Annotated in this window: 46 protein-coding genes and 6 pseudogenes (2 of these 52 only partly in view); 41 read left to right on the top strand and 11 right to left on the bottom strand. The window is 70.2% G+C overall.

Going from position 1 to position 57,671, the window contains the following annotated elements:
- From JK363_RS14435 to JK363_RS14425, 3 genes are all read right to left on the bottom strand, one after another.
- Positions 1 to 1,499, bottom strand: partial view of an amidohydrolase gene (locus tag JK363_RS14435; protein ID WP_201875264.1) — the 5' portion only. It extends 103 nt beyond the left edge of the window; 1,499 of the gene's 1,602 nt are visible here — the first part of the coding sequence; the start codon lies at positions 1,497 to 1,499; its stop codon lies off the left edge, out of view.
- A 99-nt stretch (positions 1,500 to 1,598) separates the two neighbouring features.
- Positions 1,599 to 3,083 carry an APC family permease gene (locus JK363_RS14430; protein WP_201875263.1) on the bottom strand — a complete coding sequence of 495 codons (1,485 nt, stop codon included), beginning with the start codon at positions 3,081 to 3,083 and terminating at the stop codon, positions 1,599 to 1,601.
- Between the two features lie 402 nt (positions 3,084 to 3,485).
- A complete protein-coding gene (locus JK363_RS14425; protein WP_201875262.1) occupies positions 3,486 to 4,073 on the bottom strand; it encodes an ATP-binding protein in 588 nt (195 codons plus the stop codon).
- Positions 4,074 to 4,217: 144 nt separating this feature from the next.
- Between JK363_RS14425 and JK363_RS14420 the strand changes: the two genes are divergently transcribed.
- The 3 genes and pseudogenes from JK363_RS14420 to JK363_RS14410 all read left to right on the top strand — a co-directional run bounded on the left by JK363_RS14420 (position 4,218) and on the right by JK363_RS14410 (position 7,543).
- Positions 4,218 to 4,850 carry a TetR/AcrR family transcriptional regulator gene (locus JK363_RS14420; protein WP_201875261.1) on the top strand — a complete coding sequence of 211 codons (633 nt, stop codon included), beginning with the start codon at positions 4,218 to 4,220 and terminating at the stop codon, positions 4,848 to 4,850.
- Positions 4,851 to 5,077: 227 nt separating this feature from the next.
- A pseudogene (locus tag JK363_RS14415) lies at positions 5,078 to 5,257 on the top strand (short-chain dehydrogenase); the annotation flags it as partial.
- Positions 5,258 to 5,572: 315 nt separating this feature from the next.
- Positions 5,573 to 7,543, top strand: a complete 1,971-nt coding sequence (locus JK363_RS14410; protein WP_201875260.1) for an APC family permease — start codon at positions 5,573 to 5,575, stop codon at positions 7,541 to 7,543.
- A gap of 211 nt (positions 7,544 to 7,754) precedes the next feature.
- Here the strand turns inward: JK363_RS14410 and JK363_RS14405 are convergent, their stop codons facing one another.
- A complete protein-coding gene (locus JK363_RS14405; RefSeq protein WP_201875259.1) occupies positions 7,755 to 8,498 on the bottom strand; it encodes an alpha/beta fold hydrolase in 744 nt (247 codons plus the stop codon).
- A gap of 95 nt (positions 8,499 to 8,593) precedes the next feature.
- Here JK363_RS14405 and JK363_RS14400 point away from each other — a divergent pair, with 95 nt between their 5' ends.
- The 6 genes and pseudogenes from JK363_RS14400 to JK363_RS43780 all read left to right on the top strand — a co-directional run bounded on the left by JK363_RS14400 (position 8,594) and on the right by JK363_RS43780 (position 12,175).
- Positions 8,594 to 9,610: a helix-turn-helix transcriptional regulator gene (locus JK363_RS14400; protein ID WP_236075765.1), complete on the top strand. Its 1,017-nt coding sequence runs from the start codon at positions 8,594 to 8,596 to the stop codon at positions 9,608 to 9,610.
- A gap of 80 nt (positions 9,611 to 9,690) precedes the next feature.
- Positions 9,691 to 10,050: pseudogene (locus JK363_RS44190) on the top strand (urea transporter); the annotation flags it as partial.
- A 6-nt stretch (positions 10,051 to 10,056) separates the two neighbouring features.
- A pseudogene (locus tag JK363_RS42390) lies at positions 10,057 to 10,191 on the top strand (urease accessory protein); the annotation flags it as partial.
- Between the two features lie 82 nt (positions 10,192 to 10,273).
- Positions 10,274 to 10,981: an urease accessory protein UreG gene (ureG, locus tag JK363_RS14390; protein WP_236075764.1), complete on the top strand. Its 708-nt coding sequence runs from the start codon at positions 10,274 to 10,276 to the stop codon at positions 10,979 to 10,981.
- Positions 10,978 to 11,919 (top strand): urease accessory protein UreD, encoded by a 942-nt coding sequence (locus JK363_RS14385; protein ID WP_201875256.1) that lies wholly within the window; start codon positions 10,978 to 10,980, stop codon positions 11,917 to 11,919. The genes ureG and JK363_RS14385 overlap by 4 nt, the downstream gene beginning before the upstream one ends.
- A 133-nt stretch (positions 11,920 to 12,052) precedes the next feature.
- Positions 12,053 to 12,175 (top strand): hypothetical protein, encoded by a 123-nt coding sequence (locus JK363_RS43780; protein ID WP_268981032.1) that lies wholly within the window; start codon positions 12,053 to 12,055, stop codon positions 12,173 to 12,175.
- Positions 12,176 to 12,218: 43 nt separating this feature from the next.
- On the opposite strand, the gene JK363_RS14380 is transcribed toward JK363_RS43780, so the two are convergent.
- The 3 genes from JK363_RS14380 to JK363_RS14370 all read right to left on the bottom strand — a co-directional run bounded on the left by JK363_RS14380 (position 12,219) and on the right by JK363_RS14370 (position 15,696).
- On the bottom strand, positions 12,219 to 13,862 hold the full coding sequence (locus JK363_RS14380) for an amidohydrolase (RefSeq protein WP_201875255.1): 1,644 nt from the start codon (positions 13,860 to 13,862) through the stop codon (positions 12,219 to 12,221).
- Positions 13,863 to 14,014: 152 nt separating this feature from the next.
- On the bottom strand, positions 14,015 to 15,478 hold the full coding sequence (locus JK363_RS14375) for a sodium:solute symporter family protein (protein ID WP_201875254.1): 1,464 nt from the start codon (positions 15,476 to 15,478) through the stop codon (positions 14,015 to 14,017).
- On the bottom strand, positions 15,475 to 15,696 hold the full coding sequence (locus JK363_RS14370) for a hypothetical protein (RefSeq protein ID WP_201875253.1): 222 nt from the start codon (positions 15,694 to 15,696) through the stop codon (positions 15,475 to 15,477). The genes JK363_RS14375 and JK363_RS14370 overlap by 4 nt, the downstream gene beginning before the upstream one ends.
- Before the next feature lie 133 nt (positions 15,697 to 15,829).
- Between JK363_RS14370 and JK363_RS14365 the strand changes: the two genes are divergently transcribed.
- Entirely contained in the window at positions 15,830 to 16,867 is a 1,038-nt protein-coding gene (locus tag JK363_RS14365) for an Lrp/AsnC family transcriptional regulator (protein ID WP_201875252.1), read from the top strand.
- Positions 16,868 to 17,314: 447 nt separating this feature from the next.
- Positions 17,315 to 18,040, top strand: a complete 726-nt coding sequence (locus JK363_RS14360; RefSeq protein ID WP_236075763.1) for a hypothetical protein — start codon at positions 17,315 to 17,317, stop codon at positions 18,038 to 18,040.
- Positions 18,041 to 18,124: 84 nt separating this feature from the next.
- On the opposite strand, the gene JK363_RS14355 is transcribed toward JK363_RS14360, so the two are convergent.
- Both JK363_RS14355 and JK363_RS14350 read right to left on the bottom strand, forming a co-directional pair.
- Complete coding sequence (locus tag JK363_RS14355) at positions 18,125 to 18,733, bottom strand: GntR family transcriptional regulator (RefSeq protein ID WP_307821722.1); 609 nt, start codon at positions 18,731 to 18,733, stop codon at positions 18,125 to 18,127.
- A 91-nt stretch (positions 18,734 to 18,824) separates the two neighbouring features.
- Complete coding sequence (locus tag JK363_RS14350) at positions 18,825 to 18,980, bottom strand: SDR family oxidoreductase (protein ID WP_236075762.1); 156 nt, start codon at positions 18,978 to 18,980, stop codon at positions 18,825 to 18,827.
- A 118-nt stretch (positions 18,981 to 19,098) separates the two neighbouring features.
- On the opposite strand from JK363_RS14350, the gene JK363_RS14345 reads away from it, so the two are divergent.
- The 7 genes and pseudogenes from JK363_RS14345 (at position 19,099) to JK363_RS14325 (ending at position 25,106) form a co-directional block, all read left to right on the top strand.
- Positions 19,099 to 20,439: an ABC transporter substrate-binding protein gene (locus tag JK363_RS14345; RefSeq protein ID WP_201875249.1), complete on the top strand. Its 1,341-nt coding sequence runs from the start codon at positions 19,099 to 19,101 to the stop codon at positions 20,437 to 20,439.
- The gene (locus tag JK363_RS14340) at positions 20,436 to 21,368 is read left to right on the top strand and encodes a carbohydrate ABC transporter permease (protein ID WP_307821721.1); all 933 of its coding nucleotides are present in this window, start codon (positions 20,436 to 20,438) and stop codon (positions 21,366 to 21,368) included. The genes JK363_RS14345 and JK363_RS14340 overlap by 4 nt, the downstream gene beginning before the upstream one ends.
- Entirely contained in the window at positions 21,365 to 22,204 is an 840-nt protein-coding gene (locus JK363_RS14335; RefSeq protein ID WP_201875248.1) for a carbohydrate ABC transporter permease, read from the top strand. Before JK363_RS14340 ends, JK363_RS14335 begins: the two co-directional genes overlap by 4 nt.
- Positions 22,201 to 22,497 (top strand): annotated as a pseudogene (locus tag JK363_RS42385) (beta-galactosidase); the annotation flags it as partial. The gene JK363_RS14335 and the pseudogene JK363_RS42385, both read left to right, overlap by 4 nt.
- Positions 22,487 to 22,594 (top strand): annotated as a pseudogene (locus tag JK363_RS44660) (beta-galactosidase); the annotation flags it as partial. The pseudogenes JK363_RS42385 and JK363_RS44660, both read left to right, overlap by 11 nt.
- 53 nt (positions 22,595 to 22,647) lie before the next feature.
- Positions 22,648 to 22,905, top strand: coding sequence for a Beta-galactosidase C-terminal domain (locus tag JK363_RS42380; protein ID WP_307821730.1), 258 nt, complete (start codon positions 22,648 to 22,650; stop codon positions 22,903 to 22,905).
- The gene (locus JK363_RS14325) at positions 22,902 to 25,106 is read left to right on the top strand and encodes an MGH1-like glycoside hydrolase domain-containing protein (protein ID WP_307821720.1); all 2,205 of its coding nucleotides are present in this window, start codon (positions 22,902 to 22,904) and stop codon (positions 25,104 to 25,106) included. The genes JK363_RS42380 and JK363_RS14325 overlap by 4 nt, the downstream gene beginning before the upstream one ends.
- 204 nt (positions 25,107 to 25,310) lie before the next feature.
- Here JK363_RS14325 and JK363_RS14320 read toward each other — a convergent pair whose 3' ends face one another.
- Positions 25,311 to 26,495, bottom strand: a complete 1,185-nt coding sequence (locus JK363_RS14320; protein ID WP_201875246.1) for a GTP-binding protein — start codon at positions 26,493 to 26,495, stop codon at positions 25,311 to 25,313.
- A gap of 208 nt (positions 26,496 to 26,703) precedes the next feature.
- Here JK363_RS14320 and rpmF point away from each other — a divergent pair, with 208 nt between their 5' ends.
- The 3 genes and pseudogenes from rpmF to JK363_RS14305 all read left to right on the top strand — a co-directional run bounded on the left by rpmF (position 26,704) and on the right by JK363_RS14305 (position 30,011).
- On the top strand, positions 26,704 to 26,874 hold the full coding sequence (gene rpmF / locus JK363_RS14315) for a 50S ribosomal protein L32 (RefSeq protein WP_201875245.1): 171 nt from the start codon (positions 26,704 to 26,706) through the stop codon (positions 26,872 to 26,874).
- Between the two features lie 7 nt (positions 26,875 to 26,881).
- Positions 26,882 to 26,995 (top strand): annotated as a pseudogene (locus JK363_RS14310) (GTP-binding protein); the annotation flags it as partial.
- Positions 26,996 to 27,263: 268 nt separating this feature from the next.
- Complete coding sequence (locus JK363_RS14305) at positions 27,264 to 30,011, top strand: SpoIIE family protein phosphatase (protein WP_201875244.1); 2,748 nt, start codon at positions 27,264 to 27,266, stop codon at positions 30,009 to 30,011.
- A gap of 538 nt (positions 30,012 to 30,549) precedes the next feature.
- Here JK363_RS14305 and JK363_RS14300 read toward each other — a convergent pair.
- Complete coding sequence (locus JK363_RS14300) at positions 30,550 to 31,401, bottom strand: universal stress protein (protein WP_201875243.1); 852 nt, start codon at positions 31,399 to 31,401, stop codon at positions 30,550 to 30,552.
- Between the two features lie 163 nt (positions 31,402 to 31,564).
- Here JK363_RS14300 and JK363_RS14295 point away from each other — a divergent pair, with 163 nt between their 5' ends.
- The 20 genes from JK363_RS14295 to JK363_RS14200 form a co-directional block, all read left to right on the top strand.
- Positions 31,565 to 32,107: an RNA 2'-phosphotransferase gene (locus JK363_RS14295; RefSeq protein WP_201875242.1), complete on the top strand. Its 543-nt coding sequence runs from the start codon at positions 31,565 to 31,567 to the stop codon at positions 32,105 to 32,107.
- Positions 32,108 to 33,025: 918 nt separating this feature from the next.
- Positions 33,026 to 34,504 carry a sugar transferase gene (locus JK363_RS14290; protein ID WP_201875241.1) on the top strand — a complete coding sequence of 493 codons (1,479 nt, stop codon included), beginning with the start codon at positions 33,026 to 33,028 and terminating at the stop codon, positions 34,502 to 34,504.
- Between the two features lie 82 nt (positions 34,505 to 34,586).
- On the top strand, positions 34,587 to 35,912 hold the full coding sequence (locus JK363_RS14285) for a nucleotide sugar dehydrogenase (protein WP_201875240.1): 1,326 nt from the start codon (positions 34,587 to 34,589) through the stop codon (positions 35,910 to 35,912).
- Positions 35,902 to 37,167, top strand: a complete 1,266-nt coding sequence (locus tag JK363_RS14280) for a glycosyltransferase family 4 protein (RefSeq protein ID WP_201875239.1) — start codon at positions 35,902 to 35,904, stop codon at positions 37,165 to 37,167. The genes JK363_RS14285 and JK363_RS14280 overlap by 11 nt, the downstream gene beginning before the upstream one ends.
- A complete protein-coding gene (locus tag JK363_RS14275) occupies positions 37,164 to 38,561 on the top strand; it encodes a Wzz/FepE/Etk N-terminal domain-containing protein (protein WP_201875238.1) in 1,398 nt (465 codons plus the stop codon). Before JK363_RS14280 ends, JK363_RS14275 begins: the two co-directional genes overlap by 4 nt.
- Entirely contained in the window at positions 38,558 to 40,087 is a 1,530-nt protein-coding gene (locus JK363_RS14270; protein WP_201875237.1) for a Wzz/FepE/Etk N-terminal domain-containing protein, read from the top strand. Before JK363_RS14275 ends, JK363_RS14270 begins: the two co-directional genes overlap by 4 nt.
- Before the next feature lie 3 nt (positions 40,088 to 40,090).
- Positions 40,091 to 42,025 carry an asparagine synthase (glutamine-hydrolyzing) gene (asnB, locus tag JK363_RS14265; RefSeq protein ID WP_201875236.1) on the top strand — a complete coding sequence of 645 codons (1,935 nt, stop codon included), beginning with the start codon at positions 40,091 to 40,093 and terminating at the stop codon, positions 42,023 to 42,025.
- 17 nt (positions 42,026 to 42,042) lie between these two features.
- Positions 42,043 to 44,232 (top strand): bi-domain-containing oxidoreductase, encoded by a 2,190-nt coding sequence (locus JK363_RS14260; protein ID WP_201875235.1) that lies wholly within the window; start codon positions 42,043 to 42,045, stop codon positions 44,230 to 44,232.
- Positions 44,229 to 46,205 carry a heparinase II/III family protein gene (locus tag JK363_RS14255; RefSeq protein ID WP_201875234.1) on the top strand — a complete coding sequence of 659 codons (1,977 nt, stop codon included), beginning with the start codon at positions 44,229 to 44,231 and terminating at the stop codon, positions 46,203 to 46,205. The genes JK363_RS14260 and JK363_RS14255 overlap by 4 nt, the downstream gene beginning before the upstream one ends.
- 9 nt (positions 46,206 to 46,214) lie before the next feature.
- Complete coding sequence (locus tag JK363_RS14250; protein ID WP_201875233.1) at positions 46,215 to 47,744, top strand: right-handed parallel beta-helix repeat-containing protein; 1,530 nt, start codon at positions 46,215 to 46,217, stop codon at positions 47,742 to 47,744.
- Between the two features lies 1 nt (position 47,745).
- On the top strand, positions 47,746 to 48,993 hold the full coding sequence (locus JK363_RS14245; RefSeq protein WP_201875232.1) for an O-antigen ligase domain-containing protein: 1,248 nt from the start codon (positions 47,746 to 47,748) through the stop codon (positions 48,991 to 48,993).
- Between the two features lie 2 nt (positions 48,994 to 48,995).
- Entirely contained in the window at positions 48,996 to 50,210 is a 1,215-nt protein-coding gene (locus JK363_RS14240) for a glycosyltransferase (protein WP_201875231.1), read from the top strand.
- Between the two features lie 62 nt (positions 50,211 to 50,272).
- Entirely contained in the window at positions 50,273 to 51,547 is a 1,275-nt protein-coding gene (locus JK363_RS14235) for a class I SAM-dependent methyltransferase (RefSeq protein WP_201875230.1), read from the top strand.
- Positions 51,544 to 52,338, top strand: coding sequence for a sugar phosphate nucleotidyltransferase (locus JK363_RS14230; protein ID WP_201875229.1), 795 nt, complete (start codon positions 51,544 to 51,546; stop codon positions 52,336 to 52,338). The genes JK363_RS14235 and JK363_RS14230 overlap by 4 nt, the downstream gene beginning before the upstream one ends.
- On the top strand, positions 52,335 to 52,982 hold the full coding sequence (locus tag JK363_RS14225; protein ID WP_201875228.1) for a PIG-L deacetylase family protein: 648 nt from the start codon (positions 52,335 to 52,337) through the stop codon (positions 52,980 to 52,982). Before JK363_RS14230 ends, JK363_RS14225 begins: the two co-directional genes overlap by 4 nt.
- A 3-nt stretch (positions 52,983 to 52,985) precedes the next feature.
- A complete protein-coding gene (locus tag JK363_RS14220; RefSeq protein WP_201875227.1) occupies positions 52,986 to 54,011 on the top strand; it encodes an NAD-dependent epimerase/dehydratase family protein in 1,026 nt (341 codons plus the stop codon).
- Positions 54,008 to 55,282 carry a DUF4910 domain-containing protein gene (locus JK363_RS14215; protein WP_215910907.1) on the top strand — a complete coding sequence of 425 codons (1,275 nt, stop codon included), beginning with the start codon at positions 54,008 to 54,010 and terminating at the stop codon, positions 55,280 to 55,282. Before JK363_RS14220 ends, JK363_RS14215 begins: the two co-directional genes overlap by 4 nt.
- Positions 55,279 to 56,586 carry an MATE family efflux transporter gene (locus JK363_RS14210; protein WP_372444752.1) on the top strand — a complete coding sequence of 436 codons (1,308 nt, stop codon included), beginning with the start codon at positions 55,279 to 55,281 and terminating at the stop codon, positions 56,584 to 56,586. The genes JK363_RS14215 and JK363_RS14210 overlap by 4 nt, the downstream gene beginning before the upstream one ends.
- Positions 56,583 to 57,530 carry a glycosyltransferase family 2 protein gene (locus JK363_RS14205; protein ID WP_201875224.1) on the top strand — a complete coding sequence of 316 codons (948 nt, stop codon included), beginning with the start codon at positions 56,583 to 56,585 and terminating at the stop codon, positions 57,528 to 57,530. The genes JK363_RS14210 and JK363_RS14205 overlap by 4 nt, the downstream gene beginning before the upstream one ends.
- Positions 57,527 to 57,671, top strand: partial view of a polysaccharide pyruvyl transferase family protein gene (locus JK363_RS14200; protein ID WP_201875223.1) — the start only. Its footprint extends 1,103 nt past the window's final position; 145 of the gene's 1,248 nt are visible here — the first part of the coding sequence; it begins with the start codon at positions 57,527 to 57,529; its stop codon lies beyond the right edge, outside the window. The genes JK363_RS14205 and JK363_RS14200 overlap by 4 nt, the downstream gene beginning before the upstream one ends.

The following is a 57,671-nucleotide window of genomic DNA, read 5'->3' as shown; positions in this document are numbered from 1 at the left end:
AGGTCGGCTCGGTAGCCGGGGGCGATACGCCCGGTCGACGCTTGCTCTCCGGCGACTTTCGCGGGGTTCGTGGTCATGCCATGGAGCGCGGCGAGCGCGGCGAGTGCCTGCCCGGGTGCGACCGGGGCGGCGTCAGGACGGCTGGGCAGGCGGCGCAGGCGTGCGGTCGCGAGGACCTCCCGCGGGTCGTAGTGGGCGATGGGCCAGTCGGAGCCGAGGACGAGGGTGGCACCGGTGGCGTGGATGTCGCCGGTGCACCAGGCTCGATTCGCGCGCTGGTTCCCGAGTCGGCGGGACCACTCGTCGGTGTGATCGGCCCGGGTGTAGGCGGCGTGGGTTGGCTGCATCGAGGCGGCGACGCCCAGCTTGGCGAAGCGCCCGGTGTGTTCCAGGGGCAGGGATTCGATGTGCTCGATGCGATGCATGACGGAGCGGGTGTCGACGCCTTCAAGGGTGTCGAGGACGTGGCGGACGCCGGCGTCGCCGGTCGCGTGGGTGGCGGTCTGGACGCCCGCGGCCGCGAGACGGTGCACGGCGCGCGTGTATGCGGAGGGGTCGCGCCAGAAGGATTCGGTGCCCTGCCCGTGGCAGTCGGCGTGTTCGAGCCACGCGGTGCCGCCTTCGACGGTTCCGTCGATGTAGAACTTCACGGCACCGAGCTGCCAGTTCCGGCCGTGCCGGCCGTGGTCGTGGATCAGGCTGTCGAGCTCGTCGTCGGTGGCCCCGGGGCTGCACCACGGCGCCAGGCGCAGCCGCAGTGGCAGCCCGTCTTCCTCCTCGAGTGAGGCGAGCAGGTCGAGGGTGTCGCCTTCGCAGTCCATGACGTGCCCGCCCGTCAGGCCTACGGATGCCATGTCATGGAGGAGGGCGCGCAGTTGGGCGCGGCGCTGGGCCTTGTCGGGGCGGGGGACGATGCGGTGGACGAGTTCCATGGCGGCCGCTTCCAGGAGGTGTCCGGTGGGTCGGCCGTCCGGGTCGCAGACGATGGTGGAGCGCTGGGGGAAGTCGCGGGGGCCGGTGACGCCGGCCAGGTGCAGGGCTGTGGTGGACGCGAGCGCGGAGTGCCCGTCGTACAGCCCCAGTAGCGCGGGGACGTCGCCGAGCGCGTTGTCGATGGCTGTTGCGGTGATGGGGGTGCCGTCGAAGGCGCTGTGTTCGAGGCCGAAGCCGGTGACCCAGCCGCCGCGGGGAGTGGACTGGGCGGCCTTCGCGAGGAGGTCGCGCAGTTGGTCGAGAGTGGCGACGGTGGACAGATCGATACCGGTGGCGAGGTCGAGGCCCATGACGGGGTGGGTGTGGCCGTCGATCAGGCCAGGGGTGAGGTAGCAGTTCTCGAGGTCGATGATCTCGGTGTGCGTGCCGCGCCAGTCGCGGATGTCGTGGTGGTCGCCGACGGCGGTGATCAGGCCGTCGGCGACGGCGACGGCGGTTGCGCCGGGCTTGTCGGGGTCGAGGGTGTGAACGCGGTGGGCGAGGACGATCGTGTCGGCCTGCGGCATGGTGCGGCTCCTCACATCAACGAGGTCGGGGTGGCGGGGCTGGGGCAGCGTGGGGTGGGGGCCGGGTGGCCCGGACCGAAGTGGTGCGGGCTCCGCGGGTCAGCTCGCTGTGCTCGCTGTGTTTGCGGGGGGCTCGGGGGTGAGAGCCCCGCGCGGCTGGGCGAGGTTGTCGTAGGCCTCGCGGCGCTTCGAACGGACCACGGCGGCGACGGCATACCCGGCGACGAGGACGACGGGGACGCAGCCCACCAGGACGCTGTTCACGGTGGCCGACGCGCCGGTGAGGAGGACGATCTTGCTGATCATCAGGTAGAGCGCGCCTGCCATGAGGACCGCGGACACGGCCGGCACCACCGTGGTGCGCACCAGGCTTTCCTTGTAGGCGGTGCGCTTGAAGTACAGCGGGACAGCGAGTGCCGTGAGGGCCTGTAGCAGCACGATTCCGATGACCCCGGGGGTGTTCACCCAGATCAGCAGTTGGAGGTAGGGGTCGGCGTGGGCGATTGCGAACGCGGCGACGACCAGGACGGCGAGTGCGGTCTGCACGGCGCCGGCGGTGTGCGGGGAGCAGTGCTTGGGGTGCGTGCGGCCGAGGCGGGCGGGCAGGATGCCTTCCCGAGCCAGGCTGAAGGTGTACCGGTTGATCGCGTTATGGAAGGCCAGAAGCGCGGCGAACACACTGCTGATGATCAGCACGTACATGGTGTTCGCGGCCCAGCTGCCCACGTACTGGTCGGCCACGTTGAACACCACGGACGTCGGGTCCTTGGCGATGATCTGGACGGCCTGGTCGGCGCCGACCGCCTCGACGATGGTCCAGCAGGTGAAGGCGTAGAAGAGAGCGAGGAATCCGACGGCGATGTAGGTGGCACGGGGGATGGTGCGCTTGGGGTCGCGGGCCTCGTCGCGGTAGATCGCCGTGGACTCGAAGCCGATGAACGCCGCGAACGCGAACGCGAGGAGACTCCCGGTGCCGGGGCTGACCGCGTTCGTGGGGGCGAACGACGACAGCTCCAGGCCATGCGCTCCGCCCTGCACGACGACAGCGGCGTCGGTGAGCGCGAGGATGCCGGTCTCGGCGACGAGCAGGACCCCGAGGAGCTTCGCGCCGAAGTCGATGTTGCGGTAGCCGGCGAGGGCGACCAGGGCAATCGCGGCGAACGCGTAGACCGGCCACGGGATGTCGAGGCCGACAAGGCTCTGGACGGTGGCCTGGGTGGCGGTCGCGAACAGCCCGTACAGGCCGATCTGCAAGGCGTTGTAGGCGAATACGGCCAGGCATGCGGACGCGATGCCGGTCCGCTTGCCGATGCCTCGGGTGATGTAGGCGTAGAACGCACCGCCTGCGTCGACGTTGCGCGCCATCGTGGTGAAGCCGACGGAGAAGACAGCCAGTGCGATACCGGCGAACAGGTAGGCGGCGGGTGCGCCGATGCCTCCGGACATGATCGCGACCGGGGCGATCCCGGCCATGACGGTCAGGGGCGCCGCAGCGGAGATCACGAAGAAGGCGATGTCACCCGTGCCAAGGTTGCCGCGCAGCGCCTGGGGCGGAGCAGCGGCGGTGAGGGAGGAATCAGTCATGGCGACTCCCATCGCAGGGTCAGGGGGGAGGCGGGCGCCCGATCCGCGGGCACATTTATCTAAACCGTTTCGGTTTAGATAACGGAAGCTAACCGGTGCGACACCGGAGGGGAAGAGCCCGGGGGTCTCGAAAACGTCACGTGGTGGACGGACGGGCGGCGCCCAGGCCCCGCACAGCACCGCTGGACCGCGAAACGCCGCTATGGCGATCGTTGACGAGAGACGAGATCGGAGACTTCACCGTGCCCGCGATCGCCCGAGCACTCAACGTGCGGACCACTTCTCGCTACCGCCACGCGCCGCCGCTGTCGAGCCGCCGCGTGACTCAGGGGTCTCGGCGTCGAGGCGGCACCGCAGCTCGTGGCGGTGGCCGTTGTCGATTACCCGGGGCTCCTCATGAGTTCAGCGAGCGGTGCGCGGACGGCTCTTCCGGGTGTCGGGAAGCGCCAGCGTGAACCAGGTGGTCTTGCCGGTGGGGGTGCTGGTGCTTGCCCAGGCTTCAGTGAGCGCGTCGAGTAGTACCGTGCCGCGACCGCCTTCGGCGTCCAAGGCGACGGTGCGGCGTTGCGACCTGGCGGGGTTGGTGTCCTCGACCTCGCACCGCAGGGAGGACCCAAGGACCCGTATGTTGAGCCGGACAGGGCCGGGGGCGTAGCGCAGGGCGTTGGTGACCAGCTCGCTGACCAGGAGCTCCACGGTGTCGGTGAGGTCTTCTTCCAGGCCCCAGTCGTGCAGCTGCGCGGTGACCCGGTGCCGGACGCGACCGACTTCGGCCAGATCGCAGCCCACGGGCCAGGAGGTGTACCGGCCGCCGGCGCGGGTGGCGGCCGGGCGACGCAGCGGCTGCGGGGCTCCGGCGGGCCGAGGGGAATGCGGGTGGGCGACGCGCCTCGAGACGGGGCCGGCGATGCCACCCGTGCCGATGTTGCCGCGCAGCACCTGGTGCGGAGTAGGGGCGGTGTGGGGGGAATCTGTCCTGGTGACGTCCATCGCAGGGTCCAGGGTGAGCGGGCGCCGATCCAAGGGCGCTGGTAACTTTATCTAAATCGTTTCGATTTAGATAAATGCAAGCTAACATATGCAGCAGGGGGAAGGAAGAGTCCACAGAAAAGACCCGCGAGGAGGGGACTGTCGATGGCCAGGCCGCGCGTAGCGCTGTTGGACCGCGAACGCATCGCCAACGCCGCTATGGCGATCGTTGACGAGACGGGGGACTTCACCGTGCCCGCGATCGCCCGATCGCTGAACGTGCAGACCTCTTCCATCTACCACCACGTCGACGGGCGTGCAGGCGTCATCGAACTGCTGCGTGAGAAGGTCGTCGAGGAGATGGACTTCGGCCAATTCGGCGGGCTCGACCAACTCGACCAGCGCCCTTGGCAGGCGAACACGGCCGACTTCGCCCGGTCCTACCGCGCGGCGTTCGCCGCCCATCCGCGCCTCGTGCCCATCCTCGCCACCACCACCGTCCGCGCGCCCCTCACCATCAGTGCGTACGAGCGGGTGATCGCCATGCTGCACGACGCGGGCTTCTCCGACCAGGACTCCCTGAGTGTCGTGACCGCGATCGAGAACTTCATCATCGGCTCCGCGCTGGACCTGGCCGCCCCCGCAGTCATGTGGGAGATCCCCGACGACGCCAAGGCCCCTGAACTGGCCAGGGCCCTGGAGGCGGCACCCCATGGCGCGGAACGCGCGGAACGCGCCTTCGAGGTGGGCCTGGCCGCCCTGCTCGCGGGCTTCACCGAAAGCCTCCTCTCCGGGTGAACCGGCCCGGCATTACCCCGCGCCCGGTGTCCAGGCCCTGGGGCGACCGAGGTGGTGATCGGGCGGTTCGTCGAGGCCGAGCGGGCCGGGCCGGCTGACAACACGGTCATCGCCGATATAGCCGAAGACCTGGAGCAGGTCACAGCCGATCCCGGAGCGGTCAGCCTGCTGTGGTCCCGCACTGCGCGCCGGGGACGGACGCGAGCGCGCTGCCGCCCCAGGCGCGACTGATCGCGCCGGGCCGGATGCGGACGCCGTTCTGGGACGACCGCCCCGGCGGCGCCGACGCCGCGGGCGCGATGATCTCCGCCGAGCACCTGGTGGACACCGTCGTGTGGGCGATCTCCCAGCCACGCGGCGTGGACGTGAACACGCTGGTGGTCCGGCCGATCGGCCAGCCGAACTAGGTATGTCGTCCGCGGACGTTGGTGACAGGCGTCTTGCCGTGAGTGGTGCCACGGCGGCGCGCTCCTGTTCGAGGGCACGGTGAGCCTTCTCCGGCTGCTGCGCCGCGGCGAAGGCGCGTGCGGCGGCATCGGCGGCACAGCCGCGGGCGGCCGGGCCCGGACAGCACGACGCCGAGACACCACAGCCACACCTGTGACCTGCTGAAAGCGTTCCGTCACTACAGCCCCCTGGCCTCGAGATGCCGGATACGGGCACTTACGCTGTCCAGGCTGTTCTTTCAGCGGCTTGTTCTTTGCATGTGACAGGAGTGCACGATGGCCACCGCCACCGATGTGGGGACCCCACCGGAGAACCGCACCGGTGGCCGCCTCCGGTCCTGGCTGCTGGAGGGCCTGACCGACATGGCCAGGCGCCGGCCGGGACCGCACGCCCAGCCCTCCGAGGAGCGCCGGGGGCAGCGATGGTGGCGGGTGATGTGCCTGACCGGTGTGGACTACTTCTCCACGCTCGGCTATCAACCTGGCATCGCCGCCCTGGCCGCCGGGCTCCTCTCCCCCATCGCCACGCTCGTCCTGGTTGCCGTGACGCTGGCCGGGGCGCTGCCGGTGTACCGGAGGGTGGCCAAGGAGAGCCCGCACGGCGAGGGTTCGATCGCGATGCTGGAGCGGCTGTTGTCGTTCTGGAAGGGCAAGCTCTTCGTGCTGACGCTGCTGGGCTTCGCCGCCACGGACTTCCTGATCACGATCACTCTCTCGGCGGCCGACGCCTCCACCCACCTGGTGGAGAACCCGCACTTCACCAGCACGCTGCACGGCCATGAGGTCGCCATCACCATGGGTCTGGTCGCCCTGCTCGGCGCCGTCTTCCTCAAGGGCTTCACCGAGGCCATCGGCGTGGCCGTGGCTCTGGTGGGTGTCTATCTCGCGCTCAACGCGGTGGTGGTGATCGTCGGCCTGTGGCACGTGGCCACCGCCTCCCACGTCGTCACCGACTGGTCACAGGCGCTGACCGCCGAGCACGGCAACCCCCTGATCATGGTCGGTCTGGCGCTGGTGGTCTTCCCCAAGCTCGCCCTCGGCCTGTCCGGATTCGAGACCGGCGTGGCGGTCATGCCTCACGTCCAGGGCGATCCCGGCGACACCGAGGAGCGGCCCACGGGCCGGATCCGGGACACGCGGAAGCTGCTCACCACTGCCGCGGTGATCATGAGCGGCTTCCTGATCTGCACCAGCTTCATTACCACCCTGCTCATCCCGCAGGACGAGTTCAAAGCGGGCGGCCAGGCGAATGGACGCGCCCTGGCCTATCTCGCCCACCACTACCTGGGCTCGGTGTTCGGCAGCGTCTACGATGCCGCGACCGTCGGCATCCTGTGGTTCGCGGGCGCCTCCGCCATGGCCGGACTGCTCAACCTCATGCCGCGCTATCTGCCCCGTTACGGCATGGCACCGCACTGGGCCCGCGCGGTCCGTCCCATGGTGCTCGTCTTCACCCTGATCGGTTTCCTGGTCACCTGGCTCTTCGACGCCGATGTGGACGCCCAGGGCGGCGCCTACGCCACCGGTGTGCTGGTCCTGATGACCTCCGCGGCCGTCGCTGTCACCATCGCCGCCCGGCGCGCCCGGCAGCGGGGCTGGACCATCGCCTTCGGGACCATCTCCGTGGTCTTCCTCTACACCACGGCGGTCAACGTCGTGGAACGCCCCGACGGTGTGAAGATCGGCGCGTGTTTCATCGCGGGCATCATCGCGGTGTCCCTGCTGTCCCGGCTCGCCCGCGCCTTCGAGCTGCGGGTCACCGACATGGAGCTGGATGACATGGCCGAGCGCTTCGTCCGTGACACCGCCACCCGCCGTATACGGTTCATCGCCAACGAGCCCGACAACCGTGACGCGGACGAGTACCGTGACAAGATCCACCAGATACGGGCCGACAACGACATCCCGGCAGCAGAGGACCTCATCTTCGTCGAGGTCACCGTCCGCGACCCCTCCGACTTCGAAACGGCCGTCCGGGTCCGCGGCGAGGTGCTGCACGGCCGCTACCGTGTCCTGACCCTCGACGGCTCCAGCATCCCCAACTCGCTGGCCGCCCTGCTGCTGCACGTGCGGGATGAGACCGGGTGCAGGCCGCACATCTACTTCGAGTGGACCGAGGGCAGTCCCTTCGCCCAGTTCCTGCGGTTCTTCCTGTTCGGCCAGGGCGAGGTCGCCCCCGTGACCCGGGAAGTCCTCCGCGAAGCCGAACCCAACCGAGCCCGTCGGCCTCACGTTCACGTCGGCTGAGCGTCGGCAAACCGTTGACGATGCCCACGGGTGGCGTAGGAGGAACGTCAGGGCCGATGTCGCGGAACCCCACACCCTCCGCGGTGCACAGTGGCTGTGCGGCACGTTCAGGTGTACGCCGACGCGCTGGGTGATCAGTACCGCCAGGCTGCCTGAGCGAGAAGCATCGCCACAGCTCACTTGCGCCGCTCACACGAGCGCGACATGCCCATCAGCGTACGGAAGAGACGACTTCGTCGAGGGTATCGGCGAGTTCGACGGGCCTGGAGAGCATGGGCCAGTGCCCCGTGGGCAGATGGAAGTGCCGCCACGGTGACTGGTTGAGGAAGGCCAGCGTCGGCAGCGCGGCATCCAGCAGAGCCTTGGCGTCGTTGCAGGCGACCACCACACGGTCCACGTCGGGGCCGAACTCAGCGGGGCTGGTGAGCCGCTGCTCGAAGGTGCGGAATGGCTGGGGCGTGGCACGGGCGCGCAGGAGGTCGCGCTGCTCCTCGTCGAGCCCTTCGATGCTGCTGAATGTGCCGAGAAGCCCGAACGGCGGCAACGGGAGCCGCCATCCGCCTCCGTGCTCGGCAACCTGCTCGCGCAGCTGGTCCACGACATCTTCCGGCATGACATCGAGCAGGCGCGTGCCCTCGGTGAAGGGAGCGCTGTCGAGATAGACCACGCGCTCCAGCCGCGGCCCGAGGCGGCCCGCAGCGCCGGTGACGGGGACCGCCGCGTAGCTGTGCGCCACGAGGGTGACGTCCCGCAGGTCCTGTTCCATGACGAACGCGGTGATGTCGTCGATGTGAGTGTCCAGTCCCACCTCCGGGGTGGCAACGTCGGATCGTTCGCCCAGGCCGGTCAGTGTCACCGGCAGCGCCGCGTGGCCTCGCTCGCTCAGCGCACGGGCGGTGTCCTCCCATGCCCAAGCTCCGAGCCAGGCGCCGGGAACGAGTACGAAGGTAGCCATGCGGATTCTCCTTGGATTTAAGGGGTTGAGGCGAGAGTAGAGTCCATACAGGACAGTTTCCGCCCTGAATCCACGAGTGATCCATGTCATACCCCTTGACGCGCGTACTGGCTCTGCTGGAGCTCCTCCAGACACACCCAGGGCTGACCGGCACGCAATTGGCCGACCGTCTGGGGACCGACGTCCGCACCGTGCGGCGCTACGCGGCGCGCCTGCGCGAGCTGGGCATACCCGTGGAGTCCGTCCGAGGCCGATTCGGTGGGTACCGACTGGCCCGCGGCTACCGGATGCCACCTCTGATGCTCACCAACGAAGAAGCCCTCGTGGTCATGCTGGGCCTACTGGCCGGCGAACGTCTGGGCATGAGCACCACCGCCCCAGCCGGCGCCGGCGCCCTCGCCAAGATCGAACGAGTGCTCCCCCACGCGCTGCGTGAACCACTCGCCGCCATGCGCGACACCTTGTCCTTCACCGCCGGCACCGTGCTCGCACAGGCCCCCCAGACAGGCATCTTGCTGACCCTGGCACAGGCATGCCGCTCCGCTCGTACCGTCGGCCTGCACTACCGTTCCTGGCACCAGGAACACACAGAGCGCGACGTCGATCCCTACGGCGTGATCTTCCACGTCGGCTGCTGGTATCTCGTCGGCCACGACCACCTCCGTGACAGCCTGCGCACCTTTCGCATGGACCGGATCGAATCCGCCACTCCCAGCGCCGACACCTTCACCGCCCCCGACGACTTCGACCCGGTTACCTACCTCACCGCATCCCTGGCCCGGACACCCTCCCTATGGCAGGTCGAGGTGCTGATCGATGGCCCTGTCGACGACATCTCGCGCCGGCTGCCGCGCACGATCGCCACCCTCACCGCCACACCCGCCGGGGTACTGCTGCGCGCGCAGGTCCAACGACTGGAGTCCATGGCTCACCTGCTCGCCTCCCTGGAATGGCCCTTCACCATCCGCAGTCCCGATCAACTGCGCCAGTCCCTCAAAGACCTGGCCCAACAGCTCACGATCGCCGCCGAACGCCCCCCCGAGGACACACCGGAGTCAATGCCGTCCACGGCCGCGGTGCGCGACACGACTTCCCGGCGGGCACCAGGCTGAGGCGCCTCCTTGGGGCAGCCCGAGGAGGTACGTGGACTCACCCGGCAGTCCCACTCTTTGGTCGATTCTTCATCCGGAAAATGCCAAGGGCAGCCCAAGACTCCCCATTCAAGCTCAAGGTCTTCCCGCTCCGGCCCGCCCGCGCCTCCTCTTCATCTGCGGTGATATCAGGGCGTGTTCAGGCTGTCACTTCATGCTGGCGGGCTTTGGGTGCCGGGTCCAGATGTAGCCTCCAACAAGTTGTTGATCAAGTGGCGACTCGCCGTGAATTCAGTGAGTGTCGCCGCCTTGAGGTGTTCCCGGACCCTGAACGCGACCTGAAGGAGGAGGCATGCCAACGGATGCAGCTGCGGGGCATCGCCCAGGTCGCGTTGAGCGCGAGCCCGTGGACCGGACTGCTGTTCGCCGTCGGGCTCTTCGCGGGGAACTGGCGGATCGGTGTGTCGGCCGCTCCCGTGATCGAGGAGACCGTGGCGGCCGCGCTCGACAGGGAGTTGGCCGACCTCGGGGGATGCGTCCCCATGGCCGATGTCATGGCCGGCCGCCACGAGCGCGCCGAAGCCCGGCTGTTCGCGAGCTAGTGCGAGCAGTCCGGCCCGGCTCCTGCCCGCCACCACCGCGAGAACACCACTCGCGAAAACACCACTCTGGACAAGGATCATCATGCACGACCCCACACAGGTCCGAGGCTCCCACCACCACGACCACGACGAGTTCACTCAGCGTCCCAAGGACGGCGTGCTGCGCGTCGGCATCGCCGGGCCGGTCGGCTCCGGCAAGACCGCGCTGATCGAGGCACTCGTCCCGGTACTGATCGGACGCGGCCGGACCCCTGCCGTGATCACCAACGACATCTACACCTCCGAGGACGCCGCCCACGTGCGCCGCACCCTGGACGGGATCCTGGCCCCGAACCGGATCGTCGGCGTCGAGACCGGCGCCTGCCCGCACACCGCGGTCCGGGACGACCCGACGATGAACCAGGCCGCGGCCGACGAGATCCTGGAACGCTTCCCCGAGGTGGACACGCTGCTCTTCGAGAGCGGCGGCGACAACCTGACGCTCACCTTCAGCCCGGCGCTCGTCGACCTCTTCCTGTTCGTGCTGGACACCGCCGAGGGCGACAAGATGCCCCGCAAACGGGGCCCGGGCATCACCGAGTGCGAACTGCTGGTCATCAACAAGATCGACATCGCCCAGTACGTACGGTGCGACCTGGCCGTGATGGAGTCGGACGCCCATCACGTCCGGCAGGGGCGTCCGGTGGTGCTCACCAACTCCCTGACCGGAGAGGGCCTGGAGACCATCGCCGACTTCCTCCTGGCCCACGAGGCCGCCCAGCAGGCCGGCCAGGAGGCGACGTCCGTATGACCCAAGCGCCCGCGCGGCTGGACCCCGCACACTACGAACCCCGGCGGGTACCGGCCCGGATACTCGACCTCACCGGCACCCCGGACACCCTGGCCGCCGGGCGCCCCGGCAAGGTCGGCCTGCTCGAACTGCGCTACGCGCGGGTCGGCGACCGCACCGAACTCGTCGACCGCTACCAGAAGTCACCGCTACAGATCATGCGTCCGCTGTACGTGGACCCGCAGCGGCCCGACATGCCGGTGACCTATCTGATGTCCACCGGCGGCGGCATCGTCCAGGCCGACCGCAACCGCATGGACATCGACTGCGGCCCCGACACCGCCGTACACCTGACCACCCAGGCCGCCACCAAGCTGCACCGCGTGGAGTTCGACCACGCCACCCAGGTCGTCCACCTCACCGCCGGAGCCCGCAGCTACGTCGAGTACCTGCCCGACCCGCTGATCCCGTACCGCGACGCACGCTTCTACCAGCACACCTGCGTCACCGCCGACCCCACGGCCACCGTGCTGCTGGGCGAGACGATCGCGGCAGGCCGACTGGGCAGGGGCGAACGGCACGCCTACCGCCTGCTGTTCAGCGACCTGGAGATCACGCGCCCCGACGGTGAGTTGCTGGTGGTGGACACCGTCCGCCTGGATCCGCACGAGCCGGGCTCGGTGACCGGACCGGCGGTGTTCGGCGGCCACGACCTGATGGCAACGCTCTACGCGGTCACCCCGCTGGCCCCCGCGGCGCAGGTCGCCGACACCTTGCACGCGGCTCTGCTCACCACCGGGCTCGCCTGCGGCGTGAGCGTCCTGCCCGACGACTGCGGGGCGTGGGCACGGATCATGGGCAGCGACTCGCCCGCGGTCACCCGCGCCATACGCACCGCCTGGGACGCCCTGCGCCGCCTGCTCATCGGCGTCCCCGCCCCCGACCTGCGCAAGACCTGACATCACGGAATGGAGTCGCGCGCCATGGTCACGGCCGCGTGGAGGGGTGGGGGCCGCCACGCCAAGGCTTCCCGACCCAAACGACCGGGACAACACCGCACCGTACCTTCCATCCGCACCCTGGTGTTACGGCTTGCGCAGGAGAGTTCCAGCTAGCGAACTCGCCGCCGCCATCAAGGTGGCCACCGGCACCGCGTGGAACACCCTCAAGGAGCACGGCACAGACCCAGCACCCGAACGCGACCACACCACGTGAGCGATGTTCTTGCGCGGCCGGGCCCCGCGCGCCACCGTGGCGCTCACCCGTCGCCGTTCGACCAGACCTGACGAGCACCCACCCACGTGGCGCGCACCGGAACGGCCGCCAGGGCGTCGGGGGCGGTGGCGAACAGATCCTGGCCGAGCACGGTGAAGTCAGCCAGGTATCCGGGAGCGATACGGCCCTTGAGGTGGGACTCGCCCGTGGCGCGCGCGGAGCCGGTGGTGTAGACGCCCAGCGCCTCACGGACCGTCAGGGCCCGGTCTGCGCCGAGGACATCGCCCTCGCTGGTACGTCGAGTCACCATCGTCTGGAGGGCGAGCAGCGGCTCAAGGGGACCCGCCGGGTGGTCGGACGAGCCCGCGACGACGACGCCGGCGTCCAGAAAGGAGCGGTGGTCACTGACCCGTGCGGCGCGCGCGTCACCGTAGTAGCGGCGCAGCTTGGAGCCGTGCCCGTGGACGAATGCGCCGAACGGCACCGGGGTGACCTCTGCGGCGCGGATCCGCTGGACCAGCTTCTCGTCGACGAGGGAGCAGTGCTCGATGCGGTGGTTGATCCGCTGCTCGGGGTGAGCGGCGCGGGCCGCCTCAATGGCGTCGAGGACCTGGGAGACGGCCAGGTCGCCGTTGGCGTGGACGCCCACGCGCAGGCCCGCCGCGTGCAGGGCGAGAACTGCGTCGGCGAGCTCGTTCTCGTCCAGGAGCTGGATTCCGTTGTCGGACCCGGTCTCGGCCGGGTAGGGGTCGCGGCACAGGCAGGTGCCCCCGGCCAGCGCGCCATCCATGATGATCTTGGCGCCGACGATGCGCAGCCACGCGTCGCCGAATCCGGCGTGCAGGCCCGCGTGGCGCAGGGCGTCCGCGTAGCGATGCCACAGGAGGACGCCCACCCGCATCGTCAGGCGGCCGCGCTCGCGCATGTGCTGATAGGTGCGCAGTGCGGCCGGGGTGGTCACGGCGTCGCAGACGGAGGTGACGCCGGCCGCGTGGTAGGTGGTGAAAACGTCGGCCAGCGGTTCGAGCAGGGCTTCGGGCGCTGCCTGCGGTAGCAGGGCGGGTTCGCCGGAAGCACGGTAGAGCTGGTCGAACCAGGTCCGCTCGTAGAGCCAGCCGTCCAGTCGGCCCGTGCTGTCGCGGCCCAGGTCGCCGCCGGTCTGGGGGCCGCTGTCGTCGTGCAGACCAGTCAGCGTCAGGGCCGCGGAACCGGCGACCGCCATGTGAAACGAGAAGTGGATCACCAGGACCGGGTGGCGGGTGGTGATCGCGTCGAGCGCGCTGCGGTCGAGGCGGCCTTCGGGGTCGGTGGCGGGGTTGTAGCCCTGGGCGACGATCCATCGGCCCGGCTCGGTGGCGGCCACTCGCGCCGCGAGCCGCTCCCGGGGGGTCCCGTCGCCCGTGCCCAGATCGAGGCGGAGAGCGGCATTGGCCACCTCCATGGGGTGACAGTGCGCGTCGTGGAAACCGGGCACCAGGTGGGCGTCGTCCAGATCGACGGTCTCGGCGCCCGGCAGTGCCGTGTACGCCTCGGCTGCCTCGCCGACTGCGGCGATCCGCTCGCCGACGGTGGCGAGGACCTGAGTGTCGGCCTCGCCGTCCAGGGTGGTGATGCGGCGAGCCCGGACGATGCGAACAGGCGTGGGGGAGGCGGCGGGGCCGTGCTGCCTGTGGGTCGCGGCGGTCATACGTTGGGTCTCCTTCTTGTTCCCCGTTCCCGTGCGGCTGGACAGGTCGGCGAGGACGGCGGCCGGACGGGAACGGGGGGCGGTGCGGTGGTGTGGCGACGTCCGGCGGACGGTCGCTCATGACGGTGTGTCTTCGGGAAGGGACTGCAAGATCAGCGCGCGGGGGTCGGGGCCGGCACCGGGCCCTCCCGCTCCTCCTCGGCGGCACGGCTGCTCCACAGGCGCAAGACCGCCTCGGTCACCACTGCCACCAGGACATTGGCCGCCAGGGAGATGAGACCGCTGCTGACCGGACCGTCGTAGACGCCGCCGAAGGTCAGCCAGATGAGGACGGCCTCACCGGTGACAATGCCCGCCCCCGCCGACGGTGCGCGTAGCAACGGGCGCCTGGTCAGGGCGGCGCCCGTCGCGGGGGCCATCTGGGCGAGGCCGCTGTAGGTGAGCAGGAGCAGGTTGGCGAGAGCGTCAGGCCGGGCGATACCCAGGACGAGAGCGACCCCGACGCCGGCCACCACGGTGGTGTGGTTGACGATGAGCGCGCGACGGCGGTCCTGTACGTGCAGCACATTGCGGGCCACCATGGTCGACATGCCGAGCACGATGGCGGCGGCCGGGACCATGGCAGTGGCGGCCGCTGCGACGGCCACGACGCCCACGAGCCATGCGGGCAGTGCCTCGGAGACCAGGGTGAGCAGGACTCCGTTGTTCCCGTTCACGGGAACCGAGAGCGTGGTGATCGCGACAAAGCCGACGATGATCGGGATGGCCTGGGTGGCGCCGTAGACGGGCATCCAGATGCTGTTCTTGCGCAGGGCGCGCTCGGAGTCGGCGGCCATGACCGCGGGCCAGCCGTGCGGCATCGTCATGAACAGCACGCTGAACAGACTGGTGAGCATCGAGGTGAAGAACCAGACGGTGCCGTGCGGGCCACTGTGCGGGACGCTGAGCAGCTCGCTGTGGTGGTCGCGCAGTTCACCGCCGAGGTTGCCGAGCCCCCCATGAAAGTGGGCGGGGACAGCGACGAGCAGGACGATCAGGACGACCAACATCAGAGCGTCCTTGAAGTACGCGGTCCTGGCGACACCGTGGATGCCGGACCACAACACGAAGGCGACGATGAGCACCGAGGCGAGGATCATCGCGGCGGTGCCGACGTTGTCCTTGCCGGTGGCGAGTTCGACGACCAGGCCGAGTCCGGTGATCTGTAGTTGCAGATAGGGCAGCAGGAAGAGCACGCCGAAGACGGCGGTAACGGTGCCGAGCAGGGGGCTGCGGTAGCGGTCGGCGAAGAAGTCGCCTTGCGTGACATGGCCGTGTTCGCGCCCGATGCGCCACACGATCGGGCTGATGACGTACAGGCCGACGTAGGCGATGGGCAGGTACGGCAGGGCGTAGACGACCGCGACACCGGAGCTGAAGGCGAGGCCCGCGAGGCCCAGGAACGTGAAGGTCGTGTAGATCTCCCCGGCCTGAAGGAACCAGGTGGTCAGGGCTCCGAAGTTACGGCCTCCGACGCTCCACTCCTCAAGATTGGCAGCGGGCTTGCGACGGCCCATCAAGCCGAGTAGGCCGATGACGACTATGCCGACGCCGCAGACGACGAGGACGGTGTTCATCGGCGCTCCTCCTGGAGGTTTCGGGCGCCGGCAGCGAGCGCAGTGTGGCGCCGCTCGACGAAGGCGAGGGCAGGGGTCAGGGCGAGGACCCAGATGACGGACCAGACCAGCAGGGACGGCATGCCGAACCACAAGTGCGGTCCGTTGACGAAAGGCAGCCAGACAGCTGACAGCAGGGCCACCACAGGCACGGCGGTCAGCAACCACGGAAGGAACATGGCGAACTCCGAGACATGTCAGGGTCGGCCGCGGCGGACGGCCGGCAGGCGTTGCCAAATCACACGAGGAGCTTGAAACTCCCGGAGTGCACCCCATGGATTTCTGCACAATTCATTCAGGAGAGATGCCACAGTGACCGATTCCGCCACCGGCTTGCTGGACGAGCTGGATCTGTGCCTGGTCAATGCGCTCCAGGCCGCGCCCCGTGCGCCCTGGGCGCGGGTGGCAAGGGCCATCGAGGTCAGCCCGGTGACGGCGGCCCGGCGCTGGGAACGGCTGCGTGCCCAGGGCCTGGTCTGGGTGACCGCGTACGGCGGAGCCTTCGTCAACCACCACCACTGTGTCGCCATCGTCGGCGTGGACTGCGAACCTGGCCGCATCCCAGCGATCTCGGCCGCGCTTGCCGAGCAACCGCAGATCGCCAGCATCGAGCACACAGCGGGCCACCACGACATGTCCCTCAACGTCATGGTGGACTCGCTGGCCGACCTCTCCCTGCTGCACACCGAGGTTCTCGGGAGACTGCCCGGGGTGCGTGCCACGCACAGCCGGATCGTCACCCGGTTCTTCACCGAGGGCTCCCGCTGGGACATTCGCGCCATCAGCCGCGAGCAGCGCGATGCGGTCCGCTCCGGGGCGCCCCTCGCCATGGGTGACGTCGATCCCGCACCGGCCGAGGCCGACCGGGAACTGCTGCTCGCACTCGGCGCCGACGGGCGCGCCGGATACGGCGAATTGGCCCGGCGTACGGGAATGAGTGAGTCGACGGTGCGGCGCCGGGTGGCGTGGATGGTGCGCACCGGGGCCGCACTGCCGCGCTGCGAGGTGGCCCACACCTACTCGCCGTATCCGGTGTTCGCCACCTTCCACGCGAACGTGCCCTCCGACGCGCTGGCCCGGGTCGGCCCCGCACTGGCCGCGCTGCCGGAGGTGCGGATGTGCGCGGCGACCACCTCGAACCACAACCTGGTGGTCAACAGTTGGGTGCGCTCCATTGCCGATGTGCTGCGCCTGGAGTCGTACATCGCCCAGCGCTTTCCGGAGATCGCTATGGCCGACCGCTCCCTCACGCTCGGCAATCCCAAACGCATGGGCTGGATCCTCGACGAGGCGGGGCGGGCGGTACGGCACGTACCCATCGACCTGTGGCGGCGGCCGGGGGCCGACTGAGCCACCAGCGTCGGCGCCTCTCACGTCGCGACGAGCCAATGGCACCACATCAGCGCCGAGACGGCGGCCACCTGGGCCTGTCCGGTGTCCGGATCGATGTGCTGGGGGACCGACGTGCCGTATGACCGGCAAGGATAAGGTTCTTGGCGCCTACAGGGTCCTGGCTCCGGGGCAGGGCGCGGTTCGTCTTCGTACCCTACAATTCCCGGCCACTGGCGAAAATCGTGTGGTCGAACGCAAGGGCGAGGAGGAGCCGTGATGGCAACGGGGGGATGGGGTCTGCCGAACGACCCCGGGCAGGGAGGCAACCGTTGGGGACCGCCGCCGGCACCCGACCCGTACGGGCCGCCGCCGAACCCCTACGGGCCACCGCCCCCGCCGCCCGGGCCCTACCGGCCGGCGCCCAGGGGCCGACGCTGGTACCGGCGGGTGCCCTTCCTCGTCTGGATGGTCCCCCTGCTCCGCTCGGTGCACCGGGCCGCGCGGAGACTGTTCGACCAGGACGGCGGCGGGCGTGTCCACGATCCCGTGGTCGACCGCGTTCAGATCACCCGCACGGTGCTCGGCGTCCTCGCGACGCTCGCGCTCTACTACACATACGGGTCGGACGACGGCCTGGAGGGCCAGGCCAACCAGAGCCTCGGCCAACTCATCCTGACCCCGATCCTGCTCATCATCGGCGGACCGGTGGTGATCACTCTCTTCATCCGCTACGCGCCTGCGGAGCGGCGGCGGTTGCTGCGCTCCCGGCTCCGCGTCCCGGCCAAGACCGTCGGCTGGTACATCCTGGTCGTGGCCCTCCTCGGCGCCTCGGCGTACGTGGTCTCGGGCACCACGCTGCTGCACGGGCTGCACGGGGTGTGGCTGTTCGTGGCCGCCGTCCCCGCGCTCGCCTTCTTGCTGTGGGGGCTGCCGTTCTTCTTCCTGGCCTCGGCCTACGTCGCCCGCTCCGCCTTCAACACCGCCTATGTGCACGCCGCGCTGCCGGCCGTGCTCACCGTGGTGATGATCTGGATCATCGCCGTCTTCAACCTGACCGGGAGCGGCATGCCCAACGGGCCACTGTGGGCCCAGTTCTGCTCCCTGTTCGGCGGCCCCCTATCGGTGACCGGGCTCTCCCTGTGGGAGCTGCGCCGACTGCGCACGCGCCACGGCGTGACCATACGCGGCTGAGGCATCCCACTCTATTTTCGAGCGGCACAGACGGCGTCTGCATCCCCCCGTTCGCGCCACCGTCCGCCACGCCTGCCGCGCGATTCAGTCCGTGAGGCGCTCCAGGATGCGGTCCATGCCGCTGTTCCAGTTCTCCTTGAGCGCCACGACTGCCTCATCCAGGTCCCCGCGCTGCAGGGACAATGCGATGCGCTCATGCTCCACGGCCGAACGCTCCAGGACGTCCTGGTCGCCGAGGGCCACTCGTTCGTATCGGTGCATCGTGACCTTCAGGGACGTGATCAGCTTCATCAAGCGTTCGTTCGTGCAGCCCGACAGGAGCAGGTCGTGCCATGCGTCGTCGTACCGCTCGATCACGTCGTGTGGGGCCTGCGGGAGGGAGAAGGCGTGCGCCTCCTCCAGGAGCTGCGGTGCGATCTTTGTGAGGTACTCGGGGTCGCTGGACTCCAGCGCCAGCGCCTCAAGGGTCGCAACGATCGCCGTCAGGTCGCGGAACTCCTGGGCACTCAGCGGCGTGAACCGGAAGCCCTTGCCGCGCTCGCTGGTGATGACGCCCTCGCGTTCCAGCGTGATCAGCGCCTCGCGCAACGGCGTTCGGCTGACGCCGAGTTCAGTGGCGAGCTCCACCTCGTTGATCGTCTCGTTCGTCGCGATCGTGCCGCTGCCGAGACGCCTGAGCAGTTCCTCCTTCACCTGCTCACGCAGCGGTCGGTTGTCGATTGGCATGTGTGGCGGCCCTTCCCTTCGGTCCCGCTCGATTATCCGTTACTGGCTGGTCGGCTGGTCAGGCGGTACCCGCGCCGTCGACCGGGGTGATCGCTCCGCTGATGAACGCCGCTGCATCGGAGGACAGGAACGCCACAGTCTGGGCGATGTCGCGGGGCTGCCCGATGCGGCCGACTTCTGGGCAGAGGGCCGGTGGGCGGGGCCAGTGGGTCAAAGGACGTGTGTGCAGCCCTCTTGACGGCCAGCCATGTCATTCAGTGTTCTGAATACAGCATTAGGCATTCAGCTGTCGGGAGGCAAGAGTGTCAACACGACCAGGCAGGCGGGGAGTTGTGGCCGCAGGTCTCGCTGCCTCGGCATCCGCCCTGCTCGGATCCTGCGCCATGGGAGGCGCGGGCGGGGCGGACGGCGACCCGCGCAAGCTGGGCGACGACGAGGACGACTCCGGCAGGAGAGGGGCCAAGAAGCTCACGGGGAAGATCACCGTGTGGTCGTGGGACGTGGCCGCCGCCGCACTCAAGCGGCTGGGCCGTACGTTCCAGGAACGGAACCCGGGCGTCACCGTCGACGTCGTCGACATCGGCTACGACAACGCCTACGACAAGATCACTGTGGGGCTGCGCGGCGGCACCGGGCTCGCCGACATCCTCACCATCGAGGGCAGTTATCTGCCGCAGTACACCGCCAACTTCCCCAGTGCCATCTACGACGTGGCGAACCTCGGCGGTCGCTACGGCGGAGACTTCGCCCGCGCTGCCTGGCGCACCGTCACCGGCCGTACGGGCGGGGAACAGGTCTTCGGGATCCCGTGGGACATCGGACCGTGCGCCCTCTACTACCGCACCGACCACTTCCGGGCCGGGGGTGTCGACCCCACGTCCCTGCAAACCTGGGACGACTATGTCCGCGCCGGCGTGCGTATCAAGAAGGCCACCGGGCACAAGTTGCTCGTCCACGATCCGACCGACTCCGGGATCTTCCCGATGCTGCTTCAGCAGCAGGGGCAGTCCTCATTCCTCGGCGGCCGCATTGCCCTCGAGACCCCGGCGGCCGTCCAGGCCCTGACGCTGATGAAGCGGCTGGCCGAGGAGGAGCTCGTCGACTACGAGAAGAACTGGGACGGACTGGTCACCGCCACCAAAGAGGGCAAGGTCTCCACGACCCCCATCGCCGCCTGGTGGTCGGGCACCCTCACCGATGAAATGCCCGAGCTCAGCGGGAAGTTCCGGGTGGTGCCGCTGCCCGGTTTCACCGCCGACGGGGTGCGTACCTCGAACATCGGCGGGTCCACCCTCTGTATCCCCACGCAGAGCGAACACCCGGAGCTCGCCTGGCAGTTCATCCGCTTCGTGCTGACCGACAAGGACAACCAGGTGTCCATGCTCAAACGCGAGGGACTGTTCCCCGCCTATCTGCCCGCACTCGAGGACGGGTATCTGAGCGAGAAGCAGGAGTACTTCGGCGGGCAGCGCGCCAACGCCGTGTTCACGCGGCTCGCGCAGAACATCCCGCCCGTCGAGTACACAAAGGACGACGCCAAGGAGAAGGACATCGTGATCTCCACCGTCAACGGCGTGATGTTGCACGGCAAAGACCCACGCGCCGCCCTCGCCTCGGCGGCCAGGCAACTCGCCGAGGCAACCGGCCGAAAGCGAGTGGCGGTAGCCCCGTGACCGCCGTGAACACCCACGAGCGCAGCGTCGCTCCTGCCTGCGCACCTGGCACGGTGCGCCGCCCCCGGCGCCGCGGCCACCTGTCGGGGTGGATCTTCGCAGGCCCTGCCGCCGCACTGTTCGCCCTCTTCTTCGCCTACCCCCTCGGCGCGAGCCTGCTCCAGTCGTTCACCACCGAGGACGCCGGCGCCGTGCACTGGGTGGGGCTGGATCAGTACCAGCGGATGCTCCACGACCCGGCGTTCATCCAGTCGCTGCTCAACACCGGGCTCATCCTCGTCGTTCAGGTCCCGGTGATGATCGGCCTCGCGCTGGTCCTCGCCGCACTCCTCAACCAGTCGTGGCTGCGCTTCCGCGGCACCTGGCGGGCGCTTCACTTCCTGCCCGCGGTGACGACGCTGGTCGCGTACGCCGTCGTCTTTCAGGTTCTCCTCAAGACCGACAACGGCCTCGTCAACCAGATCCTCGGTGCCGTCGGGATCAGCCCGGTCGACTGGCTCAATGACCCGACCTGGGCACGCATCTCCCTCATTCTCACACTCACGTGGCGCTGGACCGGCTACAACGCCGTCATCCTCCTCGCCGGCCTCCAGTCCATCGGCAAGGAGCAGTACGAGGCCGCCGCCCTCGACGGCGCCGGCACCTTCACCACGTACACGCGGGTGATCCTGCCGCAGCTGCGGCCCGTGATCCTGTTCTGCGCCGTCACCTCCACCATCGGCACGCTTCAGCTCTTCGACGAGAACTACGTCCTGACCCGAGGCGGCCCCGACAACGCCACCCTCACCCCCGTCGTCTACCTCTACAAAGTCGGCTTCCAGCAGTTCGACTTCGGCTACGCCGCCGCCATCGCGTGGGTGGTCGTCGCACTGATCGCCGCGATCTCCGCGCTCCAGTACCTCGCCTTCGGAAGGGAGCGCCGCCGATGAGCAGCAACCCGGCCGCCGTCCGGCGCCTCGGCCGATTCGCCGTGCGCGCCGTGCTCGTGCTCGGCGGGGTGGTCAGCCTCCTGCCGTTCCTGTGGATGGCGACCGCCGCCACCCACTCCACCGCCGACCTGTTCCACTCGCCGCCGCCACTCTTGCCCGGCGGACAGCTCCTGGACAATCTCGCCCGGCTCCAGGAGTCCATCGGCTTCGGCCGGGTCCTGTTCAACAGTCTCGGCATCGCCGTCGTGCATACCGCGGTCAGCTCCCTCGTCTCCGCGATGTGCGGTTACGGACTCGCCAAGTACCGCTTCCGAGGCCGGGGTGTGCTGCTCGCCGCCGTACTGGCGACCATGATGATCCCCTTCCAGGTGCTACTCGTCCCGCTCTTCCAGATGATGGCGAGCCTCGGCTGGATCGACTCCTACCAGGCGGTGATCCTGCCCTTCCTGGCGAACTCCTTCGGCATCCTCCTGATGCGCCAAGCCTTTGTCGGCTTCACCGACGAACTCATCGAGTCGGCCCGTATCGACGGCTGCGGCGAGCTGCGCACCTTCTACCGCGTCGTGCTGCCATGCGTGCGCCCGCAGCTCGGCGCGCTCGTGACCTTCACGTTCACGGCGGCCTGGAACAGTTTCATCTGGCCCCTCCTCATGCTCAACACCGAGGACAAATACACCGTGCCCGTCGCCCTCAACACCCTCACCGGCCTCTCCCGGGTCGACTACTCCGGCCTGATGCTCGGCTCACTGCTCGCGACGCTCCCGCTCATGGCACTGTTCCTGCTGTTCCAGCGGCAGTTCGTGGCCGGCCTGCTCAGCGGGGCGGTGAAGGGATGAGCACCCACCTGACCGCAGTTCCCGGACTGCTGTACGGCGACGACTACAACCCCGAGCAGTGGCCCGAGGAGACGTGGGCCGAGGATGCCAAGCTGATGCGGGAAGCCGGGATCACCATGGTCGCCGTCGGCGTCTTCTCCTGGGCCAGGCTCCAACCGAAGCCGGAAACCTGGGACTTCGGCCGACTCGACCGGCTCCTCGGCCTGCTGCACTCCCACGACATCGCCGTCGACCTGGCCACCGCCACCGCCTCACCGCCCGCGTGGCCTGAACGACGACCTGATGCGCTCCCTCAAGCGCGGCCAGACCTGGCTGCTGGGGGAACAGACCCCCTCGGCGGTGAGCCGGCGGCCGGTCAACGTCCCCAAGAAGCCCGGCCTGCAACGCCTCTGGTCGCCCCAAGCCGTGGCGGCCCATGGCGCCGACGGAATCATGTACGTCCAGTGGTGGGCCCCCACGCGCCCACGGAAGCGGGCGTCACCTCCTGCGCGCCGGTCCCCGAAGGCGTCGAGGCCACGGTCCGCACCGGCCCCGATGCCTCGTACCTCTTCCTCCTCAACCACGCGGACAAGCCCGTCGAGATCAGTGCCCATGGCACGGACCTGCTGACCGGGGCCCCGGTGAGGGGCGCCGTGCAGCTGGTACCGCTCGGCGCAGCCGTGCTCCGCACCCCTCACTCCCTTGGAGGCAAGCACTCGTGACCAGACCCCGCAGGTCCCCTCTCGCGCTCCTGGCGGCCCTGCTCCTCGCGGGCGGCGCCACCTTGGCCCCGGCGCCGGCAGGCGCGGCCGCCCCGGCACCCGAAGCCTTCCGGGCATCCGGCTACGCCGACGTCCTCGACCTGCACGGCACCCCGACCGCCGCGCTGCCCAGCGACGACAACAACACCAACCGCATCAACGTCTTCGCCGACCAAGGCGCCTGGCACGCCTACTCCCTGCCCAAGGCCGGTGACCCCGGCGCCTACGGAGGATTCAGCGGGCCCCTCTACATCGCCCAGGAATACCCCTGGTGGCTGAGCGCCTCCTTCAGCCGCATCCGGCTCACCGAAGACGGCCACACCCTCGACCTCGCCGCCGGGGGCGCTCCGCGCTTCACCTCGCTGCCCGGCCGACTCGTCCAGTCGTACGACCTCGGACGCGGCCTGCGCCTCACCCTCACACTGCGATTCGCCACCAACCGCAGCGCCCTCATACGCGCCGAGGTCCGCAACACCGGGACCACCCCCCGCGCCCTCGGCGCCGAGTGGACCGGCAGTCTGCTGCGGCCCGACAAGGCGCCGATGCGGGACGCGCCCTCCCTGGCCGCGACCGCCAACGGCGTCGGAGTCGACTTAGCCAAGGTCCGCGAGACCTGGGACTACCTCACCGACGGCACCGAGCGCTTCGAGATCACCCACGCGAAACCCGTGCGCACCACCGTCGACGGCGACTCCTACCGCACCAAGACCACCGCCCCCGTCACCCTGGCGCCCGGCTCCGCGCACCACTTCGACTGGACCGAGTCCTACACGTTCACCGCCGAGGAGCGCGCCAGTGAGTCGCGGCGGGTCCGCGCGGTACTGGCCCGTCCGCAGGCGTACACCTCGGCCACCGACGCCCGCTGGCGCGGCTACGTCGCCAGGGTGATCCGCGGTGTGCCCGCCGACCGGCGCCGCACGGCCGTCAAGTGCCTTCAGACACTGGTCACCAACTGGCGTTCCGCGGCGGGGGAGCTCAAGCACGACGGCATCACGCCGTCCATCTCGTACAAGTGGTTCACCGGCGGCCTGTGGGCCTGGGACACCTGGAAGCAGGCCGTGGGCACCGCCCGCTTCGACCCGGCGCTCGCCACCTCGCAGCTCCGGTCCATGTTCCACTGGCAGATCACCGCCGACTCCAAGACCCGCCCGCAGGACGCCGGCATGATCCCCGATGTTGTCTTCTACAACGACCCCGAGCGGGGCGGCGGCAACTGGAACGAACGCAACTCGAAGCCGCCGCTTGCCAGTTGGGCGGTGTGGAAAGTGTTCCGCAAAAGCGGTGACCGGACCTTCCTACGAGAGATGTACCCAAAGCTCGCCGCCTACCAGGCCTGGTGGTACCGCAACCGGGACCACGACCGCGACGGCCTCGCCGAGTACGGCGCCACCGTCGATCCCGCCAATGATTCCGCCGAGGAGCGCCGCCTGGCCGCCGCCTGGGAGAGCGGCATGGACAACGCGCCCCGTTTTGACGCCGACCTCGGCACCTCCGTCGTGGCCAACCACGCCGCCGACGGCACCCTCCTCGGCTACTCCCTCACTCAGGAGTCCGTCGACCTGAACGCCTATCTCGCCCTGGATCAAGCCTACTTGGCGCGCATCGCGAAGGCATTGGGCAAGAGCTCCGACGCCAAGCACTGGCAGCAAAGGGCCGATGCCACACACACCGCCGTGCGCAGGCAGATGTACGACCCCGACGGCGGCTGGTTCCACGACATCGACCTCAGCACCGGCACCCGGCTCACCTCTCGCGGCCGGGGCGTCGAAGGCGCGGTGCCGCTGTGGACCGGCACCGCGTCACGGGCCCAGGCGCGCGCGGTGCGGGCCCGACTGACCGACCCGGCCGAGTTCGCGACGACGGTGCCGTTCCCGACCGTCGCCAAGTCTTCCCCGTACTTCGACGCGAAAGACTACTGGCGCGGCCCGGTCTGGCTCGACCAGGCCTACTTCGCCCTCGGCGGGCTGCGCCGCTACGGCTACGGCAACGACGCCGATGCCCTCACCGACCGCCTCCTGGCGAACGCGTCGGGTCTGTCCGGAAACGGGCCGGTCATGGAGAACTACAACCCGCTGACCGGTGGCGCACTCAACTCGCCGAACTTCAGCTGGTCGGCGGCACTGCTGCTGCCGCTGCTGAGCCGATCGGACCACTCACGGTAGCGCCGCACTGCGGCTGGGTACGCGTCGCGGCCCGCCCTAGGTCGGGTCGGGTCGCGTCGCCTGCGGAGGGTCGACTCTGCCGGCCCGGAACACTCCCCGATCGGCCGATGTGCATCGAGGTGGAGGAGTGGTGCGCCCTGCCGCTGCTGGACGAGCCGTTGGGCAGTGCGTACCTGTCCCATCAGGGCGCGGTGCCGGTAGAGTTCAGCCCTCCGGGCCCTGTGTCCCGGTGCCGAGCAGCGGATCGGGCAGACAAGTCCAGTGGTCGGCGCCGAGTGCCAGTTCACGGTCGTCAAGTACGGCGGTGTCCAGCGCGGCCCGCAGCCGCTCCTCGCCCAGTTCGGCTCCGGTGAACACGATCTCGTTGCGACGCTCGCCGTAGTAGTCATGCCAGTGCCACGAGGCCAGGGTTCGTCGCTCGGGCGACGCGGCGCGCCACGCGCCCGTATCCCCGTCCTCCAACCAGCTCCCAGCCTGCCGCAGTTCGAGGTGGCGGCCGGCTGACCGCCAGGAGATGACCGCGTCTGGGTGGGTGGCCACCCACAGGTGCCCTCGGCTGCGCACCACCGCGGGCATGATCCGGGGCAGGCATTCCGCCAGCCGCTGGGGGTGCAGTGGGCGCCGGGACCGCCACAGCACCGAGGCCACGCCTCGGTCGATGCCACGGCGGCGTATAGCAGGGGCGATGACGTCGAGCCGGTCGGCCGGTCCGGCCGCGGCCCACCCGGAATCGGGCCGTGTCAAAGGTGTCAGCGAGGCGCTGTCGCGTTCTTCCCCATCGAGGAGGATCATCGCGGACGGGTTGAGATGGGCGAGCAGAGCGCGGGAGCCTTCAAGGCGGCCGTCGTCCTCCGCTCCTCCCTCCCGCAGGACCATCACCTGGGCAGCCTCCACTTGTCGGGCTGCGGCCTCGGCGAGCGTGAAGGGGACGGTGTGCGGATGGTCACCGAAGATGTGGGCGGCGCGGTGCACACAACGCAGGTCGCTCAGCAACCGGCCGGGGTCGACGCCGACGACGAGGGGCGCGAGGTCATAGTGGTCCGACAGCGGAGTCCTGCCCAGTGGGGTCCTCCACAGCTCGGCCAGAAACGGCAGGGTGTCCATGTTGTCAGGGAGCGCTAGCACGACATGCGAGCACGGGGCGGCCCGGGCAATGGCGCCCAGATCCTGACGGATGATCACTGCAGGGTCGCCCGTGGCCGCTTGAGACAACGAGGCTCGCCACCGTCCGTCACCGCCCGCGGCGAAACGCTGCACGAAGGGGTACGGACCCGCCTCGTCGCCATGGACCGAGACCGAGAGCACCAGCGCGTCGGGCGAGGCGCGCCGCAGTAGGTCCAGGACGCGGCCTCGCGCTTCCGGGGTGTTGCCGGACACCAGACCGAGCAAGCTGCGGCCCCTTCCCCCGGCCCTCACTCCGGCCCCCGTCCGATGGCGGTGACGAGCGCATAAGTGGTCTTGCGGATCCGCAACATCACCAACGGCACTTCTCCTCCTGAGTGACGACCTCACAGCAATCAGCACCCTACATGGAAACGGTACCCATTTTCATATAACGTGTGCAGGGACAACACCGAGCAGGAAAGGACGCATACACATGGCCGTGCCCAAGCGGAAGATGTCCCGGAGCAACACCCGCCACCGCCGCGCGCAGTGGAAAGCGAGCACGCCGGAGCTGGTGACGATCACCATCGACGGCCGCGACCACCAGGTGCCGCGGCGGCTCGTCCCCGCCTACCGGCGTGGTCTGCTGCGCCCCGAGGGATGACTTGACCATGGCCGACCACCTTCCGGTGACGGTCCTGTCGGGTTTTCTGGGATCCGGCAAGACCACCCTCCTCAACAACCGCGACGGGCTACGGGTCGCCGTGATCGTCAACGACATGAGCGGGTGCTACCCGCCCCGGTTGATGCGCAGGACGCCGTCGATCATGCCGCGAGCTCCTCACGAGTGCGTTGCTCCGTCTCGATGCCATAGCCTGCGAAAAAGCGGCCGCGTCCTCTTGATCACGCCGCGTGACCACCCCGCTCGCGGAAGGGCAAGGATAGACTTGTATTGATCTTGCCGGAGGCCAGGGTATGAGCCTGGATGCACAGGACGTCATCGCATCGGGGTCGGGCGAGTACAGACTGCTACGCCCCGCACTTGATTCTGCCGTGGCGATACTCAGCGGGCTGGGCGGCATGATCCATTTGGCCACCGTCGACGATGAGCCCATGCTCTTGACCGCGCATACCGGGCTGTCGGATGCGTTCGTCAGGGCGTGGGAGGACGTGGCTCGTGACGAGGCGGTGGCACCTGCCCACGCGGTGCGTACCGGCTCCGTCGCATGGACGTCGGCACACCGGCGACAGGACTCGCGTGCCGGTACCACCCGCCTGCCCGTCGGCACCGGGCTGACCTCGGCCCCGATTCCGGCGCTCGGCGGCCCGGTGGGTGCCCTGTCCGTCCTCACCCCCACAGCCCAGGAGCCGGACGCCGAGGAGGGGCAGGTGCTCGCCGCCATGGCACGGTGCATCGGCGAGCGGCTGAGTGCGGTCCGGACGGCTCCCGGCGCGGCGAAGCCCGGACCGCGCGATGAGCCCGGATCCCCGGAGACCCGCCCGGAATCCGCATGCGGCATCTGGCACTGGGACTTCACCGGCGGCACGGTGAGCTTGGACGCATACGCATTCCGGTTCCTGGGAATCGACGCGGACACCTTCGACGGGCGAATCGACTCGTGGCAGCGGTTGGTTCACCCCGAGGACCTGCATCGCGTCATGACCTGGATGTCCGAGGCGCGCCGCGGCAAGAGCGGGTACGGCGTGGAATACCGGATACGTCAAGGCGATGGGGCATTCCGGTGGGTGGAGTCCCGCAGCCGCAACCGGGGCGATGCGAACGACGAGGAAGCAGGGCTGAGTTGCACCGTCAGGGACGCAACCAGCAGTCGGCTCGCCCAGGAATTCACCGGCCACACGCTGCGGCAGACCAGCGACGGTTTCCTCGTCCTCGACAGCGCATGGCGTGTGACCCGCATCGGCGGCCAGGCCGAGTACCTCCTCGGCTCGCCGGAGCTGCTGCCCGGCCGCAGCCTGTGGGAGGCGATCCCCGCGCTCAGCGGTCTCGGCGTGGCGGAAGCCGGTCTGCGGGCCACCGCTGAGCGGAGGCCACTCAGCGTCGACGTACCCTGGTCCGCCCAGCAGAAGTGGCTGCGTATGCGGCTGGTCCCGGCAACCGACGGTCTGACGGTCTACCTCAACGATGTCACCGGCGTTCGGCGGGGTGGAGCCGGAGAGGATCCGGCGGACACCGTTGCCTCCGGGCACACCTCCCGGATCGTGCCACTGACCCAGGCCCTTGCCGCAGCAGTGACCGGGCAGAATGTGGTGGAGGCGGTGGCCGAGCACATGCTGCCGCTGTTCGGTGCCACAGGAGTCAGCGTCTGGGTCTTCGAGGCCGGTCGCATCTTCCTGGTGGCGTCCGTGGGCGTACCGCAGGAACTCGTGGACCGGGTGGAGGGCCTCCCCGTCGAGGGATCGCCGCCGGTTTTCCAGGCGCTCGTCGACGGCGTTCCCAACTTCATCTCCTCGCCCGAGGAGTTCATCCGCCGCTACCCGGGAGGAGCCGACATCCCGGCCCTGTCCGGCAAAAGTGCCTGGGCGTTCCTGCCGATGATCGTCTCCGGACGGAGGGTCGGAAACTGTGTCATCACCTACGGCCGGCCGCACCAGTTCACCCCCGAGGAACGGACCCTGCTCACGGCACTGAGCGGCCTGGTCGCCCAAGCCATGGAGCGGGCCCGGTTGTACGACGCCGAACACGCTCGCGCCCAGGAACTACAGCGCGGACTGCTCCCCCGCGCCCTGCCCGCTACGCCTGCCCTGGCCACAGCCGCCCGCTATCTGCCCGCCGGGGAAGACATGGCCGTCGGCGGCGACTGGTACGACGTCATCCCGCTGTCCGCGGACCGGTGCGCCCTGGTCATCGGGGACGTGATGGGCCACGGTCTGTCCGAGGCCGCGACCATGGGACGGCTGCGGACCGCCGTCCAAACGCTGGCAGACCTCGAAATGCCCCCGGACGAGCTGTTCTTCCACCTCAATGAACTGGTGGCCGGCCTGGGCGAGGACCTCTACGCCACCTGTCTCTACGCCGAGTACGACCCCGTCGACCACCACTGCACGGTCATCACGGCCGGAAACCCCCCGCCGGCCGTCGTCCGTCCCGACGGCACGGCGTACTATCCCGAACTCCCGGTCAATCCCCCGCTCGGCGCCGCGGCCCCGCCCTTCGAAACGGCCGAGCTGACACTCCCCGAGGGCAGCCTGCTCGTGCTGTACACCGATGGCCTGGTCGAATCGGCCGACCCCGACATCGGCCAGGGGATGGCCAGGCTCCGCCGCTGCCTCAGCACCGCGCCCGACGGCACCCCCGAACTCGACGCCCTGTGCGGGGACCTGATCGCCGCCATGCTGCCCGACCAGCATCGGATGAGCGACGACACGGTCCTCCTGGTCGCCCGCACCCACGCCACGGCCCCGAGGGACATTGCCAGCTGGCGGTTGTCCGACGACCCGAGAGCCGCGGCCAAGGCTCGCCACGACATCCGGGACCAACTCGCCGCCTGGCATCTGCAAGAGCTGACCATGGCCACCGAACTGGTTGTCAGCGAGTTGGTCGGCAATGTGGTGCGGCACGCCAAGGGCCCGATAACGCTACGACTGCTGCGCAGCCAGACCCTGATCTGCGAGGTCACCGACGGCAGCGCGACCATGCCACGCATCCAGCGCGCGGCGGACACTGACGAGGGTGGGCGCGGCCTCCAGCTGATCGCCGCCATGACCGACCGCTGGGGAGCGCGCTACACCCCCACGGGCAAGTGCATCTGGACCGAGCAGGCGCTGCCGTCCGGCCCATAGCCGTACGGTCGGAGAGCCCGGTGCACTCGCCCCGGCCCGCCGTCGTCCGGTGGTTGGATACTTCTCCCGCCACAGCTCGACGGCCTCCGCCAGCCGCTCCGCCTCCCCCCTCTGCCGGTCCCCCGGACCGCGGCCCGTGGGCGAACACCGGTGCCGGCACGCAGGCCCGTACGGCACGCACACCCGTGCCGTGGGCCGCGGCGGTGGCGAAGGCGAACTCGATCGGTACGGCCGACCCCGGCGGATCCTGGATACCGACCACGACGTCGCCCTCCCCGGGCCCGGCCCGCACACCGTCGTTCCGGTGCACCATCACCACCGGGATGCGTCGACAGCGTCAGCACCCGCAGCCCCACGGACCCGAGCAGGAAGCCGCCCACGGCGCCGCGCCCGTGCGAACCGAGCACCCCGGCGGGCCTCGGGGGCCTGGGCGGTACGGGCGGTCTGCGGCGGCAGCATCCAGGCGTGCACCAGCCGCAGCGGGGCACCCTGCCGCGGGACCCTCCCGGTGTGCGCGCGGGAGGCGTCCTCATCGTGTTCATTCGTGGGGGACGACGGCGACGGGGCAGGCCGCGTGATGTACGGCCGCCTGCACCACGGGACCCAGGCGGGGACCGAGGGCGGGTGGATGTCTTCGCCGTCCGACCATCAGCAGATTGCAGTCGGCCGCTGCCCGTACGACGGCTCGGGCCGGGCTCTCCACGTGGACCTCGTCGATGACCCGCACCCGGGGAAACTTCTCCCGCCACGGCCGCAGGACGTCATCCAGTTCCCTACGCACGGACCGCTCGAATTCATCGGTTTCATCGGTCCCCCCAGCACCGGTGTGTTCCCGATCGGGTTTCCTTCCGTGGACGGCGTGCAGGGGCACGCCGCGGGTGAAGGCCGTGACGTAGGCGAACTCCAGGAGGTTGTCCTGCGGGCCGTGCAGACTCAGCCCCACGACAACCCGTCCCCGACGTTCCCCCGTCTCCCGGTCCGCGCGGACCAGTACCACGGGTCGCTCCGCCCGAGTGACCGCGTGCAGCCCGATGTCGCCCAGGAAAAAACGCGCCACCGGGTCCAGCCCCCGTGATCCGAGGACCAGCATCCGGGACCCCGCGGCGGCGTCGAGCAGGGCCTTTTCGGGCTCGCCCGCGACCAGGTCCTCGATGATGGTCAGGTCGGGGTGAAGCCTGGCCAGCTCAGTGTGCGCCTCGTGCACGATGCGCTTCGCCCAGTAGTTCTGGTCGTCCGCCGCAGGGCTGTCGGGAGTGGGCGGCGACAGCAGTATCCAGGCGTGCGTCAAGCGCAGGGCCAGTTCGCGCCGCTTCGCCTCGTCGGCGGCCCAGTGCGCGGCTGCCAGGCTCTCGGCGGTACCGTCGAGGCCCACGGTGACCACTTGTTCCATGGCGTGCCCCATCGTGCGGGAGGCCCCTCCAGGACATGAATACCCCAAAGTCGACCCAACCATCGCGGAGGTCTCAACCGGGTACAGCCGTGCGTACGCTGCACCACCCGCCCAGCCGGGAATTCAGGTGCCGCCCATGACACCTGTGCGGCACCCTGGAGTCATGAACCACCAGCGATCCGTGCGCCTCTCGAAATACCTCGCCAGGCACCTGCGGCACGCTCCGGAACGCATCGGAATCACCCTTGACGATCAGGGCTGGGTACCCGTGGACGAGCTGATTGCCGCTGCCGCACGCCATGGATTCCCCTTTTCCCGAGCTGAGTTGGATGTCGTGGTGGCCGACAATGACAAGCAGCGCTACACCATCGAGGCCGACCGGATCCGCGCCAACCAGGGCCACTCGATCCCGGTGGACCTCGCGCTGCCGCAGGCCGTTCCGCCCGCGTATCTCTTCCACGGAACGGTGACCCGCAACGTCGCCGCCATCAGGCGGGAAGGGTTGCGGCCCATGACGCGGCATGCCGTCCACCTCTCGCCGGACCGCGCCACCGCGACCCGCGTGGGCGCACGGCGCGGCACGCCAGTGGTCCTGGCCGTGGATGCGGCGGCGATGCACCGGGCCGGTCATGTCTTCCACGTCAGCACCAACGGCGTCTGGCTCACCGCCGCTGTGCCGGCTGCGTTCCTGCGCTTCCCGGGCTGAACGGCTCCGAAGGGAACTGCTGGCCTGGCATCGGCAACTCATTGCGCGGAAGTAGACGTTCCCCCAGCAGCGCCGCCCCGGCGGGCCGTCCAACAGGCCAGAAACCTCACGACCGAGTCCTGATCGACAACGAGGACCACCACACCCACGCAGCCCTGACCGAGTACATCCGGCACCGCCCCCACCAACCCCGGCAGCAACTATCCCCGGACGGTGCCGAACCGCCTGTACCAGCCAACGGCACGGACATCCAAGCCCACCGAAACGAACGACGGCCCGTCCTCGGCGGGCTGATCAACGAGTACCGCCAGACTGCCTGCGCAATGGCATCGCCGCAGCTCACAGTACCGAATCGGATGTCCGAGCGGCACAGGCCGGGCGAGTTGCCGGAGCGCGCGGTGGCGTCAAGGCACCCGTAGGCGGCGGCACCGATCGGTGGATCCAGTCAAAGTTTGAGCACAAATTACACACATCATCTCTTCATACTGGTTCCGATGGTCTAGATTGACCGTGCTTCAGCTGTTCGGACACGAGGCGACCAGTAATGATCTAGAGGTCCGGTGCTACGGAAGGCCAGCAGTCGCGTCCCCGGCGCCGGGCGTGGGGGTGATCAATTCTTGGAGCCCGAGAGGGGCCTTGGGTGTGGGGAGCACCCGAGGTTTCGACGAGTTCCCAGCGCACCTCGAGAGTCTGGCAGGACATGCGAGTCTGCTGCCGCCAGGGTGGGTTGTTCACGTAGCTCTGGAATAGCCGGGATGCCATGCGCCGGGGGGCGGGGGCCTCCCGAGGGGAGGAACAGCGCGGCGCGGGGGGCGGGGGCCTCCCGAGGGGAGGAAGAGTGCGGGGGGCGGGGGCCTCCCGGGGGGAGGAACAGTGTTAGGCGAACACGTCGAACCACTGGGGGACCTGGGGGGTTCTGTGCGGCAAGGGGGATTAGTCAGCCCGTTTTCGTCGGAGCGCGGGCGTCTGGCGAACGGGGCAATCAGCCAGCCCGCGATCGACTGGGAGCAGCGGTACCGCCGTACCGTGATCACCAGCGATACCGTGGCCACCGCCTTCGTAGTGGCGGCGATCGGCAACTTCTTCGGGGCCCGGGACGCGGCCAACTGGCACGAGAAGTGGGGGATTCTCGCATTCGGCACCGAGTTGCTGGTGCTGGGGGCACTTGCGGTGAGCCGGTCGTGGGCTCCGGCCGTGCTCGGCCAGGGCGCCGAGGAATTCCGCCGGCTCGGACGCTCACTGTTCACCGCGACCGTCGTACTGGCGCTCGGCGGCATCGCCCTCACCTCGCGCAACATCAAGCTCTGGATCTTCGTCGCGATCCCCGCGATCGCGCTCATCACCATGACCGCGCGGTATCTGCTGCGCCTCTGGCTGCACAAACAGCGGAAGGAAGGACGGTGCCTGCGACCGGTGCTCGCTGCCGGGAGCCTGACCACCGTGCGCGACCTGATCACCCGAACCCGCAAGTTCCCGCACCTCGGCTGGCGGGTGGCTGCGGTGTGCACGACGGACGGCCTCGGGCTCGACGGTGACCAACTGGACGGAGTGCCGGTCGTCGGCCGACTGACGGACGTCGCGGGCCACGTCCGCCACGACGGCTACCGTGTCGTCGCGGTCACACCGGACCCGCACTGGTCGCCGGACCGGCTCCAGCGGCTGGCTTGGAACCTCGAAGGCAGCGAAGCCGAGATGGTCGTGGCCCCCGTGCTGATGGAAGTGGCCGGCCCGCGGCTGCACATCGACGCGGTGCTCGGGATCCCGCTGCTGCGGGTCAGCATGCCGACCTTCACCGGGGGCCGCCGGGCGGTCAAAGGGGTCGTCGACCGGATCGGCGCAGCGATCCTGCTGATGCTGTTCGCGCCGCTGATGGTGTTCGTCGGGCTGCTCGTGCTGGTGGACAGTCGGGGTGGGGCGTTCTACCGCCAGCGCAGGGTCGGCAAGGATGGCCGCGAGTTCACCATTCTCAAGTTCCGCACCATGGTCGCCGGGGCTGACGGGGCACGTGCCGAGCTGGCCGACCGCAACGAAGGCGCGGGCCTGCTGTTCAAGCTCCGCCGGGATCCCCGGGTGACCCGGGTGGGAGCAGTGCTGCGCCGGTACTCGATCGACGAGCTCCCGCAGCTGTTCAACGTGCTCACCGGATCGATGTCGCTCGTCGGTCCGCGGCCTCCGTTACCGGAGGAGTCCGCTGCATACGGCCCGGACATCCGGCGGCGGCTGCTGGTCAAGCCCGGACTCACCGGCCTGTGGCAGATCAGCGGACGCAGCGACCTGTCGTGGGAGGAGGCGGTCCGGCTGGACCTGCGGTACGTGGAGGACTGGTCGCTCGCCCTGGACACAGTGATCTTGTGGAAGACGCTGCGTGCGGTGGTCTACGGGCAGGGGGCCTACTGATGCGCGGGGGGCTGCAACTCAACGGTCCCGTCGGCGCGCGGACCGCAGGCCGGGAGGGCCTGCCTGGGGGGAGGAACGAGTCATGAGAGTCAGTGTTTTCGGGCTCGGCTACGTGGGCTGCGTGTCGGCCGCGTGCCTGGCCGGCATGGGTCACGAGGTCATCGGGGTGGACGTGAACCAGGTGAAGGTCGACCTGGTCAACGACGGCAAGGCCCCGGTGGTCGAGGAGCGTATCGGCGAGCTCATCGCCGAGGTCGTGCGGACCGGAGCGTTACGCGCCACCGGCGACGTCCGCGAGGCGATCATGGGCAGCGAGGTGTCGCTGGTCTGCGTGGGCACGCCGTCGGAGCCCAACGGCAGCCTGTGCACCACGTACTTGGAGCGGGTCACCGAGCAGATCGGCGCCGCGCTGGCCGAGGGGGCCAAGCAGGGGGGCCGGCACACCGTCGTGTTCCGCAGCACCATGCTCCCGGGCACCTGCCTGAACCTGCTGGTACCGATCCTGGAGAAGTACGTCGGCGGCACGGCCGGGGTGGACATCGGGGTCGCGGTCAACCCGGAGTTCCTGCGCGAGGGCACGAGCGTGCGGGACTTCTTCGACCCGCCCAAGACCGTGATCGGCGAGCTCGACCCGGCAAGCGGCGACGTGGTGGCGGCACTGTACGACGGCTTGCCCGGCGAGGTGTTCCGGGTGCCGGTCCCGACGGCCGAGGCGATCAAATATGCGGACAACGCGTTCCACGGCCTCAAGATCGGCTTCGCGAACGAGCTGGGCGCGGTGTGCCAGGCGCTCGGGGTGGACTCGCACCAGGTGATGGACGTGTTCCTGGCCGACCGCAAGCTGAACATCAGCCCCGCCTACCTGCGGCCCGGCTTCGCCTTCGGTGGCTCCTGCCTGCCCAAGGACTTACGCAGCCTGGTCCACGCGGCGCAGCGGGCCGACGTCTCGGTGCCCATCCTCGCCCATGTGCTGCCCTCCAACTCCGACCATCTACAGCGCGCGGTGGAGCTGGTCGAGCGCACCGGCAAGCGCCGGGTGGGTCTGTTCGGGCTGTCCTTCAAACCCGGCACCGACGACCTCCGCGAGAGCCCGCTCGTCGAGCTGGCGGAGCGGCTCTTCGGCAAGGGGTACGACCTGCGGATCTACGACGCCAACGTGAGCCTCTCCCGGCTGCTCGGCGCGAACCGCGAGTACATCGAGACCCGGCTGCCGCACCTCGGGCAGCTGCTCGCGGACTCCGTCGACGAGGTGCTCGAGCACGCCGAGGTGTGCCTGGTCGGGACCAGGGATCCGGCCGTGCTGTCGGCGCTGCCCCATGGCGACGGCCCAGTGATTGTCGACCTCATCCGCCTTCCCGACGCCGAGGCGCGCCAGGCCGAACCGGGGTACATGGGCCTTGCTTGGTGACGCGACCAGGGGCGACCGGCCGGACCGGCGCGCGCTGATTCTGGTGGAGAACCTGTCGGTGCCGTTCGACCGGCGGGTGTGGCAGGAGTGCACGACGCTGCGCGACGCGGGCTGGGAGGTGCACGTCATCTGTCCCCGGGGGGAGAAGCGGGACACGGAGCCGGAGGCGGAGATCGACGGGGTGCGGATTCACCGCTACCCGTTACGCGCGGCCACCGGAGGGCCGGCCGGCTACCTGCGGGAGTACGGATCGGCGTTGTGGCACACGGCTCGGCTGGCCCGCAAGGTCGGCCCGGTCGACGTGGTCCACGCCTGCAACCCGCCCGACCTGCTGTTCCTGCCGGCACTGTGGCTGAAGCGGCGCGGCGCGCGGTTCGTCTTCGACCAGCACGACCTGGTACCCGAGCTGTACCTCTCCCGGTTCGACCGCGGCGAGGACCTGCTCTACCGCGCCGTGTGCGCGCTGGAACGGCGGACCTACCGGGCCGCGGACGTCGTGCTCGCCACGAACGAGAGCTACCGGGACGTCGCGATACGCCGTGGCGGAAAGCGGCCGGAGGACGTCTTCGTGGTGCGCAGCGCGCCCGCGATCGAACGGTTCCAACCGGTGCCGCCCGAGCCGGAGTTGAAGCGCGGCAAGCCTCATCTGTTGTGCTACCTCGGCGTCATGGGCCCGCAGGACGGCGTCGACTACGCCTTGCGGGCCCTCGCGAAGCTGCGCGACGAGCTCGGGCGGACCGACTGGCACGCGGTGTTCGTCGGCTCCGGCGACGCCTTCGACGCGATGGTGGAGCTGTCGCGGCGGCTCGGGCTCTCGGAGCAGGTGCAGTTCACGGGGCGCGTTCCGGACGCCGACCTGGTGCGCTACCTGTCCACCGCGGACGTGTGCCTCTCCCCCGACCCGCGCAATCCGCTCAACGACGTATCGACCATGAACAAGGTCCTGGAGTACATGGCGATGGGCCGGCCGATCGTCTCGTTCGACCTCCGGGAGGCGCGTGTCTCCGCCGGTGACGCCGCCGTCTACGCGGCCGCCAACGACGAGGCCGAGTTCGCCGAGCTCATCACCGTGCTGCTGGACGATCCGGAGAAGCGGGCCCGGATGGGCAAGATCGGCCAGGAGCGGATCGGCGGGCCGCTCTCCTGGCGGAACTCGCAGGCGTCGCTGCTCGCCGCCTACGCCGCTGCCTGCCGTGACCACGCTCCGGTGTCGGCGGGCGACCCGTACCGGGCAGGGCGGAGGCCGCGCCGTTGAGTGAAGACGCAATACGCCTGGTCACGATCGGGCGGATTATCCGTCGGCGCTGGCGGCTTCTCACCATCCTCGCCGTGGTGGGTGCGCTCGTCGGCTACGGCACCTCGTTGCTGTTTCCGCCGCGTTACACGACGTCGGCATCGGTACTGCTGCCGGGGGCGTGGGAGGAGCGCGAGCTGCTGACTCAGGCGGAGATCGCGACCAGTTCGGTGGTGGTCGACCGCGCGGCCGCCACACTCGGCTGGACCGGGGTCAGCGGCAGCGAGCTGCGGGATCGGGTGAGCGCCAAGGCCGCCGACGGGAACATCATCAAGATCTCGGGCACGGCCGACACCCCGGAGCGCGCCCAGCAACTCACCGACCAGATGGTCCAGCAGTTCGTCACATTCGCCGCGCGGATCCTAGGCGACAACACCGACCCCGAAGCGGCGGCGCGGCCCGAGGCACTGCGGCAGATGGTGGTGCAGACCAGCCGCCGCATCACCGAGCTGGCCGATGCGGCCGATCCGGGGCAGACCGTGGAGGGAGTGCAGGCCCGCACCGAGCTCGAGAAGCTGCGCACCGCGCTCCAGGAGGCCATGAAGAAGCTGGACGAGGCCGACCCGGCGACCAACAAGGCCAACATGGTCGTCATGGGGCCGGCGGCCCGGCCGACCGGCGAGGCACCGCCGACGAGGATGCAACTCATCGTCGCCGGGGCGCTGCTGTTCTTCCTGTTCGCGGTCATCGGCCATCTCGCCGCCGCACGGGCCAGCCGCCGACTGCGCACCGAACCGGAGATCGCCGCGGCGCTGGGCTCGGTGCTCCTCGGCACCGTCGACGTGCCGGGAGAAGGGCCCGCGCGCGGGCCAAGAGGCCGTGGCCCGCGGGCCTGGATCCGCTGGCTCCTCGGCGTCGACACCCGGTGGGACCTACCGACCCCACAGCCGTCCGGCGGCGAGGTCGGCAGGCAGAGCCGCTACCGGCAGGTGTGTGCTCGCCTCCGGGACCGGCTGCCGGCCCCCCGGCGGCTGCTGGTTGTCGTCCCGGACGGCGACGAGATCGCCCGCCGGGCCGCCGGGCAGCTCGTCGCCGAGGCCGACAGCGATCCTTCCCCCACCTCTTCGAGCAGGGGCTACCCCATGCTGCGGGTGGTGGAGGTTTCGGTGTCCCGGCCGCTGGTGCCGGACCGCGGCACCGAGTCCGGTGCCCTGGTCGTGCTCAGTGCGGGCAGCTGGACCGCAGGGGAGCTCGCCGGCATCGCCGAGGCGTGTGCGGACGGCAGGCATGAGGTCGTCGGCATCGTCGTCGCCGGCACGGTCCGGGCCCGCCCCACGCGGACTGCCGGCCGTCCCCCGCATCACGCCACGCCGGCGTTCGCGGTGGGCGACGACGCGAGGGGAGGTTCAGTGTGACGACGAGCAAGACGTCGGAGTCGTCGGCCGCCACTCCGCTCTTCGACCTTCAGGCGCTGGTGGTGGCGGTGCGCAGGCGCCGCCGCCTCTGGTGCGCCATGGCGCTGCTGGGGCTGCTGGTCGGCGCGGCGGTGACGGTCCTGATGCCGCCCCCGCCCTCCGCGGTGACCAAGGTGCTGGTCGCGCATCAGGACGACCAGCCGAACGACACCGGAACGCTGATCCGCACCGACGTCGAACTGTTGGGGACCACGCGGATCGCCGGCAAGGCCCTGCGGTCCCTCAAGTCCCCGGAAAACCCGGAAGACTTCATACGGGACTACCGGGGTACCGGCTTGACCAACAACCTGCTCCAGATCGATGTGACTGGTGACAGCGACGCGGAAGCGGTGGCCCGGGCCAAGGCGCTGGCCGACGCGTTCGTCGCGGACCATGTGAAGCGGATGCGGGAAACCGCGAAAGCCGAGGCCAAGGCCCTGCTCGACCAGCGTGACCGCATGCGGGACGAGCTCGCCAAGGTCAACAAGGCGATCGGAGACCGATCGCCGGAGAGCGACCCGAAAGCGTCGGCGAGCATCGAGTCGCTCTTCGCCCGCCGGGCCGAGCTCAACTCGCGGATCGCCGATTTCGACCAGCGCGCCGAGGAGGCGCGCATCGGCACGCCCAAGCTCATCGCCGGCACACAGATCGTGGACGCCCCGCGCGCGGTGCGGCACTCCCTGCCCAGGGCCGCTGCCACCAACGCGGCGATCGGGCTCGTCCTCGGACTGGTCCTCGGGCTCGCGGTGGCCGCGGTCGGCGCGGTGGTGGCGGACCGCCCCGTACTGCGCCGGGAGATCGCGTCGAACCTGGGCGCCTCGGTCATCGCGGAGCTGCGCCGCACGCCCCGCCGGCCGGCCGGGCTGTGGCAGCGCCGACGGACCCGGGCGGCACGCGAACGGCTCACCACGACCCTGGCCCGCGCCGTGCGCGGCTCCGCGGAACCGGTGTCGCTGCTGGAACTGGGCTGTGCGCGCAGCACGAGCGTGATCGCCCTGAACGTCGCCAGGGCACTGGCGGCGGAGGGGCCCGTGGTCATCATCGATGGGCTGCCCGGCCCGCAGCTCGCCAACAGCCGCAAGCAGCCAGGAGACCCGGCCGTGGTCAGCGGCGAGCGTGCCGCGGCCATGCCGCGTCAGGTGCGCCGGCTCGGCGTCGGCTCGGTCGCGCCCGGCACGGCGTGGACCGACCTCCAGTACCTCGGTGACCAGACCGTGCTCGTCGTGCGTGCCGGGCACGGCAGCGCCACATGGCTGCACACCGTGGCGCGGCAGCTCGCGGACCAGCGCATTCCGGTGATCGGTGTGGTGCTGATCGACCCCGATCCGCGTGACCGGACCGACGGCACGCTGTGGGACGGGCTGCACATCGCGCTGCGCGGCCAGAACGAGCGGCTGGCCCGACAGAACGAGATGGGCCGACGGCGGACGGAGCGGCCGCCGATGTGGGCCGCACGAGTCCCCGGCAACGACCAGGAGGCGCGGTAGGACATGTGTGGCATCGCAGGTACGTACCGATGGCCGGACGGGAAGGTCGTGACCGACCGGCTCACCGATACCCTCGCCCACCGCGGTCCGGACGGGGCGGGCCGGTACAGCCACCCCGCCGGTGACGGCGAAGTGCACCTCGGGCACCGCCGGTTGGCCATCATCGACCTGTCCGAGACCGGCGCCCAGCCGATGGTCTCGGGCGGCCTCGCCCTGACGTACAACGGCGAGCTGTACAACGCGCCCGAGCTGCGTTCCGAGCTGGCAGCCGCCGGGGTGCGCTTCCGCGGTACCTCCGACACCGAGGTGCTTCTTGAAGCCTGGCGGCGCTGGGGCACGGACTGCCTGCCCCGGCTGCGCGGCATGTTCGCGTTCGGGATCTTCGACGAGCGAACCGGTGACCTGGTGCTCGCCCGCGACCAGCTCGGCATCAAGCCGCTGTTCCTGCTCCGGCGCGGTGCGGGGCTGGTGTTCGCCTCCGAGCTCAAGGCGCTCGCCGCCGTGACCGGCGGGTCACTGGAGGTGGACCATGCGGCGCTGGTGGCCTCGCTGCTGTACTACTGGGTGCCGGACTCGCGCTGCGCGTTCCGCGAAGCGGAGAAGCTGCCGCCGGGGAGCTGGCTCAGATGCCGGCCCGACGGCCGGGTGGAACGCGGCCGGTACTGGCACCTGAAGGACGTCGCCGCCGAGGCCCGGGAGCGGGCCCCGGACGGCGAGCAGCCGGACGTCACCGCCATCGTCGAGGAGTCGACTCGGCAGCACCTGCTCTCCGACGTACCCGTGGCGACCTTCCTCTCCGGCGGTCTCGACTCCAGCTATCTGACCGCGCTGGCGGCTCGCCACCAACCCGGGATCTCCGCTTACACGATCGGGTTCCGCGCCGAGGACGCCAAGTTCGAGGCGATGCCGGACGACCTGCGCTATGCCCGGCGGGTGGCCGAGCGGTTCGGCGTCGACCTGCACGAGATCGAGATCGCTCCGAATGTGCTCGACCTGCTGCCGCAGATGACGTACCACCTGGACGAGCCGATCGGCGACCCCGCCGCGATCAACACCTTCCTTATCTGCTCGGCCGCCCGGGAGGCCGGGATCAAGGTGATGCTCTCGGGGATGGGCGCCGACGAGCTGTTCGCCGGTTACCGCAAGCACCTGGCCAACCTGCTCGCGCTGCGCTACCAGCGCGTCCCCCGGCCCCTGCGGCGCGGCCTGTCCGCGACCGTGGACCGGCTGCCGGTCGCCACGGCCCGCCGGGGGTACCGGTCGGTGCGCTTCGCGAAGCGGTTCCTCTCCTTCGCCGATCTGCCGGAGGAGACCGCGTTCCGGCGCAGCTACACCATGTACGACCAGGACGAGCTGCTCGCCCTGGTCGATCCGGACTTGGCCGGGACGGTCGAGGACGTGCTGACCGAGCATGCGGACATCTACCAGGACAACGACCTCGACGACTTCGTCAACCGCATGTGCCTGGGCGACGCCCGGATGTTCCTGCCGGGCCTGAACCTTGCGTACACGGACCGGTCGAGCATGGCCGCGTCGACCGAGGTGCGGGTGCCGTACGTGGACGTCGAGGTGGTCAAGGCGGCGTTCGCCGTGCCCGGCAATCGCAAGATCGTCGGACGGCAGGGCAAGGCCGTCCTCAAGGAGGCGGCCACCTCGGTCCTGCCCCGGGAGATCGTGTACCGGCCCAAGGGCCTGTTCAGCGCCCCGCTGCGCGCCTGGATGAGCCGGGATCTGGCGCCGCTGGTGCGTGAGGTGGTGAACGACGGTGTGCTCGTCCGTTCCGGGTTCCTGCGCCGCGACGCGCTGGCACGGCTCGTCGCCGAGGACGCCGCCGGGCAGCGGGACTTCTCCAAGCATCTATGGCATGTGCTGACCCTCGAGTACTGGTATCGCGGCGCGACCTCTGGGTCCGGCCAGAGCACTCGGTTAACGGCTTAGGAATCAGAGGAGTTCGGGTGAAACAGGTTGTGCAGAACTACAAGAGCGGCGAGCTGGCGGTGCTCGACGTGCCGGTGCCGGGGTGCAAGCCGGGCGGTGTGCTGGTCCGCAGCGCCTACTCGCTGATCTCCACCGGGACCGAGCTCATGAAGGTCTCCGAGGCCGGCATGTCGATGCTGGGCAAGGCCCGCTCCCGGCCGGACCAGGTGGCCAAGGTCGTGCAGAGCGTGGCCACCAACGGGCTGCCCGCCACCTACCGCAAGGTGATGGGCAAGCTGGACTCGTACACGCCGCTGGGCTACTCGCTGTGCGGGGTGGTCGAGCAGGTCGGCGCCGGGATCGACGACGTGAAGGTCGGCGACCTGGTGGCCTGCGCCGGCAATGAGCACGCGCTGCACGCCGAGCTGAACTGGGTGCCGAAGAACCTCTACACCCCGGTGCCGGACGGTCTCGCGCCGCGCCACGCGGCCTTCGGCACGGTCGGGTCGATCGCGATGCAGGGCGTCCGCCGCGGCGAGCCGCAACTCGGCGACGTGGCGCTGGTCATCGGCCTCGGGCTGATCGGGCAGTTGGTGGTGCAGCTCCTTGCCGCCTCGGGGGTCCGCGTCATCGGGGTCGACCCCGACCCGGTGCGCTGCGAGCTCGCCGAGCGCCTGGGCGCCGCGGCCTGCGGCGATCCCGCCTCCGCGGCCGTGGAAGCCGCCGTCGCCGAACTCACCGGCGGTCACGGCGTGGACCAGGTGTACCTGGCCGCCGGCGGCGGCAGCAACCAACCCGTCGAGCTGGCCGCCCGGTTGAGCCGGGACCGCGGCCGGGTCGTCGACATCGGCAAGTGCCGCCTGGACCTGCCGTGGAACGCGTACTACGAGAAAGAGCTCGACGTCCGGTTCTCCCGCTCCTACGGCCCCGGGCGCTACGACCCGGAGTACGAGCTCGAGGGCCGGGACTACCCGATCGGCTATGTGCGCTGGACCGAGCGCCGCAATCTGGCGTGTTTCCTCGATCTCCTCGCCCGCGGCCGCGTCGACGTGGAGCCCTTGGTCTCCCACACAGCCGACTTCGATGACGCCGTCGAGACGTACCAGCGCCTGAGGGACGGCGACCTGAAGGCCGTGGCCGTGCTGTTCCGGTATCCCGGGCACCCCGAGCACACAGCCGAAGCGGGGGCCCCGGCGGTGGCCGTGCCCGCGGTGCGACGCAGCGGCGGAGTATCCACCCCGGCCCGGTACGCCAATGCGTCGGTACGGCTGGCGTTCGTCGGCGCGGGAAACTACGCGACGTCGATGCTGCTGCCGCACCTGGAACGGCGCGACGGCGTCGAGCTGGCCACGGTCGTCACCACGACGGCGCTGTCCGCGGCCAACGCGAAGCGGAAGTTCGGCTTCGCCGAGGCGACCACCGATCTCGACGCCGTGCTCGGCGACAAGTCCATCGACGCGGTGTTCGTGGTCACCCGGCACAGCTCGCACGCCGAACTGACCCAAAGGGCGCTGCGGGCCGGCAAGCCGGTGTTCGTGGAGAAGCCGTTGGCGCTTGACCAGGACGAGCTGGCCGGCGTGCTCGCGGCGGTGGAGGAGTCCGGCAACGACCGGCTACAGGTGGGCTTCAACCGCCGGTTCGCGCCGCTGCTGTGGGAGGCCAGGAAGCGGTTCGGCGCCCGGACCGGTCCGGCGAGCGTCCGCTACCTGGTCAACGCGGGCCGCCTTGAGCACGGCAGCTGGTACCTCCAACAGGGCACCGAGGGCTCGCGGTTCGCCGGCGAGGGCGGACACTTCATCGACACGGTGAGCTGGCTGCTCGATGCCGACCCGGTATCGGTGCATGCGGTCGCCACGCCCGGCAACGAGGATCTACAGGTCGTGCTGCGCTATCCGGACGGGTCCACCGCCACGATCAGCTACGTCACCACCGGTCCGTCCAGTTTCCCCAAGGAGACGCTGGACCTCGTCGCGGACGGCAAGGTGCTGCGGCTCGACGACTTCGTCCGTGCCTCGGTCTACGGCCGTAAGCGGTGGGTCAGCTCGCGGCTGCCCAAGGCCCGGGACAAGGGCCAGTCCGCAGAGCTGGCCGCGTTCATCAAGGCCGTGCGGACCGGCGGGCCGATGCCGGTGCCGCTGGAGTCGCTGGTCGCCACCACGGCGGCCACCCTCGCCGTGCAGGCAGGCCTGGTCGGCGGCGCGCCGGTGACGTTGGCGAGGACGCGATGACTGTGAGCTCGGGGAGTCCGGGCTGGTACCTGCGGCGGCTGTCCCGGATGGGACCGCGGGAGGTCGGCGGCCGGGTGGGCGACGCGGTGCGCAGGCGGCGGTGGCGGTCGGCGCTGCCGGACTGCCCGAGCGTGACCGGCACCCGGTTCACCGCGGTACTGCCCGCCGGGACGATCGCCGCGGTGCCGCCGGACGCCACGAAACGTCTCATCGCCGAGGCGGACCGGCTGATGGCCGGGCACGCCGAGTATTTCGGGGTGGACCGCGACGACCTGGCCGACCCGGACTGGTGGTACGACCCGAAGACCGGGCGCCGGGCTCCGTGGGGCTACGCCTTCGACGTGCCGTACCGGAACGAGGACGCGGTCGGGGACATCAAGCAGATCTGGGAGCTGTCCCGGCATCAGTACCTCACCGTGCTCGCCGCCGCCTACGCGATCACCGGGGACGAGCGGTACGCCGAGCGAGTGGCCGAGCACCTGCGGTCGTGGTGGGCGGCCAACGCGCCGCTGCGCGGCGTGCACTGGACCAGCGGCATCGAGCTGGGGATCCGGCTGCTGTCCTGGGTGTGGATCCGCCGGCTGCTCGACGGCTGGCCGGGCGCGGCCGGGCTGTTCGAGGACAACCCGGTGGCGCTGAACCAGATCTGGCACCACCAGCGCTGGCTGGCCGCCTTCCCCAGCCGGGGGTCTTCGGCGAACAACCACGTCATCGCCGAGGCCGCCGGGCAGTTCGCCGCAGCCGTCGCGTTCGGCTGGTTCCCCTCCTCGGCGCGTTGGCGAACCGGCGCGCTGCGGTCGCTGGAGCGGCAGTTGCGCAGCAACACCTTCGGCTCCGGCCTCAACCGCGAGTTGGCCACCGAGTACCACGGACTGGTGCTGGAGCTCGGCCTGACCGCGGTGGCCGAGGCGGATGCCGCCGGCGTGCCGGTCCCCGCGTCGCTCCGGCTGGTGCTGCTGCGGATGACCGACGCGCTCGCGGCCATCGTGGACAGCCGGCTGCGGCCGCCGCGCCAGGGGGACGCGGACGACGGGCACGGTCTGGTCGTGGACGGCGCGGGCACGGACCGCTGGGCCTCGCTGCTGGCCACCGGGGACGCCGTGTTCGGCCGGCTCGCCTGGTGGCCGGCGGTGACCGGCACCGATGTCCGCACCCCGCTGCTTGCCGCGCTCATCCGGCCGTACTCGAAAAATGGAACCGCACCGGCCGTGTCCCGCCCGGCAAGCCGACCGGCCCACTTCGCCGACGCAGGGCTTACCATCCTGCGTGGTCCGGGGGAGATCTGGTGCCGCTGCGACGGTGGTCCGCACGGGTTCCTGTCCATCGCCGCGCATGCCCACGCGGACGCGCTGTCCGTGGAGGTCCGGCACGACGGGGTCGACGTGCTCGCCGACCCGGGGACGTTCTGCTACCACGGGCAGCCCGAATGGCGGCAGTACTTCCGGTCGACCCTCGGCCACAACACCCTGCAAGTGGATGGCGGCGACCAGTCCGTCTCCGGCGGCCCGTTCCTGTGGACCCGGCATGCCCGCAGCCGCGTCCTGGTCGCGGACGCATCCGACGCCTCCGACGGGGGGACCGCCCGCTGGTGCGCCGAACACGACGGTTACCAGCGCTCCGTGCACCGGCGCCGGGTGGAGCTGACGGCCGCAGCCAAGGAGCTGCGGGTGGTTGACGAGGTGCGCGGCGATCGCCGGGCCGTGCGCCTGGCGTTCCACCTCGGCCCGGCGATCGCCGCGGACCTGGTGGGGAACCGGGCGGCGCTCACCTGGACCCGGGACGGCGAGGACCGCTCCGCGGTGCTCGACCTGCCCGGACAGCTGTCCTGGCGGGCGCATCGCGGCGCGACCGACCCACCGCTGGGCTGGTACTCCGCGGGCTTCGGGCGCAAGGAACCCACCACCACGCTGGTCGGCACCGGCTTCGCCGACGGCGTGGAGGGGTTCACCACCGTACTCAGGTTCCGCGGCTAGGGAGGATGTGTGGGGATCAAGTGGCGGCACCGCGCGTTGCCGGCGGCACCGCTGGCGCTGGCGCTGCTGGCGACCGGCTGTGTGGGCACGTCGGGCGCCGGGGCGGAGCCGAAGGCCGGGCCCTCCACGGCCGCGGCCCGATCCGTGGCCCGGGTGTGCGCGAAGCCCGCGGCCGGTCCTGCGAAGGCGCCGGCGGGCGCGGTGACGGTCAACCCCTCGGTGGTCGGCGACCTGGCCGCGAAGACCAAGAGCAGCCCCCCGAACACCACGTTCTGGCTTCGGCCGGGCAAGCACAGGCTCGATCCGGACCGCTACGCCCAGGTCATCCCCAAGAAGGGGAACCGCTACCTCGGCGCACCGGGCGCGGTGCTCGACGGCCGGAAGACCAACCGGTACGCGTTCGGCGGTACGGCCCGCGACGTCACCATCCGCTACCTGACCGTGCAACGTTTCGTGGCGCCGCATAACGAGGGCGTGGTCAACCATGACTCGGCCGACGGGTGGGTGATCGAGCACACGACGATCCAGAACAACTCCGGCGCCGGGCTGATGGCCGGTGCCCGCCAGCGGGTCCGCGCCAGCTGCCTGCGCGGCAACGGTCAGTACGGCATGAACGCGTACAAGGCCACCGGCCGTATCAGCGGCCTGGTGGTCGAGGGCAACGAGATCGTGGGCAACAACACCGGCGACTGGGAGCGGCGGCGGAAGGGCTGCGGCTGTACCGGAGGCGTCAAATTCTGGGCCGTCAACGGCGCCGACGTACGCGGCAACTGGGTGCACGACAACCGCGGAACCGGGTTGTGGGCGGACACCAACAACAACGACTTCCGCATCGAGGACAACGTGCTCGAGGCCAACGACGGTGCCGCGCTGATCTACGAGACCAGCTACAACGCGGTCATCCGGAAGAACACGATCCGGCGGAACAACTGGGTCGAGGGCCGCAGGTACGCCGACCGCGGCGACAGCTTCCCGCTCGCGACCATCTACCTGTCCGAGTCCGGCGGCGAACCACGGATCCGGGCCCGCACGGACAAGATCGAGATCTACCGGAACGTGCTGGAGAACAACTGGTCCGGGATCACCCTGTGGGAAAACGCCGACCGGTTCTGCAACAGCCCGGCCAACACCTCGTCCGGTGACTGCACGTTGCTGGTGAAGGACACCGACCGCTGCGCGCGGCCGGCGATCGCCACCGCACCGCTCTATGCCGACTGCCGGTGGAAGACCCAGCGGGTGGACATCCACGACAACCGCTTCGTGCTGGACAAGTCCGTCGTCGAGTGCACGGTGAAGTGCGACCGGATGGCGGTGCTTGCCAACTACGGCACCTATCCGGACTGGTCGCCCTACCAGGGCGAGCGGGTGGCCGAGGCGATCACCCGCAAGCAGCACAACCGCTGGCACGACAACGTCTACCTCGGACCATGGAATTTCGTGGCCCACGACCCGAGCCGGTTACTCGACTCCGGGCAGTGGCAGGGCACGCCGTACCAGCAGGACGCGGGCAGCACCTTCCGCGCACGGGACGGTGGTTGAGATGAGGTCCGCGGACACCAACACAGACCACTCGTCGAAGATCGTCGGGACGGTCTGGGGGCTGCTGGTCCTCAACACGCTCGGCTCCGCCGGGGCGAAGACCATCATCCCGCTGCCCCGCTCCCTCATCCAGATGGTCACCATGGGCGCGCTGGTCGCCGCGTTCGCGCTGGCGCTCGCGGTCAATCTCCGGCTGCGCATCCGAGCCAGCGCCTTCGTGTTCCTGCTCACCCTGCTGCTGGTGCCGAGCGTGATCTCCAGCGCGAACCTGGAGTCCGGGTTCGGCGCGCTGTTCCGCTGCGCCCGGCTGGCTCTCTTCGTCGGCACGCTGTGGCTGCTCAGCCGCTGGTGGGACGGCAGCCTGACGTTCGTCCGGCACCACATCCGGATGTACTTCGTGGTCCTCGGGTCGGTGGCCGCCGGCGCGGTCATCTCACCGGGCGCCGCCATGCCCGAGCTCTACGGCGGGCGGCTGGTCGGCGCGTTGTGGCCGCTCACCCCGCCGCAGATCGGACAGTACGCCGCGGTGATCATCGGGCTCACCGTGCTGCTCGTACTGGGCCGTCGGACCGACAAGGCCGGCGCGGCGGTGGTCATCGTGCCGTCACTCGTCCTGCTCGCGTTGACCCATACCCGGACGGCCACGCTCGGCCTGTTCATCGGCCTTGCGCTGGCGATCGGTTCACTCATCATGACCAGCGCCGCCGCCCGCCGGTTCTTCGCCTGGGCGGTGCTGTGCGCCACGGTGGCCGCGGTGGTGTTCGCCTCCGCGCTACAGGCGTGGTTCCTGCGCGGGCAGAGCCAGGAGAACTTCTCCAACCTCACCGGTCGGGCCAAGGTCTGGGACGCCCTCCTTGCAGCCCCCCGGACGACCTCGGAGCAGCTGTTCGGCATGGGCCTGGGCGACAAGTCGTTCGGCGGGCTGCCGATCGACAACAGCTGGCTGGCCGTTTACCACGAGCAGGGTATGACCGGCGTCGCCCTGGTGGCCGCGATCATCATCGTGTTGGGCGGCGTCGCGTTGCTGCGGCCACCGTCGCTGTCGAGGGCCTGCGCGATCTTCCTGATCAGCTACTGCGCGATCGCGTCGTACACCGAGGCCGGGCTTGGCGACGCCTCGCCGTATCTGCTGCATCTGGCCGTGGCCGCCTCACTGTTGGCGGCACCTGCCGCGGCCACGCCCCTCTCGACGCCCGACGTCCCTCGACGACGCGTCCCGCGATGGGCCCGGAGATCGGAGGTGATCTGAGCATGCACGTCCTCGTGGTGCACAACCGCTACGCCTCGGCGCAGCCAAGCGGAGAGAACAAGGTCGTCGACCAGGAGGTGGAGCTGCTGCGCGCGGCCGGCCACCGGGTCGAGGTGTTCGAGCGGCGCAGCGACGACATCGCCGCCCGGTCCCTCCTGGGCAAGGCCGCGGTGCCACTGCTGGTGCCGTGGAACCCGGCGGTCCGCGCGGAACTCGCCGCCCGGCTTCGCACCGAGCGGCCGGACGTGGTGCACGTCCACAACGTCTTCCCGCTCCTGTCGCCTGCGGTGCTGGCCGCCTGCGCCGACGCCGGCGTGCCCGCCGTCGCCACGCTGCACAACTACACCCAGGTCTGCCCGCCGGGCACGCTGCAGCGGGACGGCCGGCCGTGCACCGAGTGCGTCGGGTCCGCGCCGCTGCCCGCCGTCCGGCACGGCTGCTACCGGAGCTCCCGGCTGGCGACGGTGCCGCTCGCGGTCAGCCTGTCGGTCAACCGGCGGCGGTGGTGGTCCGGCGTGGAGCGGTTCTTCTGCATCTCCGCGGCGCAGCGCGACGTCCTGGTGCGGTCCGGCATGCCACCCGAGCGGCTGGCGGTGAAGCACAACTTCGTGCCGGACCCGGGCGCCTGCCGAACGGGCGGCGGTGAGCATCTGCTCTATCTCGGCAGGCTCGCGGAGGTCAAGGGCGTGCGGCTGCTCATGGCCGCGTGGGACGAGATCGCCGCGGACGGCGGGGTGGGCGTGCCGCTCGTGGTCGCCGGGGCGGGGCCACTGGAGCGAGAGATGACCGCCTGGGCGGCGGGCCGGGACGACGTGCGGTACGTCGGCCTGTACGACCCGGCGGAGTGCCGGCAGGCCATCGCGCGGTCGGTCGCGGTGGTGGCTCCCTCGACGTGGCTGGAGGCGTTCGGCCTGGTGGTCGTGGAGGCGATGGCGGCGGGGGTTCCGGCTGTCGCCGCCGGTCACGGCGCCTTCGTCGAACTCGTCGAGGACGGGGTGACCGGGCTGCTGCACCGGCCGGGCGAGCCCGCCTCGCTCGCGTCCTGTCTGCGCCAGGTCACAGCCGAGTCGGCCCGCAACCGGGAGATGGGCCAGGCGGCCCGGCGCCGTTACGAGCAGGACTTCAGCCCTGCCGTCGGGCTGGAGCGCCTGGTGGAGGGGTACCGCACCGCGATCGCGGGTCGGTCCGGCGGGGCGGGGACAGCCCGCCGCCGGTAGGGGACACAAGCACTGGCTCGCGACGGGGACACCCACGCGAGCGGGGGGGATGGGGACAGTAGATGACACGATGCCGACTCTGCGGCTCGGAAGCGATGGCGAGCGTCGTCGATCTTGGGGCGACGCCACCATGTGAGAGCTTTCTCGCCGCGGACCAACTGGACCAGCCGGAACCCGCGTACCCGCTGCATCTGCGGGTCTGCACCGACTGCTGGCTGACGCAGATCCCTCCGCTGATCACGCCGGAGGAGACCTTCAAGGAGTACGCGTACTTCTCCTCGTACTCGACCTCCTGGGTGGAGCACGCGCGCACGTTCGTCGCCGACGCCGTACAGCGGGTGGGTCTCGGCCCCGACGCCTTCGTGGTCGAGGTCGCCAGCAACGACGGGTACCTGCTGAGGCACGTGGTGGACCGGGGGATCCGCTGTCTCGGCATCGAGCCGTCGGTGAACGTCGGCGCCGCGGCGCGGGACGCGGGTGTGCCCACGCTCACGGAGTTCCTGGACCCGGCCACCGGCTCGGCCGTCCGCGCCGAGCACGGCCCGGCGGACCTGGTCGTGGCCAACAACGTGTACGCGCACATCCCCGACGTCGTCGGGTTCACCCAGGGGCTGCGCGCCCTGGTCGCCGACGACGGCTGGGTCTCCATCGAGGTGCAGCACCTGCTGACACTGATCGAGGAGAACCAGTACGACACGATCTACCACGAGCACTTCCAGTACTACACGGTCGCGTCCGCGGCCCGGGCGCTGGCGAGCGGCGGACTCACGCTCGTGGACGTCGAGTTGCTGCCCACGCACGGCGGCTCCATCCGGCTGTGGGCCCGGCCGGCCGAGGTGGCCGGCGAGCCGACCAATGGGGTATCCCCTGCTCGAGCGGAGCCGAGAGCTCGGGGAAGGGTGGCCGACGTGCTGGACCGGGAGAAGGCCGCCGGGCTCCAGGAGCTGTCCGGGTACACCGAGTTCTCCGCTCGGGTGGCCACGGTGCGCCGGGACCTGCTGCGGTTCCTCATCGAGGCGGCCGAGCGCGGCGAGACGGTCGTCGGCTACGGCGCCCCGGGCAAGGGCAACACCCTGCTCAACCACTGCGGCATCCGGCCCGACCTGCTCCCGTACACGGTCGACCGCAACCCTTACAAGCACGGCAGGTTCACCCCGGGCACCCGCATCCCGATCCTGTCGCCCGAGCAGATAGCCGCCGACAAGCCGGACTACGTCCTCGTCCTCCCGTGGAACCTGCGGGCCGAGCTGGTCGAGCAACTGTCCTTCGTGCACGACTGGGGCGGCCGCCTCGTCTTTCCCATCCCGGAACTGAGCATTGTCGAGGCCAAGTCATGAAGGTCGTTCTGTTCTGCGGCGGTTACGGGATGCGGATGCGCAACGGAGCCTCCGACGACATGCCCAAGCCGATGGCGATGGTCGGGCCGCGACCGCTGATCTGGCACGTCATGCGCTACTACGCGCACTTCGGGCACACGGAGTTCGTCCTGTGCCTCGGCTACGGCGCCCACCACATCAAGGACTTCTTCCTCAACTACGAGGAGACGACGTCCAACGACTTCGTGCTGCGGGGCGGGAAGACCGAGCTGCTGTCCACCGACATCGCCGACTGGACGATCACGTTCGCGCAGACCGGCATCGAGTCACCGATCGGGGAGCGGCTGCGCCGGGTGCGGCACCACCTGGACGGCGACGAGATGTTCCTCGCCAACTACGCCGACGTGCTCACCGACGCCCCGCTGCCGGAGATGATCGAGAACTTCGCCCGGCGCGACGCCGGTGCGTCGATGATGGTGGTGCCGCCGCAGTCCTCGTTCCACTGCGTGGACCTGGGCGATGACGGCCTGGTGGGGGGCATCACCGCGGTGAGCGAACTGCCGCTGTGGGAGAACGGCGGCTACTTCGTGCTCCGCCAGGAGGTCTTCGACCACATCCCGGAGAACGGGGACCTGGTCGCTGACGGATGCGCCCAACTGGCCAAGCGCGGCCGACTGGTGGCGCACCAGCACCGCGGCTTCTGGAAGCCGACCGACACCGTGAAGGAGCGGGCCGCGCTCGACGACGCCTACGCCCGGGGCGACCGCCCGTGGGCCGTGTGGGAACGGGACAACGCGGGGGTGAGGGCGTGATTCGGCTCGGGGCCGGACCCCTGGACCGGATCGTCGCGGTGGGCGCGCACTGCGACGACATCGCCATCGGCGCCGGCGGCACGCTGCTGACGCTGTGCCTCGCGCGGCCGGGTATCCGCGTGGACGCGCTGGTGCTCTCCGGCGGTGGCAGCGAGCGGGAGCAGGAGGAGCGGGCCGCGCTCGCCGCCTTCTGCCCGGGTGCCGACCTGCGGTTGACCGTGCTCAAGCTGCCGGACGGCCGGATGCCCGCGCACTGGGAGGAGGCCAAGGCCGCGGTCGAGGAGCTGCGCGAGCAGACCGACCCGGATCTGATCCTCGCCCCGCGTACCGATGACGCGCACCAGGATCACCGCGGTCTGGCGCAGCTGCTGCCCACCGCATTCCGCGACCACCTCGTGCTCGGCTACGAGATCGTCAAGTGGGACGGCGATCTCAGCCGTCCGGCGGCGTACCAGCCGCTGTCACCGGAGATCGCCGAAGAGAAGGTGCGGCTGCTGCAGGAGCACTACCCCTCGCAGCGGCACCGGCCCTGGTACGACCGGGAGGCCTTCCTCGGGCTGGCCCGGATCCGCGGCATCGAATGCCATGAGCGCTACGCCGAGGCGTTCGCCGTCACCAAACTTACTCTCAACCTGGGGGGTTGAACCTTGCGCGTACTGCTCACCGGACACCAGGGCTACCTGGGCACCGTGATGGCCCCGGTCCTCGCGGCCGCCGGGCACGAGGTCGTCGGTCTTGACGCCGGCCTGTTCGCGGACTGCGTGCTGGGCCCGCCGCCCGCGGACCCGCCGGGGCCTCGGGTGGACCTGCGCGACGTCACGGCCGAGCACGTGGCCGGGGTGGACGCCGTGATCCACCTGGCCGCCCTGTCCAACGACCCGCTGGGAGCGCTGGCGCCGGAGCTCACCTACGACATCAACCACCACGCGTCCGTGCGGCTGGCCCGGCTGGCCCGCGACGCCGGAGTGCGGCGCTTCCTGTACGCGTCGACCTGCTCGGTCTACGGCGCCGCCGGTGGCGACGACTTGGTGGCAGAGGACGCCCCGCTGCGTCCGGTGACACCGTACGCGGAGTCCAAGGTGCGGGTGGAGGACGACCTGCACGCGCTGGCCGACGACGACTTCAGCCCGGTGTTCATGCGCAACGCCACCGCCTTCGGCTACTCGCCCCGGCTGCGCGCCGACATCGTGCTGAACAACCTGGTGGGCCACGCACTCCTGTCCGGCGAGGTGCTGGTGCTCTCCGACGGCACCCCCTGGCGCCCCCTGGTGCACGCCGCGGACATCGCACGGGCCTTCGCGGCCGCGCTGACCGCGCCGCGCGAATCGGTGCACGACCGGGCGTTCAACATCGGCAGCGAGACCAACAACGTCACGGTCGCCGAGATCGCCGAGCAGGTCGCAGAGGCGGTAGACGGCGCGAAGGTGGTGATCACCGGGGAGACCGGTGCCGATCCGCGGTCGTACCGGGTGGACTTCTCCCGGTTCCGCGCCGCCATCCCCGGCTTCGACTGCGAGTGGTCGGTGAAGCAGGGCGCGCTCGAACTCGCCGACGCCTACCGGAAGTTCGGGCTGACACGGGAGGACTTCGAGCGACGCTTCACCCGCCTCGCCGTGCTGCGCGCGGCGTCCGACGCCGGCACCGTCGACGACACCCTGCGGTGGCGCCGATGACCGAGATCGGCCAGCAGATGCACGCGCTGGTGGAACGGCTGTACCCGCTGTGCCGGAGCATCACCGGCGACGGTGTGCGCGCCACCCTGGAGATCGTCGGCGAGTACGTCCCGCTGCACGTGCACGAGGTGCCGACCGGGACTCAGGTGCTCGACTGGACGGTGCCGCAGGAGTGGAACATCCGGGACGCGTACATCGCCGACACCGCCGGCAACCGGGTCGTCGATTTCGCCGCGTCCAGCCTGCACGTGCTCGGCTACAGCGTGCCGGTGGCGGCGACCATGCCGCTGGCCGAGCTGCGCGGACACCTGCACACCCTGCCGGACCACCCGAGTTGGGTGCCGTACCGCACCAGCTACTACAAGCCGGAATGGGGGTTCTGCCTGGCCCAGGAGACCCTGGACGCGCTGCCGGACGGCGACTACGAGGTACGCATCGACTCCACGCTCGAAGACGGCCACCTCACCTACGCCGAGCATGTGATTCCCGGTCAGGTCCCGGATGAGGTGATCGTCTCCTGCCACGTCTGCCACCCGTCACTGGCCAACGACAACCTGGCCGGCATCGCGGTGGCGACGTTCCTGGCCCGGACGCTGGCACAGCAGACGCCGTACTACACCTACCGGTTCATCTACGCGCCCGGCACCATCGGGGCGATCACCTGGCTGGCCCGCAACGCGGAGCGGGTGGACCGGGTCAAGCACGGGCTGGTGCTGGCCTGCGCCGGCGACTCGGGCCAACTGACGTACAAGCAGAGCAGGCGCGGCGACGCGGAGATCGACCGGGTGATGCGGCACGTGCTGGCCGCCTCCGAACGCCCGTACCGCGTCGCCGAGTTCACTCCGTACGGCTACGACGAGCGGCAGTTCTGCTCGCCCGGGTTCGATCTCGGGGTGGGCTCGCTCAGCCGGACCCCGTACGCCGGGTACCCCGAGTATCACACCTCGGCGGACAACCTGGACTTCGTCTCCCCGGAGGCGATGGCGGACACCCTCGCCGTCTGCCGCGAGGCATTCGCCGTGCTGGACCGCAACCGGCGGTACGTCAACCTCAGCCCCTACGGCGAACCGCAGCTGGGCCGACGTGGGTTGTACGACTCGCTCGGCGGGCGCAGCGACGCGAAGCAGGCCCAGATGGCCATGCTCTGGGTGCTCAGCCTCTCCGACGGCGAGCACAGTCTGCTGGATGTCGCCGAGCGGTCCGGGCTGCCGTTCGACACCGTCGCCGCCGCGGCCGGCGCCCTGCACGGCGCCGGGTTGATCAAGGTATGACGCCGATGACCACCGAGGGGGAGAATCCGCAGACAAAGGCGCCACCGGCCGGATCCGCCAGGCGGGCCCTCGTCGGTCGGCTGTCCTGGGGACTGGCCGACCAGGCGGCCTCCAGCGTGAGCAACTTCGTGGTGGGCATCTACGTGGCCCGCTCGCTGGGGGTGACCGCCTTCGGCGTGTTCAGCCTCGCCTGGGTGACGTACGGCGTGGTGCTCAACGTCTCCCGCGGGCTGGCCACCGATCCGCTCGTGGTGCGCTTCAGCGGCGTGCCGGACGCGTCCTGGCGCGGGGCGGTGGCTCGGTCGACGGGTACCGCACTCGGCGTCGGTGCGGCCATCGGCGCGGCGTGTCTGGTGGCCGGGCTCGGCCTCGGCGGCCGCGTGGGGCCCGCATTCGCCGCCCTTGGTGTCATGTTGCCGGGGCTGCTGCTCCAGGACGCCTGGCGGTTCTCGTTCTTCGCCGCCGGCACCGGGCGGAAGGCGTTCGTCAACGACCTCGTGTGGGGCATCGCGCTCGTCCCGGCCATGGTGGTGGCGGCCCGTGTGGGCAGCGTGGCCGCGTATCTGCTCGCCTGGGGCGCGTCCGCCACGGTGGCGGCGGGGTACGGCTGCCTCCAGTCCGGCATCCGGCCCCGGATGACCGAGGCACGCGGGTGGCTTCGCGAGCAGCGCGATCTCGGCTACCGGTACCTGGTCGAGAACGTCAGCCTCAGTGGCGCGAGCCAGCTGCGGGCGTATGGGCTCGGCGCGATCGTCGGGGTCGGCGCGGTGGGTGCGGTGCGGGGCGCCGAGCTCCTGCTCGGCCCGTTCCTGGCGGTGCTGATGGGGCTTTCACTGGTCACCGTCCCGGAGGCGGCACGGGTGCTACGGCAGGCCCCGCACCGGCTCGGCTCGTTCTGCCTCCTGCTGGGCGGGGGGCAGGCCGCCGGCGCGCTGCTCTGGGGCGCGGCGCTGCTGCTGATGCCTGGTCGGCTCGGCGAGCTGGTGCTCGGCGGTGTCTGGCACTCCGCCTCGGAGCTCATCGTGCCGGTCACCCTCGGCGTCGCGGGCGCGGGCCTCGGCACCGGCGCGGCGGCCGGGCTGCGCGCGCTCGGCGCGGCCCGGCGCAGCCTGCGCTGCCAGCTGTTCGCCTCCGCCTGCTATGTCAGCGGCGGGCTCGGCGGGGCGGCCGCCGCCGGCACGGTCGGCTCGGCCTGGGGCGTCGCCGCCGCAACCGTCAGCGGCTCGGCCGTGTGGTGGCTGCAACTGCGGTCCGCCCTGCGCGAGCGCCACCGCAATCCCATCCCCGAAGTGAGGACCTCATGACCGCCCAACCCAGGCTGAGCATCGGTCTGCCCGTGTACAACGGCGAGGAGTACCTGGCCGAGTCGCTCGACGCCCTGCTCGGCCAGACCTACGAGGACTTCGAGCTGGTCATCTCCGACAACGCCTCGACCGACGGGACCCAGGAGATCTGCCGCACGTACGCCGCGAAGGACTCGCGCATCCGGTACCTCCGGCTGCCCCGGAACATCGGCGCCACGCCGAACCACAACCGTGTGTTCGCCGAGTCCCGCGGCGAGCTGTTCAAGTGGGCCTCGCATGACGACCTGTACGGCCGGGACCTGCTGCGGCGCTGCGTGGAGGCGCTGGACGAGCGGCCGGACGTGATCCTCGCGCACACCGGCCAGGCGGTCATCGACGGCGACGGCCAGGTGAAGGTCCCCTACGAGTACGGGCTCGCCACCGACTCCCCGCACGCGCCGGAGCGCTTCCGCAGTCTGCTGTTCGAGCCGGGTGGCGACGACTTCTACGGGGTGATGCGGGCCGACACGCTGCGCCGGGTGAAACCGATGGACAGCTACCACCACGCGGACCGCACGTACGTCGCCGAGATCACCCTGCACGGGCCCTTCCACCAGGTGCCGGAGCTGCTGTACTTCCGCCGCGACCACCCCACCCGCGCCGAGCGGGCGAACCCTTCCAAGCGCTCCCGGTGCGTCAACCTGGACCCGCGCCGGGCAGGCCCGCTGCACCCGACGCCCCGGCTGCTCGCCGAGTACATCTGGGGCTTCACCTCGGCGATCCGGCGGTCGCCGTTGTCCCCGGCCGACCGGCGCGCGTGCTACCGCCACCTGACCGCATGGATGACCAGCCGGGTCCGGCCGGGCGCCGGTGAGCGGATCGAGGACCGCGCCCCGGTCGATCCGGGCCTGCTCACGGTCTCCGTCGACGCCCTCGTCGCCGGCCGAGAGGGGAGGCAGGCATGACGTCCGCGGACCAAACCCCGGTGCGCGTCGGGGTGTTCGGCCTGCTCGGCTCCGGCAACCTCGGCAACGACGGGTCGCTCGAGGCCGTGCTCGGGTACCTCCGTGCCGAACACCCGGCGGCGGTCGTGGACGCGCTGTGCG

Source organism: Streptomyces coffeae (assembly GCF_016741875.1).
GTDB classification, from domain to species: Bacteria; Actinomycetota; Actinomycetes; order Streptomycetales; family Streptomycetaceae; genus Streptomyces; species Streptomyces coffeae.
This window is presented reverse-complemented; position numbering and strand designations above follow the sequence as displayed.

Bases quoted from the DNA above. Each gene is read 5' to 3' on its own strand.
- JK363_RS14430 (WP_201875263.1), bottom strand. From the start codon at position 3,083: ATGACTGATTCCTCCCTCACCGCCGCTGCTCCGCCCCAGGCGCTGCGC.
- JK363_RS14425 (WP_201875262.1), bottom strand. From the start codon at position 4,073: ATGGACGTCACCAGGACAGATTCCCCCCACACCGCCCCTACTCCGCAC.
- JK363_RS14420 (WP_201875261.1), top strand. From the start codon at position 4,218: ATGGCCAGGCCGCGCGTAGCGCTGTTGGACCGCGAACGCATCGCCAAC.
- JK363_RS14410 (WP_201875260.1), top strand. From the start codon at position 5,573: ATGGCCACCGCCACCGATGTGGGGACCCCACCGGAGAACCGCACCGGT.
- JK363_RS14405 (WP_201875259.1), bottom strand. From the start codon at position 8,498: ATGGCTACCTTCGTACTCGTTCCCGGCGCCTGGCTCGGAGCTTGGGCA.
- ureG (WP_236075764.1), top strand. From the start codon at position 10,274: ATGCACGACCCCACACAGGTCCGAGGCTCCCACCACCACGACCACGAC.
- JK363_RS14385 (WP_201875256.1), top strand. From the start codon at position 10,978: ATGACCCAAGCGCCCGCGCGGCTGGACCCCGCACACTACGAACCCCGG.
- JK363_RS14380 (WP_201875255.1), bottom strand. From the start codon at position 13,862: ATGACCGCCGCGACCCACAGGCAGCACGGCCCCGCCGCCTCCCCCACG.
- JK363_RS14375 (WP_201875254.1), bottom strand. From the start codon at position 15,478: ATGAACACCGTCCTCGTCGTCTGCGGCGTCGGCATAGTCGTCATCGGC.
- JK363_RS14370 (WP_201875253.1), bottom strand. From the start codon at position 15,696: ATGTTCCTTCCGTGGTTGCTGACCGCCGTGCCTGTGGTGGCCCTGCTG.
- JK363_RS14360 (WP_236075763.1), top strand. From the start codon at position 17,315: ATGGTCCCCCTGCTCCGCTCGGTGCACCGGGCCGCGCGGAGACTGTTC.
- JK363_RS14335 (WP_201875248.1), top strand. From the start codon at position 21,365: ATGAGCAGCAACCCGGCCGCCGTCCGGCGCCTCGGCCGATTCGCCGTG.
- rpmF (WP_201875245.1), top strand. From the start codon at position 26,704: ATGGCCGTGCCCAAGCGGAAGATGTCCCGGAGCAACACCCGCCACCGC.
- JK363_RS14300 (WP_201875243.1), bottom strand. From the start codon at position 31,401: ATGGAACAAGTGGTCACCGTGGGCCTCGACGGTACCGCCGAGAGCCTG.
- JK363_RS14295 (WP_201875242.1), top strand. From the start codon at position 31,565: ATGAACCACCAGCGATCCGTGCGCCTCTCGAAATACCTCGCCAGGCAC.
- JK363_RS14285 (WP_201875240.1), top strand. From the start codon at position 34,587: ATGAGAGTCAGTGTTTTCGGGCTCGGCTACGTGGGCTGCGTGTCGGCC.
- asnB (WP_201875236.1), top strand. From the start codon at position 40,091: ATGTGTGGCATCGCAGGTACGTACCGATGGCCGGACGGGAAGGTCGTG.
- JK363_RS14255 (WP_201875234.1), top strand. From the start codon at position 44,229: ATGACTGTGAGCTCGGGGAGTCCGGGCTGGTACCTGCGGCGGCTGTCC.
- JK363_RS14245 (WP_201875232.1), top strand. From the start codon at position 47,746: ATGAGGTCCGCGGACACCAACACAGACCACTCGTCGAAGATCGTCGGG.
- JK363_RS14240 (WP_201875231.1), top strand. From the start codon at position 48,996: ATGCACGTCCTCGTGGTGCACAACCGCTACGCCTCGGCGCAGCCAAGC.
- JK363_RS14235 (WP_201875230.1), top strand. From the start codon at position 50,273: ATGACACGATGCCGACTCTGCGGCTCGGAAGCGATGGCGAGCGTCGTC.
- JK363_RS14230 (WP_201875229.1), top strand. From the start codon at position 51,544: ATGAAGGTCGTTCTGTTCTGCGGCGGTTACGGGATGCGGATGCGCAAC.
- JK363_RS14215 (WP_215910907.1), top strand. From the start codon at position 54,008: ATGACCGAGATCGGCCAGCAGATGCACGCGCTGGTGGAACGGCTGTAC.
- JK363_RS14210 (WP_372444752.1), top strand. From the start codon at position 55,279: ATGACGCCGATGACCACCGAGGGGGAGAATCCGCAGACAAAGGCGCCA.
- JK363_RS14205 (WP_201875224.1), top strand. From the start codon at position 56,583: ATGACCGCCCAACCCAGGCTGAGCATCGGTCTGCCCGTGTACAACGGC.